The organism is Stenotrophomonas sp. YJH_SMC_131 (assembly GCF_059367975.1).
The window spans coordinates 112058-168319 of record NZ_JCAFRJ010000008.1 but is presented as its reverse complement, the minus strand read 5'-3'; the positions used below and the strand labels follow the sequence as shown (position 1 = coordinate 168319).

49 protein-coding genes and 7 tRNA genes (2 of these 56 only partly in view) are annotated in these 56262 nt (G+C 67.4%); 24 read left to right on the top strand and 32 right to left on the bottom strand.

Annotated features, from left to right (window positions below; all coding sequences use genetic code 11):
• Positions 1 to 18 carry the 5' portion of a DUF5694 domain-containing protein gene (locus tag AC5P56_RS16835; protein WP_495231824.1) on the bottom strand. The gene continues 1071 nt to the left of window position 1, outside the view, so the window shows 18 of its 1089 coding nt (coding positions 1-18); the start codon lies at positions 16 to 18; its stop codon lies off the left edge, out of view.
• 580 nt (positions 19 to 598) lie between these two features.
• On the opposite strand from AC5P56_RS16835, the gene AC5P56_RS16830 reads away from it, so the two are divergent.
• A complete protein-coding gene (locus tag AC5P56_RS16830; RefSeq protein WP_288495202.1) occupies positions 599 to 2425 on the top strand; it encodes a methyl-accepting chemotaxis protein in 1827 nt (608 codons plus the stop codon).
• On the opposite strand, the gene AC5P56_RS16825 is transcribed toward AC5P56_RS16830, so the two are convergent.
• Together AC5P56_RS16825 and AC5P56_RS16820 are read right to left on the bottom strand one after the other, a co-directional pair.
• Positions 2422 to 3861 carry a GGDEF domain-containing protein gene (locus AC5P56_RS16825; protein ID WP_111205922.1) on the bottom strand — a complete coding sequence of 480 codons (1440 nt, stop codon included), beginning with the start codon at positions 3859 to 3861 and terminating at the stop codon, positions 2422 to 2424. The genes AC5P56_RS16830 and AC5P56_RS16825 overlap by 4 nt on opposite strands.
• A gap of 305 nt (positions 3862 to 4166) precedes the next feature.
• Positions 4167 to 4252, bottom strand: a tRNA-Leu gene (locus AC5P56_RS16820).
• A gap of 132 nt (positions 4253 to 4384) precedes the next feature.
• Between AC5P56_RS16820 and AC5P56_RS16815 the strand changes: the two genes are divergently transcribed.
• The gene (locus AC5P56_RS16815) at positions 4385 to 4765 is read left to right on the top strand and encodes a response regulator (RefSeq protein ID WP_032957303.1); all 381 of its coding nucleotides are present in this window, start codon (positions 4385 to 4387) and stop codon (positions 4763 to 4765) included.
• A 123-nt stretch (positions 4766 to 4888) separates the two neighbouring features.
• Here AC5P56_RS16815 and AC5P56_RS16810 read toward each other — a convergent pair whose 3' ends face one another.
• Positions 4889 to 5845, bottom strand: coding sequence for an SOS response-associated peptidase family protein (locus tag AC5P56_RS16810; RefSeq protein ID WP_014647533.1), 957 nt, complete (start codon positions 5843 to 5845; stop codon positions 4889 to 4891).
• Positions 5846 to 5921: 76 nt separating this feature from the next.
• Between AC5P56_RS16810 and AC5P56_RS16805 the strand changes: the two genes are divergently transcribed.
• Positions 5922 to 6338, top strand: coding sequence for a GNAT family N-acetyltransferase (locus tag AC5P56_RS16805; RefSeq protein WP_014647532.1), 417 nt, complete (start codon positions 5922 to 5924; stop codon positions 6336 to 6338).
• A 101-nt stretch (positions 6339 to 6439) separates the two neighbouring features.
• Here AC5P56_RS16805 and AC5P56_RS16800 read toward each other — a convergent pair.
• The 7 genes from AC5P56_RS16800 to AC5P56_RS16770 form a co-directional block, all read right to left on the bottom strand.
• Positions 6440 to 6515: transfer RNA gene (locus tag AC5P56_RS16800), tRNA-Glu, on the bottom strand.
• A 47-nt stretch (positions 6516 to 6562) separates the two neighbouring features.
• Positions 6563 to 6638: transfer RNA gene (locus AC5P56_RS16795), tRNA-Ala, on the bottom strand.
• A gap of 45 nt (positions 6639 to 6683) precedes the next feature.
• Positions 6684 to 6759 (bottom strand) — tRNA-Glu (locus AC5P56_RS16790).
• Between the two features lie 49 nt (positions 6760 to 6808).
• A tRNA-Ala gene (locus AC5P56_RS16785) sits at positions 6809 to 6884 on the bottom strand.
• 186 nt (positions 6885 to 7070) lie between these two features.
• A tRNA-Glu gene (locus AC5P56_RS16780) sits at positions 7071 to 7146 on the bottom strand.
• A 54-nt stretch (positions 7147 to 7200) separates the two neighbouring features.
• Positions 7201 to 7276, bottom strand: a tRNA-Ala gene (locus tag AC5P56_RS16775).
• A gap of 78 nt (positions 7277 to 7354) precedes the next feature.
• Positions 7355 to 7753 carry a heavy metal-responsive transcriptional regulator gene (locus AC5P56_RS16770; RefSeq protein ID WP_014647531.1) on the bottom strand — a complete coding sequence of 133 codons (399 nt, stop codon included), beginning with the start codon at positions 7751 to 7753 and terminating at the stop codon, positions 7355 to 7357.
• 186 nt (positions 7754 to 7939) lie between these two features.
• On the opposite strand from AC5P56_RS16770, the gene AC5P56_RS16765 reads away from it, so the two are divergent.
• The 8 genes from AC5P56_RS16765 (at position 7940) to AC5P56_RS16730 (ending at position 18013) form a co-directional block, all read left to right on the top strand.
• Positions 7940 to 9007, top strand: coding sequence for a GlxA family transcriptional regulator (locus AC5P56_RS16765; RefSeq protein WP_180834939.1), 1068 nt, complete (start codon positions 7940 to 7942; stop codon positions 9005 to 9007).
• Between the two features lie 81 nt (positions 9008 to 9088).
• On the top strand, positions 9089 to 9892 hold the full coding sequence (locus AC5P56_RS16760) for a redoxin family protein (RefSeq protein WP_049440971.1): 804 nt from the start codon (positions 9089 to 9091) through the stop codon (positions 9890 to 9892).
• Positions 9893 to 9922: 30 nt separating this feature from the next.
• The gene (gene dsbG, locus AC5P56_RS16755) at positions 9923 to 10765 is read left to right on the top strand and encodes a thiol:disulfide interchange protein DsbG (protein ID WP_032957294.1); all 843 of its coding nucleotides are present in this window, start codon (positions 9923 to 9925) and stop codon (positions 10763 to 10765) included.
• Between the two features lie 525 nt (positions 10766 to 11290).
• On the top strand, positions 11291 to 12724 hold the full coding sequence (locus tag AC5P56_RS16750; RefSeq protein ID WP_049440969.1) for a DcaP family trimeric outer membrane transporter: 1434 nt from the start codon (positions 11291 to 11293) through the stop codon (positions 12722 to 12724).
• Positions 12725 to 12800: 76 nt separating this feature from the next.
• Positions 12801 to 14153: an arginine/agmatine antiporter gene (gene adiC / locus AC5P56_RS16745; protein ID WP_021204506.1), complete on the top strand. Its 1353-nt coding sequence runs from the start codon at positions 12801 to 12803 to the stop codon at positions 14151 to 14153.
• Positions 14154 to 14173: 20 nt separating this feature from the next.
• On the top strand, positions 14174 to 16462 hold the full coding sequence (locus AC5P56_RS16740) for an Orn/Lys/Arg family decarboxylase (protein ID WP_014647525.1): 2289 nt from the start codon (positions 14174 to 14176) through the stop codon (positions 16460 to 16462).
• A gap of 28 nt (positions 16463 to 16490) precedes the next feature.
• Complete coding sequence (locus AC5P56_RS16735; RefSeq protein ID WP_032957286.1) at positions 16491 to 17393, top strand: cation diffusion facilitator family transporter; 903 nt, start codon at positions 16491 to 16493, stop codon at positions 17391 to 17393.
• 185 nt (positions 17394 to 17578) lie between these two features.
• Complete coding sequence (locus AC5P56_RS16730; RefSeq protein WP_014647523.1) at positions 17579 to 18013, top strand: RidA family protein; 435 nt, start codon at positions 17579 to 17581, stop codon at positions 18011 to 18013.
• On the opposite strand, the gene AC5P56_RS16725 is transcribed toward AC5P56_RS16730, so the two are convergent.
• The 9 genes from AC5P56_RS16725 to AC5P56_RS16685 form a co-directional block, all read right to left on the bottom strand.
• Positions 18010 to 18723 carry an energy transducer TonB family protein gene (locus AC5P56_RS16725; protein ID WP_142234909.1) on the bottom strand — a complete coding sequence of 238 codons (714 nt, stop codon included), beginning with the start codon at positions 18721 to 18723 and terminating at the stop codon, positions 18010 to 18012. The genes AC5P56_RS16730 and AC5P56_RS16725 overlap by 4 nt on opposite strands.
• On the bottom strand, positions 18716 to 19516 hold the full coding sequence (locus AC5P56_RS16720) for a ChaN family lipoprotein (RefSeq protein ID WP_495231823.1): 801 nt from the start codon (positions 19514 to 19516) through the stop codon (positions 18716 to 18718). Before AC5P56_RS16720 ends, AC5P56_RS16725 begins: the two co-directional genes overlap by 8 nt.
• The gene (locus AC5P56_RS16715; RefSeq protein ID WP_495231822.1) at positions 19503 to 21974 is read right to left on the bottom strand and encodes a TonB-dependent receptor; all 2472 of its coding nucleotides are present in this window, start codon (positions 21972 to 21974) and stop codon (positions 19503 to 19505) included. Before AC5P56_RS16715 ends, AC5P56_RS16720 begins: the two co-directional genes overlap by 14 nt.
• A gap of 64 nt (positions 21975 to 22038) precedes the next feature.
• Positions 22039 to 22965 carry a FecR family protein gene (locus AC5P56_RS16710; RefSeq protein WP_495231821.1) on the bottom strand — a complete coding sequence of 309 codons (927 nt, stop codon included), beginning with the start codon at positions 22963 to 22965 and terminating at the stop codon, positions 22039 to 22041.
• Positions 22962 to 23471 carry an RNA polymerase sigma factor gene (locus tag AC5P56_RS16705; RefSeq protein WP_495231820.1) on the bottom strand — a complete coding sequence of 170 codons (510 nt, stop codon included), beginning with the start codon at positions 23469 to 23471 and terminating at the stop codon, positions 22962 to 22964. The genes AC5P56_RS16710 and AC5P56_RS16705 overlap by 4 nt, the downstream gene beginning before the upstream one ends.
• Positions 23472 to 23594: 123 nt before the next feature.
• A complete protein-coding gene (locus tag AC5P56_RS16700) occupies positions 23595 to 24101 on the bottom strand; it encodes a hypothetical protein (protein ID WP_495231819.1) in 507 nt (168 codons plus the stop codon).
• Between the two features lie 99 nt (positions 24102 to 24200).
• A complete protein-coding gene (locus AC5P56_RS16695; RefSeq protein ID WP_014647516.1) occupies positions 24201 to 24425 on the bottom strand; it encodes a hypothetical protein in 225 nt (74 codons plus the stop codon).
• A complete protein-coding gene (locus tag AC5P56_RS16690) occupies positions 24422 to 25123 on the bottom strand; it encodes a glutamine amidotransferase (protein WP_046431222.1) in 702 nt (233 codons plus the stop codon). Before AC5P56_RS16690 ends, AC5P56_RS16695 begins: the two co-directional genes overlap by 4 nt.
• Positions 25120 to 25893 carry a YggS family pyridoxal phosphate-dependent enzyme gene (locus tag AC5P56_RS16685; RefSeq protein ID WP_041863572.1) on the bottom strand — a complete coding sequence of 258 codons (774 nt, stop codon included), beginning with the start codon at positions 25891 to 25893 and terminating at the stop codon, positions 25120 to 25122. The genes AC5P56_RS16690 and AC5P56_RS16685 overlap by 4 nt, the downstream gene beginning before the upstream one ends.
• Positions 25894 to 25969: 76 nt before the next feature.
• On the opposite strand from AC5P56_RS16685, the gene ptsJ reads away from it, so the two are divergent.
• The gene (gene ptsJ / locus AC5P56_RS16680; protein WP_346601410.1) at positions 25970 to 27256 is read left to right on the top strand and encodes a MocR-like B6 salvage transcription factor PtsJ; all 1287 of its coding nucleotides are present in this window, start codon (positions 25970 to 25972) and stop codon (positions 27254 to 27256) included.
• A gap of 102 nt (positions 27257 to 27358) precedes the next feature.
• Here ptsJ and AC5P56_RS16675 read toward each other — a convergent pair whose 3' ends face one another.
• The 7 genes from AC5P56_RS16675 to AC5P56_RS16645 all read right to left on the bottom strand — a co-directional run bounded on the left by AC5P56_RS16675 (position 27359) and on the right by AC5P56_RS16645 (position 36053).
• Positions 27359 to 27865: a hypothetical protein gene (locus tag AC5P56_RS16675; RefSeq protein ID WP_032957269.1), complete on the bottom strand. Its 507-nt coding sequence runs from the start codon at positions 27863 to 27865 to the stop codon at positions 27359 to 27361.
• An 81-nt stretch (positions 27866 to 27946) separates the two neighbouring features.
• Complete coding sequence (locus tag AC5P56_RS16670; protein ID WP_495231818.1) at positions 27947 to 31057, bottom strand: error-prone DNA polymerase; 3111 nt, start codon at positions 31055 to 31057, stop codon at positions 27947 to 27949.
• A gap of 6 nt (positions 31058 to 31063) precedes the next feature.
• Positions 31064 to 32473, bottom strand: coding sequence for a Y-family DNA polymerase (locus AC5P56_RS16665; protein WP_046431214.1), 1410 nt, complete (start codon positions 32471 to 32473; stop codon positions 31064 to 31066).
• 9 nt (positions 32474 to 32482) lie between these two features.
• Positions 32483 to 33097 (bottom strand): translesion DNA synthesis-associated protein ImuA, encoded by a 615-nt coding sequence (gene imuA, locus AC5P56_RS16660; RefSeq protein ID WP_495231817.1) that lies wholly within the window; start codon positions 33095 to 33097, stop codon positions 32483 to 32485.
• A gap of 219 nt (positions 33098 to 33316) precedes the next feature.
• Complete coding sequence (locus tag AC5P56_RS16655) at positions 33317 to 34324, bottom strand: cyclase family protein (RefSeq protein ID WP_053496083.1); 1008 nt, start codon at positions 34322 to 34324, stop codon at positions 33317 to 33319.
• A gap of 35 nt (positions 34325 to 34359) precedes the next feature.
• On the bottom strand, positions 34360 to 35010 hold the full coding sequence (locus AC5P56_RS16650) for a DsbA family oxidoreductase (protein ID WP_014647507.1): 651 nt from the start codon (positions 35008 to 35010) through the stop codon (positions 34360 to 34362).
• Positions 35011 to 35102: 92 nt separating this feature from the next.
• The gene (locus AC5P56_RS16645; protein ID WP_014647506.1) at positions 35103 to 36053 is read right to left on the bottom strand and encodes a LysR family transcriptional regulator; all 951 of its coding nucleotides are present in this window, start codon (positions 36051 to 36053) and stop codon (positions 35103 to 35105) included.
• A 132-nt stretch (positions 36054 to 36185) separates the two neighbouring features.
• Here AC5P56_RS16645 and AC5P56_RS16640 point away from each other — a divergent pair, with 132 nt between their 5' ends.
• Positions 36186 to 37076 carry a sterol desaturase family protein gene (locus tag AC5P56_RS16640; protein ID WP_197606945.1) on the top strand — a complete coding sequence of 297 codons (891 nt, stop codon included), beginning with the start codon at positions 36186 to 36188 and terminating at the stop codon, positions 37074 to 37076.
• 9 nt (positions 37077 to 37085) lie between these two features.
• Here the strand turns inward: AC5P56_RS16640 and AC5P56_RS16635 are convergent, their stop codons facing one another.
• Together AC5P56_RS16635 and AC5P56_RS16630 are read right to left on the bottom strand one after the other, a co-directional pair.
• The gene (locus AC5P56_RS16635) at positions 37086 to 37790 is read right to left on the bottom strand and encodes an AraC family transcriptional regulator (protein WP_049440947.1); all 705 of its coding nucleotides are present in this window, start codon (positions 37788 to 37790) and stop codon (positions 37086 to 37088) included.
• Between the two features lie 183 nt (positions 37791 to 37973).
• Entirely contained in the window at positions 37974 to 38408 is a 435-nt protein-coding gene (locus AC5P56_RS16630; protein WP_014647503.1) for a VOC family protein, read from the bottom strand.
• Between the two features lie 337 nt (positions 38409 to 38745).
• On the opposite strand from AC5P56_RS16630, the gene AC5P56_RS16625 reads away from it, so the two are divergent.
• Complete coding sequence (locus tag AC5P56_RS16625; RefSeq protein WP_227864519.1) at positions 38746 to 41541, top strand: beta-glucosidase family protein; 2796 nt, start codon at positions 38746 to 38748, stop codon at positions 41539 to 41541.
• A gap of 98 nt (positions 41542 to 41639) precedes the next feature.
• Here the strand turns inward: AC5P56_RS16625 and AC5P56_RS16620 are convergent, their stop codons facing one another.
• Positions 41640 to 42536, bottom strand: coding sequence for a LysR family transcriptional regulator (locus AC5P56_RS16620; protein ID WP_014647501.1), 897 nt, complete (start codon positions 42534 to 42536; stop codon positions 41640 to 41642).
• A gap of 105 nt (positions 42537 to 42641) precedes the next feature.
• Between AC5P56_RS16620 and AC5P56_RS16615 the strand changes: the two genes are divergently transcribed.
• The 3 genes from AC5P56_RS16615 to AC5P56_RS16605 all read left to right on the top strand — a co-directional run bounded on the left by AC5P56_RS16615 (position 42642) and on the right by AC5P56_RS16605 (position 46513).
• Complete coding sequence (locus tag AC5P56_RS16615) at positions 42642 to 44000, top strand: MFS transporter (RefSeq protein WP_142234901.1); 1359 nt, start codon at positions 42642 to 42644, stop codon at positions 43998 to 44000.
• Positions 44000 to 44386, top strand: coding sequence for a DUF4440 domain-containing protein (locus AC5P56_RS16610; protein ID WP_197606985.1), 387 nt, complete (start codon positions 44000 to 44002; stop codon positions 44384 to 44386). The genes AC5P56_RS16615 and AC5P56_RS16610 overlap by 1 nt, the downstream gene beginning before the upstream one ends.
• Positions 44387 to 44602: 216 nt before the next feature.
• Positions 44603 to 46513: a CocE/NonD family hydrolase gene (locus tag AC5P56_RS16605; RefSeq protein ID WP_014647498.1), complete on the top strand. Its 1911-nt coding sequence runs from the start codon at positions 44603 to 44605 to the stop codon at positions 46511 to 46513.
• Between the two features lie 325 nt (positions 46514 to 46838).
• Here the strand turns inward: AC5P56_RS16605 and AC5P56_RS16600 are convergent, their stop codons facing one another.
• A complete protein-coding gene (locus tag AC5P56_RS16600) occupies positions 46839 to 47792 on the bottom strand; it encodes a helix-turn-helix transcriptional regulator (protein WP_049407541.1) in 954 nt (317 codons plus the stop codon).
• Positions 47793 to 48186: 394 nt separating this feature from the next.
• Here AC5P56_RS16600 and AC5P56_RS16595 point away from each other — a divergent pair, with 394 nt between their 5' ends.
• From AC5P56_RS16595 to AC5P56_RS16565, 7 genes are all read left to right on the top strand, one after another.
• Entirely contained in the window at positions 48187 to 48945 is a 759-nt protein-coding gene (locus AC5P56_RS16595; protein ID WP_014647496.1) for an SDR family NAD(P)-dependent oxidoreductase, read from the top strand.
• 129 nt (positions 48946 to 49074) lie between these two features.
• Positions 49075 to 49527, top strand: coding sequence for an MgtC/SapB family protein (locus AC5P56_RS16590; protein ID WP_014647495.1), 453 nt, complete (start codon positions 49075 to 49077; stop codon positions 49525 to 49527).
• Positions 49528 to 49750: 223 nt separating this feature from the next.
• Positions 49751 to 51409, top strand: a complete 1659-nt coding sequence (gene lldP / locus AC5P56_RS16585; RefSeq protein ID WP_075076508.1) for an L-lactate permease — start codon at positions 49751 to 49753, stop codon at positions 51407 to 51409.
• Positions 51410 to 51462: 53 nt separating this feature from the next.
• Positions 51463 to 52227, top strand: coding sequence for a transcriptional regulator LldR (gene lldR, locus AC5P56_RS16580; RefSeq protein ID WP_014647493.1), 765 nt, complete (start codon positions 51463 to 51465; stop codon positions 52225 to 52227).
• A 4-nt stretch (positions 52228 to 52231) separates the two neighbouring features.
• Positions 52232 to 53371 carry an FMN-dependent L-lactate dehydrogenase LldD gene (gene lldD, locus AC5P56_RS16575; protein ID WP_014647492.1) on the top strand — a complete coding sequence of 380 codons (1140 nt, stop codon included), beginning with the start codon at positions 52232 to 52234 and terminating at the stop codon, positions 53369 to 53371.
• The gene (gene dld, locus AC5P56_RS16570; protein WP_495231816.1) at positions 53368 to 55068 is read left to right on the top strand and encodes a D-lactate dehydrogenase; all 1701 of its coding nucleotides are present in this window, start codon (positions 53368 to 53370) and stop codon (positions 55066 to 55068) included. The genes lldD and dld overlap by 4 nt, the downstream gene beginning before the upstream one ends.
• A 111-nt stretch (positions 55069 to 55179) precedes the next feature.
• A complete protein-coding gene (locus AC5P56_RS16565; protein WP_032957700.1) occupies positions 55180 to 56064 on the top strand; it encodes a hypothetical protein in 885 nt (294 codons plus the stop codon).
• Between the two features lie 69 nt (positions 56065 to 56133).
• Here AC5P56_RS16565 and AC5P56_RS16560 read toward each other — a convergent pair whose 3' ends face one another.
• Positions 56134 to 56262, bottom strand: partial view of a hypothetical protein gene (locus tag AC5P56_RS16560; protein WP_014037553.1) — the final stretch only. Its footprint extends 168 nt past the window's final position; 129 of the gene's 297 nt are visible here — the last part of the coding sequence; its start codon lies off the right edge, out of view — the gene reads right to left on this strand; the stop codon is at positions 56134 to 56136.

Below are 56262 nucleotides of genomic sequence, written 5' to 3'. Positions count from 1 at the left end.
GGCCAGGCGTGGGAACATGCGATCTCCGTGTCAGTGAGCGTCCTGCGGTTCGCTGCATGCTGGCCAGTTTCATCTGCCATCGGATCTCCCGTTGGTCATGCAAACCTTTTCCGCTTGAACTGCATCCGCGTGCCGGGCAAGGCTATGCCCAGTGACGGCGACAACGCGCGACATATGCCCTGACGACACCCGGTGCCGAGCAGAACCTGCCCAGCCGGCGCCTGGCGAAACCGCTCGGCGGTGCCCCTGTCTCGCGTGAGCAGAATGTGAAGTGCATCGCGATTGTCTACCGCATCCCTGCAGGAGCATCTGAAGATGCGACGGACGTCGCGGAATCCGGCTAAAGCCACCGATCGCGTCGCCGATATTCCCTCTGGATCCCGCTCAAGTCGCCCGCTGCAGGACCCCAGGCTGCCCCCGACGGGCGGCCCGCGCTGTGTGTTCCGCCGCTCCTTATGCCGATCGCACCCGCACCAGACGTTCTTGCCAGCCGCTCGAGGGGTGCCTGCCGGTACCTGTAGTCCCAAGCAACTGAAGTTGCCGCCGGGCATCCCGCCCGTCGGGTCGCAACCGCTTACCGGACACCGAGGATCAGACAATGCTCATTCCAGGCTTTACGGCGGGCGCGCAGGCGCCGGCCGAGCTGCATACCCGTTGGTCGCCGTGGCGCGCCCTGCTGGGCGCGCTGGCACCGCAGCACCGCAGCGACGTCGAGGCGGCGGCCGATGGCCGTGCCGAGCTGGAGGCGCAGGTCGCGGCGCTGCACCGGGTCCAGGCGGTCATCGAGTTCGCCCTCGATGGCACCATCCTGCAGGCCAACGAGAACTTCCTGCAGGCGATGGGTTACCGGCTGGAGGAGATCCAGGGCAAGCATCATTCCCTGTTCGTCGACCCCGAGCAGGCGCGCAGCGCCGGATACCGTGACTTCTGGGCGCGGCTGGGTCGTGGCGAATATGACGCGGGCCAGTACCGGCGTTTTGGCAAGAACCAGCGCGAGATCTGGATCCAGGCCTCGTACAACCCGGTGCTGGACCGGCAGGGGCGTCCGTACAAGGTGGTCAAGTTCGCCACTGACATCACTGCGCAGAAGCTGCAGGCGGCCGACTCGGCCGGCCAGCTGGCGGCGATCGACAAGTCGCAGGCGGTGATCGAGTTCAGCATGGATGGCCGCATCCTGTCGGCCAACGACAACTTCCTGGCTGCCACCGGTTACAGCCTGGATGATGTGCGTGGCCAGCACCACTCGCTGTTCGTCGAACCTGAGTATCGCTGCAGTGCCGAGTATCGGCAGTTCTGGGAAAAGCTCGGCCGTGGCGAATATGATGCCGGTCAGTACCGGCGCCTCGGCAAGGGCGGACGCGAGGTCTGGATCCAGGCGTCCTACAACCCGATCCTGGACCTCAACGGGAAGCCGTTCAAGGTGGTCAAGTACGCCACCGACATCACCGCGCAGGTGCATGAGAACCAGGCCATGCAGCGTGCCGTGGCGCAGACCCGTGAAGTGGTGGCGGCCGCCAAGGAGGGCGACCTGACCCGGCGCGTGGCCACCGCCGACAAGAACGGGCCGATCGCCGAGCTGTGCGAAGGGGTGAATTCGCTGGTCGAGGCGATGGCCGCGATCATCGGCCAGATCAAGTTCGCCGCTGACACCATCGCCGTCGGCGCCACCGAGATCGCGCAGGGCAACAGCGATCTGTCGCAGCGCACCGAGCAGCAGGCAGCGTCGCTGGAGGAGACCGCGGTGTCGATGAAGGGCCTGGCCGAGACCGTGCAGCGCACCGCGACCAACGCACGGCAGGCCAGTCAGCTGGCTGGTGGTGCCGCCGATGTCGCCGCGCGCGGCGGTAACGTAGTGCACGAAGTGGTGGAAACCATGGCGGTGATCAACGCGTCCTCGCGCCGCATCGTCGACATCATCGGCGTGATCGACGGCATCGCCTTCCAGACCAACATCCTTGCCCTGAACGCCGCGGTGGAAGCCGCGCGTGCGGGCGAACACGGGCGTGGCTTCGCCGTGGTCGCCACCGAGATCCGGGAACTGTCGCAGCGCTCGGCCAGTGCCGCCAAGGAGATCAAGCAGCTGATCGATGCGTCGGTGGCCAATGTCGGTGCCGGTACCGCGCAGGTTGAGAGCGCCGGCCGCACCATGGACGAGATCGTGGTCAACGTGCGCCGGGTCAGCGACCTGATGTCCGAGATCAGCACGGCCGCGCAGCAGCAGAGCGACGACATCCAGCAGATGAACCATGCCGTCGATCTGATCGACCAGGGCACCCAGCAGAACGCCGCGCTGGTCGAGGAAGCTTCGGCCGCGGCGCGCAGCATGGAAGAACAGTCGGCGCAGCTGCTGCAGACGGTGGCCAGCTTCCGCGTGCAGGGTGGGGCGGGGCACATGCATGGTACGGCGGTGCTGCGCGCGGTCTAGGCGCGGCGGTCGGCGTGTTGTTCCCCGGCCTCGACGGCCGGGGCGGCGTGCACGCAGTTGCGGCCGGCATGCTTGGCCCGGTACAGGGCCTGGTCGGCACGCTCGACCAGGCTGCGCGGGTCACCCTCATCATGCGCGGCCTGCCAGGCCATGCCGATGCTGATGGTCACGTGGGCCTGGGCGGCGGGCAGGGCGGCGGCTTCCACGGCGGCGCGCAGGCGCTCGCCCAGGCCCAGGGCGTGGCCGATGTCGGGCGCGGGCAGGGCGGCGATGAACTCCTCGCCGCCGTAGCGGGCCAGCAGGTCATCACCGCGTTGCAGGCAGCCGTCGAGGATCGCGGCGACCGCCTGCAGGCGGCGATCACCTTCCGGATGCCCGTAGGTGTCGTTGAGTCGCTTGAAGTGGTCGATATCGATCATCAGCACCGCCAGCCCCACGCCCTGGCGACGGGCGCGGCCGTGCGCGCTGCCGAGCGCTTCATCGAAGTTGCGCCGGTTGCCGAGCCCGGTCAACGGATCGCGCCGGGCCAGCAGCGCCAGCTCGTCGCGCTCACGCTGGATCTGCACCTGGGTGAGCACGCTGCGCAGGGCATGGCCGAGCATGGCACCGATGAACCCCACGGTGGCCAGGGTCGGCTGCAGGCGTGCCACCAGCAGCGCCACCATCATCAGCAGCAACGGCAGCATCAGCGGCACGCCGGCATCGACGATGCGGCGGAGGTTGCGCGGCACAGCCACCGCCGGTGGGCGGTACGTGCTGCCGGCCAGCACTGCCAGCAGCACGAACAGCCCGCTGATCAGCAGGTCGCCCCAGCCACCATCGGGTACCTGCGGCTGCCAGGTATTGATGTAGAGCGCCATCAGGAAGTAGCCGAGCGCGTAGATCGTCAACGTGCGGAAGAAGTCGCGGCGGTCGGCATTGTCCTCGGCCAGGAAGCGGATCAGCGCGAAGCAGAACACCAGGCTGTTCTGCACGTTGCTCAGGGTGTGCAGGCATTGCGTCCACAATGCGGTGTTGAGGTGTGCCATCGCCCGCGTATGCACGAAGTACAGCAACCACAGCAGCGCGATGACCGCCAGGTCCACCGCACGGATACAGCGGTTGCCGCCGCCTGGGCTGGCGGCAACGTAGGTCAGCGGAATCCGGTAGAACACATACAGGATCAGCGACGAGGCGGTCATCTGCGCAGGGCTGAGGCCGGCCACATTGCGATACAGCAGGGCCAGCAGGGCCAGCGAGAACAGGCCGACGGCAGCGCCCAGCGTTCGCCACTTGCAGGCCGCCTGGCTGTCGCGCGCGCGTCGCACGCAGGCCAGAGCGGCCAGAAGGGGGGCGGTGATCAGCATCAGGTAGGAGCCAACCGGGTCCTGCGGGCCGATCAAGGCAATGACGAGCGCGTGCGTGACCATGAAAAACAGTGCCGCACGCAACGTCATGCATTCCCCCGCCCCCAGATCCGGCTGGGATCACGATAGGCAGAAGTAGGTGAGGCTGGCAAGAAAAGTGTGCGCTAGTGCTATTCGCAACCTTGTCGGCTGTCACATTTTCGTTTCAGCGGGGTGACACGACGGCGTTGACGTGGGCGTACGTCCAGACGTCGCGGGGCTGCCCCCGCACGTGGCGATGGGCGCGCAGTATGTCGGCGAGCGTGGGAGGGGCATGCTGGGGCATCCTCGCCAGTGTCGGCGCTCCGGTCCGGGAAATGCAAAAGGCCAGGTCATGGACCTGGCCTTTGATGCAGTGGTGCCGGTGAAAGGACTCGAACCTTCATGGGGTCACCCCCGGCTGATTTTGAGTCAGCTGCGTATACCATTCCGCCACACCGGCAGGCAGCGTGCGAGTGTAACCGAGGTCGGCAGGAGATGCCTAGTAGGAGAGCCTATCAGGGCGGTTCCTGTCGGCATTGGCCCCTTGGTAGCTATACTCCCGACGTGCAATTGCCTCCAGGAGCGGTAGCTGATGACAGTGTTGCAGGACCTGAGGGTGCTGGTGGTCGAGAACGACGAGATGAGTGCGGCCCTGCTGCAGATGCAGCTGGTGCATGCCGGTGCGACTGTGGTCGGGCTTGCCGCGAGTGTGTCCGAGGCCCTGCGGCTGCTGGAGCAGAGCACTCCTGACGTGGCCCTGCTGGATTACCGGCTGGCCCGCAACGAGACCAGTGAACCAGTGGCTGCAGCGCTTTCGGCGCGTGGCATTCCGTTCGTGCTGGCCACCGGGATGCTGGCCGAGCAGCTGCCTGCGCCGATGCTGGCCGGCCTGTTGCTGGTCAAGCCGTACCTGTCGGCCGATCTGTCGCGGGCGCTGGCGCGTGCGGTGGGACGCTCCAGCGCCAAGGCCTGAGCCGCTCGCCACGCACCGGCAGGGGGAAGCTGCGGGGGCTGAATCCTCACGTCTGCGATGCGCGGCGGCAACCCCTGATCCAGGAGCCCTGCCCACGCGCGGTTTTTCATTCGCGTCCGGCGCTCAGCCCGCTTCCTCGTACACGTAACGGATTTCCTCGCGGTCATCGAGGATGCGGTACTGGCGCGCCAGATCATCCGGTTCGGGGTTGAGCCAGGCGTCCAGGTGTTCCCTGCGGATCGGTACCACGCCGCGGTCATGCCCGGCAGCGGCGACGTCGCTGGGCGGTGTGTCGGTGATCGTGGCAAACGAAAGCAGGCGGCCTTCCGGTCCTTCCCATTCCGCCCAGAGGCAGGCCAGCAGCAGGTCGCGGGGTGGATCGGGGCGGAATTCGAGCACCACGTCCTGCTCCTTTTCGTCGGCACCGAGGCTGCGGCCGGCGATGGCGTGGCGGGGCACGTGCTCGTAGAACGCCTGCACCACCACCACGCCGTGGCGCAGTCCGAACGCACCCCGCCAGTAACCTTCCAGGCTGTCGCGCCGCGCGTTGTAGGTGCCGGGGTACAGCACGTCGTTGCGCGCCGGCTTGTCCGGCAACCGGCACTGGTAGCGCATCGGCTTGATCACGCGCCGGCCGTTCTCGCTGACCATCACCGGTGCGTAGGTGCCGGGGAAAATGCGGTTGTCGCGCGGCAGCAGCTGTACCCGATGCAGGTCGTCCAGCCGGGCCTGCGCGCGCTCGATGCGGTTGCCGGCCACGCGCAGGTCATTGCGCGCTTTCTGCGTGGGCCGGGTGGCCAGCGTGGCGTGGGCAATATCGCGTCGTTCGCGCTGCCGGACCAGTTCAGCCTCCAGCGCCTGCTGCTCCTGCGCATGCCATTGCTGGATCTTCGCCACGATGGCCCGGCCCTGTTCGGTACGCGCACCGGCGAACCCGTCATCCATCGCCTTCGGCGTCTTCGGCCGTTTCTTGCCTGGATCGTGTGCGTACAGTTCGGCGAACTCCTCCAGCGACAGGATGGCGCCGAACTCGCGTACCAGCTTGGCGTAGTCAGCGCGGATCAGGGCGGAATAGCACATGGGACTCTGGGGGCCTGGGTCGCAGCGGCTGCGACGTGGATGCGGCAGGATAGCCCGACCCATCTGGAGATGCCGCATGACTGATTCCATCACCTGCCAGTTCCGCGAAGCCGTGCCCACGGTCGAGGACTACTGCCGGTTGCGCGTGCTTGCAGGCCTCAGTGCCAAGGCCCGCGAAGCGGCCGCCCGCGCGCTGCCCAATACGCTGTTCGGCGTATGTGCCTACCAGGGCACTGAGCTGGTGGCGATGGGCCGTATCGTCGGCGATGGCGGCTGCCACCTGCAGGTCTGTGATATCGCGGTGCTGCCGCGGTTGCAGGGGCAGGGCCTGGGCAAGGAAGTGATGCGGCGCCTGGATGGCTGGATGCAGGCCAACCTGCCGCCATCGGCGTACGTCAGCCTGCTGGCCGATGGCGAGGCGCATCGGTTGTACGCACAGTTTGGTTTCGCGCCCACGGCACCGGCATCGATCGGGATGTATCGGCGGTTCTGAGCCGTAATCGGGGTGAAGCCATCCACACCATGCGTGGATAGGGCCTTCCCAGGAATCACAGGCAAAGAAAAACCCCGACCGGAGTCGGGGTTTTCAAGAATTGGCGTCCCCACGGGGATTCGAACCCCGGTCGCCACCGTGAAAGGGTGATGTCCTAGGCCTCTAGACGATGGGGACGCACGAAAACTTCAAGTTGTAGATCCTTCGACGGCCTAATGTCGAAGTGGTGGAGCCAAGCGGGATCGAACCGCTGACCTCCTGCATGCCATGCAGGCGCTCTCCCAGCTGAGCTATGGCCCCATGAAACTCCGGATGATCTGCCGGGAGCAGAGTCCGTTTTGAAACTGGCGTCCCCACGGGGATTCGAACCCCGGTCGCCACCGTGAAAGGGTGATGTCCTAGGCCTCTAGACGATGGGGACGCACGAAAAACTTCAAGTTGTAGAACCTTCGACGGCCTAATGTCGAAAGTGGTGGAGCCAAGCGGGATCGAACCGCTGACCTCCTGCATGCCATGCAGGCGCTCTCCCAGCTGAGCTATGGCCCCCGTGTTACCGAGCCGCCTATCATACCTGCGTGTTCACGTTTGTGGAAGTTTTTTTTTGAACTTTTTTCGTTCCGGTTCGACCGTCGCCACGAGGGCAGGGGAACCGCAACGCCACAACCTGAATGCCGGTAGGCGGTGAACAAAAAAGACCCGGTTATCGGCCGGGTCCTCGTTGTTCGTGATGAGTGGCGTCCCCACGGGGATTCGAACCCCGGTCGCCACCGTGAAAGGGTGATGTCCTAGGCCTCTAGACGATGGGGACGCAATTCTCATCAATGTTCTTTAGCGACCTTTCGACGGCCTAATGCCGAAAGATTGGTGGAGCCAAGCGGGATCGAACCGCTGACCTCCTGCATGCCATGCAGGCGCTCTCCCAGCTGAGCTATGGCCCCACGTCGCTGAGGAGCGAAATAATAGCCTTGCCCCCGGGGGTTGGCAAGCATTTGTTGCACTTTTCTTCACGCGCGTTGCTATGCCGCGTCGTCGGTCAGCGCCGCCAGGATCGGGCACTGATCCAGCGTGCCGTGGCCGGGGCAGGCGTCGACCAGCTGAGAAAGCGCGGTGTGCATGCGCTGCAGTTCGGCCATGCGTTGTGCAATGTCCTGCAGCCGGGCCTGCGCCGTGTCGCGCACACTGCCCATGTCCTGTGAGTGGCGGTCACTGAGCGCCAGCAGTTCGGCGATTTCTTCCAGGCTGAAGCCCAGCGTCTTGGCGCGGCGGATGAAGCGCAGCCGGCGCAGGTCCTGCTCACCGAAGATGCGGTAGCCCCCGGCCGAGCGTGCCGCCGTGGGCAGCAACTGCTGGCGTTCGTAGTAGCGCACCGTATCGATCGGCACGCCGGCCCGGCGTGCCAGTTGACCAATGTTCATGGCGGATTCCTGCGGATGCTGCCGCTCATTGTGAAGCCTTGAGTCTGGTCCAGGGTCAAGGTCTCGTCGCTGACGGCGCATTCAGCGCACTTTGCAACTTTCTTCATAGCCCCACCGTCGTGGCAGTTCCTACCCTGCGCCTGAACCGGCCGCTGGACGGCCTGCAACGAACCGAGGAGATGGTCTGTGGAAGGATTCAGGAACGAAGGATTCGTCGAGGTCGCGGTGGTCGAATACCCGGGAGGCGACCCGTCGGCCGCCTCCGTGCTGACCGAGATGGCACATGTCGCCAACCGGCTTGCCCAGCAGCAGCGCCGTCCGTTCAAGCGTGTCCTGGTGACCCGCTGGATCGTGCCGGCCAGCCAGACCGGCGTGCATCGCATTGCCGGCGCGGAGATGCTCGAGGCGGACATCCCCGCCGTGATCGCCGTGCCTGGCCAGATCAGCCAGGGCGTCTGCCTGCGCGCCGATGAGGTGCTGCTGGATTGGCTGCGCGCGCATTACGACGGTGGCAGTCTGCTGGCTGCCGCCAGCGACGGTGTCAGCATGCTGGCACGCGCCGGTCTGCTGGCTGGGCGCACCGTCAGTGGTCCGGACCTCGGGCGCCATCCGGGCCTGCAGGGGCAGTCGGCCAGCTGGGTACCCAGCGAGCGCGCGCTGGTCGATGACGGCGACCTGCTGACGGTGGCCGGTTCCCAGGCCTGGCGCTTCCTCGCCCTGCGCCTGCTGTACCGGCTGCACGGCCAGGGCGTGGCGAGTTCCGTGGCGCAGCAGCTGGGGATCACGGTTCCGGCGGCGATCCAGCAGGATCTCGAGCGTTTCAGTGCCAACTTCGCCCACGGCGATCGCGACGTACTGAAGGCGCAACGCTGGCTGCATACCACCGCTGCGCGCGGCGCCACGCTCGGTGCGATCTGTGAGATTTCCGGGCTGGAGCCGCGCACCCTGCAGCGGCGCTTCCTGAAGGCCACCGGCCTGCGCCCGATCGAGTATTGCCAGCGGTTGCGTATCGCCAAGGCGCAGACGCTGTTGCAGCAGGGGGCGGGCATCGATGAAGTGGCCTGGGGCGTGGGCTATGCCGACCAGAGCGCATTCCGTCGTCTGTTCCTGCGCATTGTTGGAATGACGCCGGCCAACTATCGCCGGCTGGTCCACAACAAGCGGCGCGAGCGGCCGCTGTTGTCATCGGTGGCAGGCAGCCTGCGCGGGCTGCAACCGGCGCCCGGCATGCAGATGCCGCGCAGCGTGGCCTGATGCCTGCAGTAGGCGTCGCGCTTGCAACCTGGGCGCGACGCTTCGACCATGCAGGTAACGGATGATGGGGCAGGTGGGCTGATGTCGAGTGTGGGACCGGTACCGATGCCGGTGGTGTTGATCCTGATGTGCGTGCTGCTGGCCATGGCGGTAGCACGCCTGTGGCCGCGTCGGAAAGACGGGATGGCAGTGCCTTCCGCGGCCAGCCTGGTTCTGGACATGTTGCTGATCGGCCTGCTGTGCGGACGCATCAGCTTCGTCGCCTTGAACTTCGCGCTTTACCGTGAGGCCCCGTGGAGCATCCTGCAGATCGCCGACGGTGGGTATCACCTTGCAGTCGTGCTGGCTGCGGGCCTGGCGTGGGGCACCTGGCGGCTGCGGCTCTGGCGCGCGTTGCGTGCGCCGGTGCTGGCGGGCGCACTGGTGGGCGTGGTGTCGTGGGTGGTGGGCAGCCACCTGCTGTCAGCCTGGCAGGAGCAGCGGATGCCGCTGCCGGCGGTGCAGGTGGCCGATCTGCAGGGGCGCGTGATCGACCTGCAGCAGTTCCGGGGCAAGCCACTGGTGCTGAATCTCTGGGCCAGCTGGTGTGGGCCCTGCCGGCGCGAGATGCCGGTGCTGGCATCCGCACAGCAGACCCACACCGACGTGCAGTTCGTGTTCCTCAACCAGGGGGAAACCCTGGACGAAGTGAAGGGTTTCATTGCATCCGAACAGCTCTGGCTGGGCAATGTACTGCTGGACGATACCGCCTCGGCGTCAACCGTGCTGGGTGTGCAGGCCTATCCGTCGACGCTGTTCTTCGACGCCGAAGGTCGCCTGCGTGAACTGCACCTTGGCGAACTGACCGCGGCGGGTCTTGAACACAAACTGCGCCGGCTGCGGTAGCCTGCGCGGGCATCTCATTACGGAGTTCCCATGTTGTCGACTTCCCTGCGCATCGCTCCGGCGGTGCTGTTGCTGCCGGTCATGCTGGCATTGGCCGCCTGCAGCCAGGCCCAGACCCCGCCGGGCAAGACGGCGGCAGCGCCGGCCGCCGGCGCTCCGGCCACCGCGGCCAAGGGTGACCGTCCCGCAGTGCTGAAAGGCATCGAGAAGCACGGCTTCGAAGTCGTTGCCGAGTTTGATGCACCGGGTGGCCTGCGTGGCTTCGCCGGCGTGGTGGGGGGGCAGCAGCCCGCCGCCGCGTACGTGACCGCCGACGGCAAGCATGTGCTGGTGGGCAGCCTGTTCGATGCCGAAGGCAACGATGTGGCCGCCGAGGCGGTGGAGAAGCTGGTCGCTGCACCGATGTCGGCCAAGATGTGGACCAAGCTGGAAGCCAGCGCCTGGGTGCGTGACGGCAAGGCCGATGCACCGCGTGTGGTCTATACCTTCAGCGATGCCAACTGCCCGTACTGCCACAAGTTCTGGGAAGCGGCGCGTCCGTGGGTTGACGCCGGCAAGGTGCAGTTGCGCCACATCATGGTTGGCGTGATCCGCGAGGACAGCCCGGCCAAGGCCGCCGCCATCCTCGCGGCGCGTGATCCGAGCGCGGCGCTGCTGGAGAATGAGCACCAGTTCGACCGTGGCGGCATCAAGGCGCTACCGAGCATCAGTCGCGAGATCGCAGGCAAGCTTGATGCCAACCAGGTCCTGATGATCGAGATGGGCTTCCAGGGCACGCCGGGCATCCTGTTCCAGGATGCACAAGGGCAGGTGCAGCGTCGCGCGGGCCTGCCGCAGGGCGCCGACCTGCAGACGGTGCTGGGTCCGCGCTGATCGCCGCCAACGTCGTGATGTAACCGACAGGCCCGCATGGCAGCATGCGGGCCTGTTGCAATTCGGCGCTCCTGCGGCGGGCGGAGAGGGCAGCAGGGCTGCGCAGCAGCTGTTCGTCGTCACATCTGAATCGTGACTGACATCAAGCATCGCGCCTTGATTCCAATCAAGGTCAAAAACGACAGGCGGATTAGCCTGTTGACGCATGGAATACAGCGTCAACGCGCCATGGATGCCGCGCCAGACATGGCTTGAACCAGGGCGGTCGGCACAGCCATTCACGACACTCTCACTCCCCGATTGTTACCCAGACCGCTGCGGTCGCCACCTCTCTGGCAGCGCGGCCTTGATGGGCTCGACACCGGTGCGGGCAGGGCAGTGTCATCGTCCTGTTGCCTGCCGGATGCAGGCTGGCCGGTGTCGTCAACGCAGTATCCGCATTTCCAGCAACGGCAACGCGAGGCCAGGGCACTGTGCGCCTGTATCCGGCCAGCGCGCTGCGAGTGTTTGTCCAGGGAGGATGCAATGCGCTTGGCGGTACTGAGTCTGGCCTGTTCGACCGCACTGGCGATCGCGCCAGCGTATGCGCAGCAGCATGGCCAGGAAGATGCGCAGGCGTTGCGGCAGGAAATCGCTGCCATGCGCCAGGCATTGGAAGGCATGCAGCAGCGCCTGGATCGGCTTGAGCAGCGCGAGGGCTCAGCGCCTGCCGCCGTGGCGCAGGCCCCGACCCCGGCAGCAACGGCGGGCGGCAGCGCCAGCATGCTGCACCCGACCCAGGTGCCGGGCGTGGCGCAACCGGTGCTGCCGCAGCGCGAATCGGTGGCCGATCCCTCAACGGCGGCGTCGCGTCCCGACAGTGCAGCCGGTCCGACCGACCCCGATCTGAAAGGATTCTTCGCCATTCCAGGCACCGATACGGTGATCCGCATCGGTGGCTACGCCAAGCTCGATGCGATTGCCGATTCGCGTGCGGCCGGTGACGAAGATCAGTTCATTCCGTCGTCGATGCCGGTGGGTGGCAGCCATCGCGATGTCTCCAATTTCAACATCCATGCCAAGCAGACCCGCTTCAGCTTCGAGGCGCGGCGCCCGACCACGCACGGCAACCTGCGTTTCTACCTGGAGAACGATTTCTTCGGCAGCAGTGAGGGGTATGAGTTCCGCCTGCGACACGCCTATGGACAGCTTGGCAACACCTATGCCGGCTATGGCTACTCCAGCTTCATGGACCCGGACAGCCTGCCCGATACGCTTGACTTCGCCGGGCCGGGCGGCGCCGGATACCTGCTGGTGGCGGGCATCCACCACAGTTTTGCGATAGGCAAGGGCAACACCCTGACCGTCGCTGCTGAAGACCCGAAGACTGAACTCGCCGGCGCCAGCGATGCTCGCACGGCAGTCAACCGCCTGCCCGATGTGACCGTGACCGCGCGCCTGGAGCGCGACTGGGGCCACCTGCAGCTGGGCGCGGTGGCACGCAGCCTGGCCTACGACGGCGATGGCGAGCGCGACCGGCGCATGGCCGGTGGCCTGCAGCTGAGCGGCTCGGCGTCAGTGGGCGAGCGCGACCTGCTGCTGTTCGGCGTACTCGGCGGGCGCGGCCTCAGTCGCTACACCGCCGACCTGACCGGCTCCGGACTGGACGCAGTGGTCGGCGCCGACGGCCGCCTCGCCGCGTTGGACCTGCACGGCGGTTTCGTCGGCTACACCCATTACTGGTCCGCGCTGTGGCGCTCCAACCTGATCTTTGGCCAGCTGACCCTGGAGCGCAACGCCGCACTCGCCGCTGATGCATTCCGGCAGAGCCGCTACGGCGTGTTCAACCTGATCTGGAGCCCGGCGCCGTCCTGGACGATGGGCATGGAGCTGCTGTACGGCCGGCTGGAACAGCAGGGCGGCGCACGCGGCGACACGGTCCGGGTGCAGGGCAGCCTGCAATACAACTTCATCAAATAGACGCCAGCGGTCGTACGCCAGCGTAACCGTCCCCACGCCCGGTGCTGCCGGGCTCATGCCAGTACCGGAGATCGTCATGGCAGAAGCAAAGAAAATCGGGGTGGTCGGAGCCACCTTCCTCGTCGCCGGCAACATGATGGGCTCAGGCGTGTTCCTGTTGCCGTCCAGCCTGGCCAAGATCGGTACCGCCTCGATCTGGGGCTGGCTGATCACCACCGCCGGTGCGCTGCTGCTGGCCTTCGTGTTCGCCAAGCTGGGCAAGCTCGCACCCAAGGCGGGCGGTCCCTATGCCTACGCGCGCGACTGGTTCGGGCCGTACATGGGCTTCCAGACCAACACCATCTACTGGTTCGCCAACTGGATCGGCAACGTCGCCATTCCGATCGCGGCGGTGGGCTATTTCAGCTATTTCTTCCCGATCCTGTCCGAGCCGCTGGTGCGTTGCATCGCGGTGCTGGTGCTGGTGTGGGCACTGAGCTTTGCCAACGTGATCGGTCCGGCCTTCGTCAGCCGCGTGCAGACGGTCACCACCAGCTTTGCGTTGGTGCCGATCCTGGGCATCGCCATTTTCGGCTGGTTCTTCTTCGATGCCGACATCTTCAAGGGCGCCTACAACGTGTCTGGCGAGTCGAACTTCGGTGCGATCTCGAGCGCCGCGGCACTGACCCTGTGGGCCTTCATCGGCGTCGAGTCTGCATCGGTGACTGCCGGTGTGGTCGAAAATCCGGAGAAGAACGTCGCCCGCGCGACGCTGGCCGGCGTGTTCCTGGCTGCCATCGCCTACATCGCCAGTTCGTCGGTGATCATGGGCATGGTGCCGAACGCGGAACTGCAGGTGTCCGACGCACCGTTCGCGCTGGCGGCGGCCAAGGCGGTCGGTGGCTGGGGCGGCGCGCTGGTCAGCCTGTGCGCCTTCATCGGTGCCGCCGGCTCGCTGGGTGGCTGGATCCTGCTGACCGCGCAGAGTGCCAAGGCAGCGTCGGATGACGGCCTGTTCCCGAGCATCTTCAGCAAGACCAACAAGGACGACGTGCCGGTCAAGGGCGTGCTGATCGTGGCGGTGCTGATGACCCTGGCGGTGCTGGTGACCTCCACCTCGGAAACCGCGTCGGCCCAGTTCGACGTGATCACGTCGGCGGCCGTGGTGCTGACCCTGCTGCCCTACATCTACTCGTGCGTGGCGTGCTACTTCGTGGTCGAGCGTTCGCACACCCTGGTCCACACCGGTGCGTTCTGGACGCTGACCAGCCTGACCGTCGTGTACTGCCTGTGGGCGATCTACGGCTCGTCGGGGACCATCGTGCAGTACGCCTTCCTGTTCGTGCTGTTCATCACCGTGTTCTATCCCTTCTTCAGCGAGGAGCGCCGCCAGCAGCGGCAGCGCGCCCGCGAGGCCTCGGCGATCAGCGCCGGCGCCCGGCATTCCTGAGTTCGACAAGGAGAATCAACGTGTACTTCAAGTCCCTGGACTACCCGGTCATTGTCATCGACAACGACTACGAGTCGCCGCGCATCGGTGGCATCCTGATCCGTGCGCTGGTGGAAGAGCTGCGCAGCAACGACCAGCGCGTGCTGTGCGGGCTGAACCTGGATGACGCCCGGGCCGGTGCCCGCACCTACGTGGCGGCCTCGGCGGTGCTGATCTCGATCGATGGCAGCGAAGAGGTGGATGGCGAGTTCCAGCGCCTGACCGCCTTCCTGCGCGAGCAGAGCGCACGCCGTGCCAATCTGCCGGTGTTCCTGTACGGCGAGCGCCGCACCATCGAGAAGGTGCCGAGCAAGCTGCTCAAGTACATCCACGGTTTCATCTTCCTGTTCGAAGACACCAAGAGCTTCATCTCGCGGCAGGTGATGCGCGCGGCCGAAGACTACATGAAGAACCTGCTGCCGCCGTTCTTCAAGGCGCTGATCCATCATGCGGCCGAGTCGAACTATTCCTGGCATACGCCGGGCCATGCCGGCGGCGTGGCATTCACCAAGTCGCCGGTCGGCCGCGCATTCCATCAGTTCTATGGCGAGAACACCCTGCGCAGCGATCTGTCGATCTCGGTGCCGGAGCTGGGCTCGCTGCTCGATCACACCGGCCCGATCAAGGATGCCGAGAACGAGGCGGCACGCAACTTCGGTGCCGACCACACCTTCTTCGTCACCAACGGCACCTCCACCGCCAACAAGATCGTCTGGCATGGCACGGTGGCCCGCGGCGACGTGGTGTTCGTTGACCGCAACTGCCACAAGTCGCTGCTGCACGCGCTGATCATGACGGGTGCGGTGCCGGTGTACTTCACGCCCAGCCGCAACGCGCACGGGATCATCGGCCCGATCAGCCTGGACCAGTTCACGCCGGAGTCGCTGCAGCAGCGCATCGCCGCCAATCCGCTGGCCAGCCAGGCCTACAAGGCCGGCTCCAAGCCGCGCATCGCGGTGGTCACCAATTCGACCTACGACGGCCTGTGCTACAACGCCGAGAAGATCGCCGACGAGATCGGCAGCGCAGTCGATTTCCTGCATTTCGACGAAGCCTGGTACGCCTACGCCGCGTTCCACCCGTTCTACGAGAACCACTACGGCATGGCCAAGGGCAAGCCGCGTGAGCAGGATGCGATCATTTTCACCACGCATTCCACCCACAAGCTGCTGGCGGCGTTTTCGCAGGCCTCGATGATCCACGTGCGCAACTCGGCGCAACGCAACCTCGATGCCGAGCGCTTCAACGAATCGTTCATGATGCACACCTCGACCAGCCCGCACTACGGGGTGATCGCGGCCTGCGATGTGGCGTCGAAGATGATGGAAGGCGACGCCGGCCGTTCGCTGGTGCAGGAAATGCACGACGAGGCGATCGCCTTCCGCCGCGCGATGCTGCACGTCCGCGATGATCTCGGCCGCGACGACTGGTGGTTCAGCGTGTGGCAGCCGACCCAGGTCGAGCGCAGCCTGGACAAGGGCGATACGCCGGCACCGATGGTGGCCAAGCGCGAGGAGTGGTACCTGCAGCCGGATGCGCACTGGCACGGCTTCGAGAACCTGGTGGATGACTATGTTCTGATCGACCCGATCAAGGTGACCCTGCTGACCCCGGGCCTGGCAATGGACGGCAGCATGGGCAGGCTGGGCATCCCGGCGGCGGTGCTGAGCAAGTTCCTGTGGGGCCGCGGCATCACCGTGGAGAAGACCAACCTGTACTCGGTGCTGTTCCTGTTCTCGATGGGCATCACCAAGGGCAAGTGGAGCACCCTGGTCACCGAGCTGATGGCGTTCAAGGAACTGTACGACCGCAATGCGCCGCTGAGCCAGGCACTGCCGACGCTGGCCGCCGATTATCCGAATGCCTACGCTGGCTGGGGCCTGCGTGACCTGTGCGACGCGCTGCATGCGTTCAACCAGGAATTTGCCGTGGCCAAGGTGATGCGCGAGATGTACGTGGACCTGCCGACGCCGGTGATGACCCCGGCCGATGCCTACAACCACCTGGTCAAGGGCGAGATCGAGCGGGTCGACATCGAGCAGATCAGTGGCCGCATCGCGGCGACCATGCTGGTGCCGTACCCGCCGGGCATCCCGACCATCATGCCGGGCGAGCGCTTCGGCGACAGCGACGAGCCGATCATCCAGTCGCTGCGCATCGCCCGCGAGCAGAACGCCCGTTTCCCGGGCTTCGAATCGGACGTGCACGGGCTCATCATCGAGCAGGAGGGTGATGCGGTCTCGTACAAGGTGGAGGTGCTGAAGGCCTGACCCGTAACGGTCGGCTCATCGGCGAACGATGGATACCGCGCGCGAGCAACGCATCCTGACGTTCTCGATCGGGGTCACCCTTGCGGTGAGCGCGGTCGGCTTCGGCGGTGGCCTGCTGGTGGGATCGCAGGCCATCCTGTTCGACGGCGTGTACAGCCTGGTCGACGTCGCCCTGACCCTGGTGTCGTTGTCGGTGCTGCGGCTGGTGGCGCGGGAACAAAGCCCGCGCTTCCAGTATGGCTACTGGCACCTGGAGCCGATGGTCGAAGCGCTGGGTGGTGTGATCCTGTCGCTGGCCTGCGTGTATGCGCTGGCCAACGCGGTGATCGGCCTGACCACGGGCGGGCACGAAGTGAAATTCGGGCCCGCGCTGTGGTGGGCGGCGCTGCTGAGTGCCAGCAACCTGGCGATGGCGGCGTTCGTTGCGCAGCGGGCGCGGCATCTGCGCTCGGCGCTGTTATGGCTGGATGTGCGTGGCTGGCTGCTGGGCGGGTTGATGAGCCTGGCAGTGGTGCTGGCCTTCGTGTTGGCGCTGGTCCTGCACGGTGGTGAGTGGCACCATTGGGTGCCGTACCTGGATTCGATCGTGCTGGCATTGATCAGCCTGGCGATGCTGCCGGTGCCGGCGCGCAGCGCGTGGAAGGCCATGCGCGAAGTGCTGCAGGTGGCGCCGGATGATCTGGACCGGCGCGTGCAGCAGGTGATGCAGGCGTTCGTGGCCGAGCGTGGCTATGCCGGTTTCACCAGCCATGTGGCGAAGATGGGGCGGATGCGCTTCATCGAGATCCATGTATTGGCTGACCCGATCACGCCGCTGGGGTCGGTAGGCGAAGTCGATGCGATGCGCGATGAGATCGCGGTGCGGCTGGATGCGCGGGGCAGTACTTTCTGGTTGACCATCGATTTCACCGCAGACCCGGCGTGGACGTGAGCCGGGAACGGTAGAGCCGAGCCCATGCTCGGCTGCCATTCGCGCTGAGCAGCCGAGCGTGGGCTCGGCTCTACACGTGGGCACGATCGTTGCGCATGGCGGACCGGACTGTTGCAGCGGATCGGTTTGACCTCAACTCTGGTTGAGGTCGCAGACTGCCTCGCATTCCCCATGAGGCATGCGGCATGAACCTGCTGACCACCCCGGACCTCAGTCACGGCCTGCTGGAACTGTTCAATCCTGCGGGGCTTTACGATCCCTCGGCCAACGGCTACTCGCACGTGGCGGTGGTGCGCCTTCCCGCCCGGGTGATCCATATCGCCGGGCAGGGCGGTGAGGATGCCGATGGTCATCTCTCTCCCGGCTTCGGGGAACAGGTCGAGCAGGCACTGGACAACCTGCAGATCGCATTGCGTTCGGCGCAGGCCAGCCTGGCCGATGTCGCGCGGTTGCGCATCCTGGTGGTCGACCACGACGAGGACCGGCTGGGCATCATCGCCCGGCAGGTACGGCGGCGTTGGCCGAACGGCGCAGCGCCGACCTGCACCCTGATTCCTGTGCCACGGCTGGCGCTGGACGGCATGCTGTTCGAGATCGAGGCGGAGGCCTACGCCGCCTAGCGCAGGTAGTACTCCACCGGCACCACCAGTTCCTGCGGTGCCTTCATTTCCATGGGAATGGGCGGCAGCGGCTGCGCGCGGCGGAACGTCTGCAGTGCGGCGTCGTCGAGCATCGGTTGGCCGCTGGACTGCTCCAGCCGCAGGGCCTGCAGGCGTCCCTCGCGATCGATGCTGGCCCTGACCCAGGCCGTTCCCTGCTGCCGGCGCGAGCGCGCGACGGCGGGGTAGTAGCGATAACGCTCCAGCCGCGCCATCAGGCGGGCTTCCCACTGGTCACTGGCGGCGCCGGCCTGGAAGTCCGCCGGTGGTGCGTCGGGAGCGGGCGGCGCGGCCGTGATCGATGCCGGTGCGGGACTTGCATCGGTCACGGCCGCAGGCGGGGCGACCGGCAGGGCTTGCCGGCCAGGGCCACCGAGCTCGCTGGCGGCCACCTCGCCCTCGCGTGCGGCGGTGGGCTTTGGCGGAGGGGGCGACTTCGCCGGTTGCGACGCGCGCGCCTGCTGCGCCTGGCTGGGGGTGTCGGCCTGGCGCTCTTCGACCGGCTGGGGAGGCGTAGCCGGTGCCAGCAGGCGCAGGCTGATGCGCACATCCTGTTCACGCGGCGGCAGCAACGGTGGCGCGGCCATCCAGTGCACCAACAGCAGCAAGGGCAACAGGTGCAGGCCGATGCTGATGGCAATCGCCTGCCAGTGTTGGCCGCGTTCACTCATCGCCCGGCACCCACAGCAGATCGGCGTCGGCTGCATCGACGCCTTCGTCGGGTGACGCAAGCGCGATCACCAGTGCCGGTACCTCCGGTGGCAGGTAGCCCGGCACGCCGGTGCCGCGCAGTACATGCCAGCGGCCGGCCACCAGCAGCGCGGGTGCAGGGGCTGCGGTCAGTGCCTGTGCCATGCGGGTGTCGCGGGCCTGTTGCACGGCCAGCATCCCTTCCAGCATCGGTGCGGCGTCTGCGTGCTGGGCCAGCACCACGGCCGACAGGCGTTGCCGGGCGGTGGGCATCGGAAACCGCACCGACGTGTTGGAGGCAAGCAACGCATTGACCTCGGCACGCGACAGGTTGCCGCCGAACAGGGGGATGCCGGCGGCGGTGGCGTCCTGTACCAGCCCGCCATAGGTGGCCCACGGCCAGCGTGTATCCCAGCCCAGCAGCGCCTGCAGGTGCGCACCATCGGCATGGTTGCCCTTGGCCAGCCAGCGCTGCACCCGCTGCAGGCGCGGTTGGCGTTCACTGGCGATCATCTCCATCACCAGCGCACCTTGTGGACGCTGCCGTTGCAGCGCGTGCAGCAGCCAGCCCTGGGCGGCGTGGTCACCGGCCAGGTCGTGGCGTTCGCCCAGCAGCAGCCGCGGGGCGTTCGCTGCACGCTTCACGAACGCGGCTTCGTCCAGGCGCTGCCCGCTGGCCAGGTCGATCACCGTGCCGGGCATCGGCTGCGCGCTGGCGATTGCGGCCAGTGCGAGCAGGCACAGCGGCAGCCAGCGACGGCTAGAACGCCACATTGACGCCCATCGAGACGGTGCGGCCACGGCCGTTGCCGCGGTCCAGGATCGGGCTGAAGATGCTGTCGATCGAGGCATTGTTGTCATAGGCCTTGTTCTGCAGGTTTTCGATGTTCAGCCACAGCGTGGTGTTGGGCTGGGGCTTGAAGCTGGCGTAGAAGTCGAGCAGTACACCGGTACCGCCGGTCCTGCGGGTCTGGAAGAAGTCGTAGCCTTCTTCGGTGGGCCCGGAGTATTCGGCGCGCAGGCCGGCCTGCACGCGCTGCTGCCACCAGCGGCCGCCGACATCCAACGTCCAGAAGCGGTCGGGCAGGGCGGTGATGTCTTCCAGGTTGACGAATTCGATGGCAGGCGCACTGGTGCGCGAGCGGGTCCAGCTCAGCGTGGCGTGGTAGTGCGCGCTGGCGTAGTGCGCTTCCAGCTCGATACCGCGCATGCGCACCACGCCGGGGTGGTTCATCCAGCGCGTGGTGGTGCTGAAGTCGTCCACGTCCAGGGCATCGGTCCAGGCAGTGAGCTGCTGATCGCTGTCGATCGGTACCACGAAAGGCCCCACCTCCGGCGGGTGCACGATCAGCAGGTACTGCGGCTTGATGTAGTCGCGGATGCGGTTGTCGAAGCGGGTGACGCGCAGCTGCGCGAGGTCACCGTCGGTCAGCAGCGAGGAGGCGCTGAGGTTGGCGCCGAACTGCAGGTTGCGCGAGCGCTCACGGCGCAGGAACGGGTTGGCACCCACGCCGTCGGCATCGCTCATGCCTTCCAGAGGGATCTTCTCGAAGAACATCTCCTGCACGCGCGGCGGGCGGGAAGTACGCGAGGCTTCGGCGAACAGTTGCAGCCAGTCGGTGGCCTGCCACGAGACCGCCAGGCTGGGGCTGAGTGCGCGCTGGGTACGGCGCACGTCGATGCCGCCGCCGTTGATCTCGGCGCACTGGCCGGGCACATCCGAGCACACCGGGACGTGGCCGCGGATGCCATAGCGATCCTGGCGCAGGCCTGCAGTCAGCGCGTAGATGTCGTACTGCAGTTCCAGCGTGCTGAACACGCTGTCCAGCTGGCTGCGGCCCTGGGGGTTGGCGCCGCGCAGGATGGGGGTGTCGGCCACGTAGACGTCCGACTGGTGCTTGATGCCGGTGTTCCAGCGTGCCTGCAGTGCACCGATATCGAAGCGGCTGGTGTTGTCGAGCGTCCAGCTGCTCAGGCTGCTGTGGGTGCGGCGGCCGATGTAGCTGGAATCCTCCACGGGTGGATAGAACAGCCGGGTCTTGTTGCCGGCGAAGGTCGCGCGCAGGTCGATCCACGGCGTGTAGGGCGTGTAGTGGTAGCTGGCGCGCTGGTTGCGTGCGGAAATCTGCCACGGGTAGTTGTGGTAGAAGTCGTTTTCGTAGCGCATGTGGCTCAGGTCCAGCCGATGCTGGTCACTGGGCTGCAGGCGTGCTTTCAACAGCCAGCTGCTGGGCTGCTGGCTGCCGGGGTCGGCATTGTTCTTCTGCCCGCGTGCCGTGGCGTACTCGCCGCTGCGACTGCTGCTGGCAGCGGCCAGCAGGCCGAACTGGCGGTCACCGCCGTCCTCGCTGTGGCGCCATGCGCCGGCGAAGGTGCGGCCGCTGCCATAGCCGTTGTTGCCATGGCGATAGCCCGCACGCAGGCCCCAGTCACGGCCTTCGCCGAGCAGGTCGTCGATGTCCAGCGTGCGGAAATTGGCACTGCCGGCCAGCGTGCCGGCACCATCACCACCGGCGACCGCACCGCGTTGCACGTCCACACCGGCCAGCAGGAATGGGTCGACGTAGGCGAACGGACCACCGGAGCCATGGCCCGCGTTGTTGCGGAAGGTCTGGGTGACACCATCGATCATGGTGTTGACCCGCCCGGCGCCGGTCATGCCGCGGATGTTGACCTGCAGGCCGGGCTGGCTGCGCGAGTGGAAAGTGTGGGTGCCGGGCATCGAACGCAGCAGGCTGTTGCCGTCCTGGCGTTCGGCCATCGCCACGCGCTCGCTGCCGACGGCGGGCGCAAAGCCATCGCGGGCCGCCGGGACATACTGGCTGGCGCCTGCACCGGGGGAATGGCCGTGTGCGATATCGCCCTGTACGCGCAGCGGGCCGGTTCGACGGCTGCCATCGGAGGGGTCGGCCGGCGCCGGTTCCAGGGTGGCGCGGCGCGCGTCGATGAAACGGGGGCGCAGGCCGCTACCGGCCAGCAGGCGCGACAGGGCCTGCGCCTCGTCGAACCGTCCGCGTAGTGCCGGCGCCGTCTGGCCGCCTGGCAATGCCGCGCCGATCACCAGATCGACACCGGTCAGCCGGCTGTAGGCATCCAGCGCGCTGGCCAGCGGTTGCGCAGGAAGATCGAAGTGGCGGGAGGTGGCCTGCGCGTGTGCGCTGGCAGGTAACAACGGAAGCGGACTGGCGCAGGCCAGTGACAGGGCAAGGACAAGGGGACGGTGAAACAGCATCGGGAGCTCCAGGGGCTGACGCAGCGCGTCGTCATCCTGGGTAGACGCAGTGGCAGGGCCGATGTCAGGGTGCATCGCGATGTTCCCTGCGTGGCGGCAGCCACACCTGCACGACCGCGCCCAGGCGCAGCACGCGTACATGCAGTTGCGTGGCCAGCTGGTCGCGGCTGCGCGCCGCGCCGTCTGCACTGCCGAGCAGGGTGACCGGCTGCTGGCGCAGGTGTGCGCCGATGATCCAGGTGTGGCCGCCATGCCAGCGATCCAGGCCCTGGGTGACCTCGGCCAAGGGCGTGGAGACCCAATGCAGGCGACGCTCGCGCCAGGCCAGGGCACTGTGGCTGGCGGCCAGGCCGATGATCGGTGCCTGTCCATCGAAGCGCAGCTGCTGCCCTTCGATGGCCTGCTCACTGCGGGTGCCGCTGTCCACACGGACGCGGTGCTCGGTGACGGTGACCACGCTGTCGTTGTCCTGCACGGCAAGGTCGAAGGCCGTACCGAGCGCGGTGACCATGCCGTGCGTCGTATGCACCTGGAACGGATGCTGCGCATCGGCGGCTACCTTGAACCACGCTTGGCCGTGCTGCAGCTGCAGCTGGCGGCGCTGTGCATCGATGCGGACATGGACTTCGCTTCCGGGTGACAGCAGCACGTGCGAGCCGTCCGGCAGTACTTCTTCACGGATCTCGCCTGCCGCCGTGCGCATCACCTGCGCGGCCGGTGGTGCAGCCTGGCGGGTATACAGGCCCAAGGCGCAAAGCAGCAGCACGGCAGTGCCGGCGTCGCGCAGGTGCCGGCGCTGCCGCTTGCGCTGATGCCGCTGCAGGCTGGGCGTGGCATCACCGGCCTGCCAGAGCGCCTGCAGGTGCTGGTACTGCGCGGCGTGGCGGCAATCGGCGTAGTACCACTGGTTGAAGGCACGCTCGTCGCGGCCGCCGTCGTGGCCGTCCAGCCACCAGCGCGCGGCCTCGCGCGCGATCGCCTCCGGGCTCATGCGCCGGGTACCTGCTGCAGCGCCACCAGCGCACGCAGCAGATGGCCGTGCGCGGTCTGCCGGCTGATGCCGAGCCGGCGGCCGATCTCGGCCAGTGCCATCTGCTCCACCCGGGCCAGCAGGAATACCTGGCGCGAGCGCGGTGGCAGCGCGGCGATGATCGCGTCGAGATGGCGCAGCTGTTCGGCGTCCAGCAGGTGCTGCTCCGGCAGCGGTGCAGGGTCGGCGAGGGCGTGCAGTTGGGCGTCATCCAGCGCTTCCTCACGACGGCGCTGGCGTTGCCGGTAGTGATCGGCGATCAGATTGTGGGCGACGCGGTACAGGTAGGCGCGGCCGTTGCTCAGCAGGCCGCTGGCGGCGACCTTGATGACACGCAGCCAGGTTTCCTGGACGACGTCATCGGCGTCGCTGCGTTGCGGGAGTTTACGGCGGACATGGGCGTGCAGCGGCCGGTAATGGGCCGCGCACAGCTGCGCGACATCCGTCGGTTCGACAGGCTCGGACACGGGGCGGGCGACAACTGGGAAAGGGAACAGCCCGCGGCGGCAAGGGCAACGGCTGCACCTTACAGCAAAAGAGAATCATTTGCATCTATCGATGGGCGTGACACGCCTGCCCGGGACGGGAGATCAGCGCGGGCGATAATCGCAGTGGATCTGCAGGGCTTCGGTGGGGTTGTGATGCAGCTCGAAGCCGCAGCGCTGCAGGCTGCGCTTCACCCGCGCGACCGCTTCGGCATGGCGGGCGACGCGACGATCCTGCCAGCGTGGCGGGGTGAATACGCCCACGGGCAGCAGCCGTAGCCGCTTGCCGTGCAGTACCAGCGAGACATCGATATGACGGCCATCGATGTCGTGGCCGTTGGCGCCGAAGATGGCATCGACCTCATCATGGCGTTGCGGATAGCAGGCCCGGAACAACGCGATACCGAGCCAACGCACGCCACGACGGAAGCTGCCGAGCCGGCTGTGGCTGGGTTCGAAGCCGCGCGTGAGCAGCAGTCGCAGCCCGGCAGGCAGCATTGCCTGCGCATCGAGCAGGCGTTGCAGTACCTCTTCTTCCAGCTGGATACGGGTGGAGGGCCAGCGCGGGGCGACCAGCAGCCCGTGGTGGCTGCCGCGTTGCAGGGTCAGCATGCGTGAAGCTTCGCACGCGGGCGAACAGCCGTGGTAGTGCCGGCCGCTGGCCGGCCAGATTCGGGTGCCGGCCAGCGGCCGGCACTACCGTGACGATCGTCAGATGTCGCGGTACTGGATCTGCGAAGCCAGTACGCGCAGGCCGTCGGCATTGCTGGACAGGATGCGCTCTTCACCGACACCTTTCTGCCGTTTCAGCTGGAAGCCCTGTTCGGCAGGCAGCTGCGCGGCGATGGTGTCCATGCGTTGCATGGCATCGGGGCCGCTGCAGTCGAAGTGGCCCCAGTGGGCGCCATCGCGGTGGATCTGCAATCGGTAGTTCATTGCGGTGTCTCCGGCAGCTCCTGCAGCCAATGGTCGAACATCGCGGTGGCCGCCGCTGCCAGCGGTGCACCGTAACGGCGTGCCTGGGCGCGAAGATCGTTCGGATCGATGCCGGCCTGCGCCAGCTCCAGGGTGTGGCCGATCAGCCAGCGTTCGAACTGGCGGGCATCCAGTTCCGGGTGGCATTGCAGGGCCAACGCATGGCTGCCCATGGCGAAGGCCTGGTGGCGGCAGGCCGGCGTGCTGGCCAGGCGACGTGCACCGGCCGGGAGTTCGAACGCCTCGCCATGCCAATGCAGTACCGGAATGCCCTGCAGGGCCTGCAGTGGTGAGCGCTGGCCGTCATCGGTGAGCAGCAGCGGCGCAAAGCCGATCTCCTTGCCGCCACTGGCGGCGACGTCGGCACCGAGTGCGCGCGCCATCAGCTGCGCGCCGAGGCAGATGCCCAGCGTGGGCCGTTGCTGCTGCAGCCGACGTTGCAACAACGCGATGCTGTCGTTGAGGAAGGGATAGCGATCAACATCGTTGACGCTGACCGGGCCGCCCAGCACGACCAGCAGGTCGGCGGTTTCGGCGGAGTCGAGCGCGTCGATACCGGCCTGCAGCACCTGCAGCTGCCAGCCCTGTGCCGACAGCAGTGGCTGCAGGGTGCCGAGGTCTTCAAAGGCGACGTGTTGCAGGACGACCGCGTGCTTCATGCGGAGGCTCCATTGCTGGGCCAGTAGAAACTGTCCGGGGTGGCGCGTGCGCCGAAGATGGCCTGCCCGACGCGGACCACGGTGGCACCTTCCTCGATCGCCACTTCGAAGTCTCCGGACATGCCCATCGACAACTGCGAAAGGTCGATGACGGGAGGTGCAGTGCGCTGCAGCTGGTCGCGCAGTTCGCGCAGGCGCACGAAGCAGGCACGCACGCGCTCGACCTCCGGGGTGAAGATGGCCAGCGTCATCAGGCCGCGCACGCGCAGGCGATCGAACGCTGGAAGCTGCTGCACAAAGGCCTCGACGGCAGCGGGTTCCAGGCCGTACTTGCTGGGTTCGGCGGAGGTGTTGACCTGCACGAACACATCCAGCGTGCGGTCTTCCAGCTGCAGGCGCTGCTGCAGTGCTTCGGCCACGCGCAGGCTGTCCAGCGCCTGGAACTCGCTGGCGAAGCGCGCCACGTAGCGCGCCTTGTTGGTCTGCAGATGCCCGATCACCGACCAGTGCACGCCAAGATCGGCCATCGTCTCGGCCTTGCGTTGCGCCTCCTGCACCTTGTTCTCGCCCAGCTCGCGGCAACCGGCGGCCACCGCCATGCGGATGCGGGCGTCATCGACGGTCTTGCTGACCGGCAGCAGGCGCACGCTGGCCGGGTCACGGCCGACGCGGGCGCAGGCATCGGCGATGCGTTGGCGCACCGTGACCAGGTTGGCGGCGATCTGTTCAACGGACTGGGCGACGGGCCAGTCGGCAGCGGCCAGGGGCATGCGGGCACCTCCAATGCAGGGTGGCCAGGGTGGGATACACTGGCACAGGACAAGAGATATTTTGGCATAGGACAAAATGAAAATCACCGGGCACAGCGCCGAGTCGATCTTCGACAGCATCCGCGACGGCATCGGCAAGGGCCGCCTGCCGGCCGGTAGCGTGCTGCCGCCGGTGCGTGAACTGGCCGAGCAGCTGGGCGTGAACCGCAACACCGTGGCTGCTGCCTACAAGCGCCTGGATGCGGCGGGACTGGCCAGCACGGCGGGCCGCCGCGGCACGGTGGTGCGTGGCCTGCCGCCGCCGCTGGCGCGCGAGGGCAGCACCCCGGGGCTGGCGCTGCAGGACCTGGCCGGTGGCAACCCGGATCCGCGCCTGCTGCCGAACCTGCGCCTGACCCCGGCGGCGCCGCGGCTGTATGGCGTGGGTACGGTCGACACGAGGTTGCAGGCGCTGGCACGCGCCTCGCTGGATGCGGATTGCCCCGAGGGATATGCGCTGGAGCTGACCCATGGCGCCGTCGATGGCATCGAGCGCCTGCTGGCGGCGTGGCTGCTGCCGGGTGATCGCATCGCGGTGGAGGATCCATGCTTCCTCGGCAGCCTCAATGTGCTCAATGCGTCGGGTCATGCGCCGTTGCCGGTGGCGGTGGATGCCCAGGGCATGCAGGTCGAATCGCTGCGGCAGGCGCTGGAGGCTGGTGCACGTGCGGTGCTGCTCACCCCCCGGGCGCACAATCCGACCGGGGCCAGCCTGGATGCGAAGCGGGCGCGGGCGTTGCGGCAGTTGTTGGCGGCGTACCCGCAGGTAGCAGTGCTGATCGACGATCACTATGCGCTGCTCTCGCAGCAGGCCTATCACTCGGTACTGCCGCTGGATGGGCGGCGCTGGGCGCTGCTGCGTTCGTTGTCCAAACCGCTCGGCCCCGACCTGCGGCTGGCCTGGCTGGCCTGCGATGAAGAAACCGCGATGCGGTTGCGGCTGCGATTGGCATCCGGTATCGGCTGGGTCAGTCACCTGCTGCAGGACGCGGCAATCTCGGTGCTGGCGTCGTCAACGCAGCGGGCGAAGATCGCCTCGGCAGGCGAGCGTTACCAGCAGCGCCTGCAGTCGCTGCAGGAACTGCTGCGCGCGCGTGGCGTGCCGACGCCGCTGCCGATGGAGGGATTGAACCTGTGGCTGCCGTTGCCGGGCGACAGCCATCCGCAGGTGCTGGCGCTGGCCGCGCGCGGATGGCATGTGCGCGCTGGCGAGGTGTTCGCGGTGGCGGCGCCGGCACATGGCCTGCGCATCACCTGCGCGGCGCTGGGCGCGGCGCAACTGCGGCCGCTGGCTGACGACCTGGCGGCGGTGTGCGGTCTGTAGCGTCGAGCGATGCTCGACGTTGCTTCGCCTTTGTAGAGCCGAGCCATGCTCGGCTGCTGTTGGTAGAAGCAGTCGAGCATGGCTCGACGCTACAGAAGCAGATCAGGGCGCGGCGTTGGCGCCCGGGCGCACGTAGTAGGACTGGCCGCTGTCATCGACGAACATCAGTTCCGGCTTGCCCTGCCATGAGGTGAGCATGGCGCCGGTGTTGTTCTGGTGCTTGACCATCAGGCTGGCACCACGGTCCGGGTTGGCCACCACCTTGAACACTTCCGTGGTGCCATTGGCATCGTCCAGGGTCAGCACGGCTTCACCGCCGCGATCGCTGGTGCCATAGCCCCCGCGTTCGGAGCCATCCGGGCCGAGCAGGATCAGGCCGGACAGGGCGGTAGCGCGCGGCCCCTGGATACGGCCCCGGCTGAGGGGGTCGGGCACCGGCGCGCCTAGGATCACCCGGGGTTGGCCCGTGCCATCGTGGATGATCAGCCCGCGCGCTTCGATGATGCGCTGTGGCGATTGGCTGCGATGCAGGCTCCAGGCGGTCCAGCCGGAAACCAGCAGGGCGAGTGTGGAGACCACCAGCGTGGTCAGCAGCAGTGCGCGCGGCATCGTGTCGTCCTTCCTTGGATGCAGCGACGATAGCGGATGCGGGCGACCGATGGCCAGTTCATTGTGTGACGCTGTGTATCGTCAATGGAAATCGCGGCTGTGGCTGCGCAACCCCTGCAACAGTTCATCCAGGCAGTGCATGCGCTGCACGATGACATGCTGCACGCCATCGACGCGTTCCAGGCGGCCGTCGATCTGCATCAGCCGGGTATCGACCAGGACCCGGTGCTGGCGATCGGCCAGGTGCCGCCAGACCACGGCATTGACCATGCCGGTCTCGTCTTCAAGGGTGAGGAAGGTAACGCCACTGGCGGTCTGCGGGCGCTGGCGCATGCGGACCAGGCCGGCGATGCGCACGCGACGGCCATGGCCGTGGCCCGCAAGCTGCGCGGCATCCAGGCAGCCGCGGCTGCGCAGCTGCGTGCGCAGGAACGAGATCGGGTGGCGGCCGAGGGTGGTGCCGATGCTGCGGTAATCGGCCTGCATGTCCTCCCAGGCGCTGGGCAGGGGCAGCGGCACGCGTGCTTCAGCGGTGGCGCGGGCCTGGTCGAACAGCGGCAGCCGGTTCTCCACGCCGGAGATATCCCAGCGTGCACGATGGCGATGGCCGCTGAGCCCGCGCAGCGCACCAGCATCGGCCAGCAGGCCCTGCTGGCGGCGATCCAGGGCGGTGCGCTGGCACAGTTCGCCCACATCGTCGAACGGGCGCCGTGCACGTTCGCGCATGATGGCCTGTACAGCCGCTTCATTGCAGCCGTCGACCAGGCGCAGGCCGAGCCGGATCGCGGCCGCGCCCCTGCTGAAATCCAGCGTGCAGTCCCAGTCGCTGTGGCGCACGTCCACGGGAAGCACGCGGATGCCATGCCGGCGCGCGTCCTGCAGCAGCTGGTCGGGGCTGTAGAAACCCAGCGGCTGGCTGTTGATCAGGCTGGCGGTGAACGCGGCCGGATGGTGGCATTTCAGCCAGCAGCTGTTATAGGTCAGCAGGGCGAAGCTGGCGGCGTGGCTTTCCGGGAAACCGTAATCACCGAACCCCTTGATCTGCTCGAACAGGTGCTCACCGTATTCGCGGCTGAAGCCGTTTTTCAACATGCCTGCCAGCAGTTTTTCACGATGCGGTTCCAAGCCGCCACGGCGTTTCCAGGCCGCCATCGAACGGCGCAGGGCATCGGCCTGGCCAGGCGTGTAACCGGCTGCTTCGACCGCCAGCTGCATCACCTGTTCCTGGAACAATGGCACGCCCAGCGTGCGTGCGAACACGCGTTCCAGCTGCGGTGGGTAGAGCGGGTTGTCCGGGTCGTTCAACGCGTCCGGTCCCTGTTCGCGCAGGATCCGGCGCCGCTCCAGATAGGGGTGCACCATGTCGCCCTGGATCGGGCCAGGGCGCACGATCGCCACCTCGATCACCAGGTCATAGAACGTGCGTGGCTGCATGCGCGGCAGCATCGCCATCTGTGCGCGCGATTCGATCTGGAACACGCCGATGGTGTCGGCGGCGCAGATCATGTCGAAGGTCTTTGCATCCTTGGGCGGGATCGCATCCATGCGTCCTTCATGCAGGCCATGCTGTTTCAGCATGGCCAGGCACTTGCGGATGGCGGTAAGCATGCCCAGCGCCAGGCAGTCGACCTTCATCAGGCCGGTGGCGTCGAGGTCGTCCTTGTCCCATTGGATGACGGTGCGGTCGGCCATCGCCGCGTTTTCCACCGGCACCAGGGTCGACAGGGGATGTTCGGAAATCACGAAACCGCCGGGGTGCTGCGACAGGTGGCGCGGGAAGTCGATCAACTCGGCGGTCAGCGCCAGCAGGCGCCGCATCAAGGGCGTGTCCGGATCGAAACCGCGCTCGCGCAGGGTTTCCGGCAATGGGATGTTGCCGCCCCAGTGGTCCATCGCCGCGCCCAGTTCGTTGACCTGGTCCATCGGCAGGCCAAGTGCACGCGCCACGTCGCGGATCGCGCTGCGGCCACGGTAGCTGATTGCCACCGCGGTCAGTGCGGCGCGCTCGCGGCCATAGCGCTTGAACACGTACTGCAGCACTTCCTCGCGGCGCTCGTGCTCGAAATCGATGTCGATATCCGGTGGCTCGTCGCGCTCGGCGGAGATGAAACGCTCGAACAGCAGGTTGCTGCGTGCCGGGTCGATCTCGGTCACGCCCAGCACGAAGCACACCGCGGAGTTGGCCGCCGAGCCGCGGCCCTGGCAGAGGATGTCCTGGCTGCGCGCGAAGCGCACGATGTCCTGCACGGTGAGGAAGTACGAGGCGTAGTTCTTCTGCTTGATCAACGCCAGTTCGTGTTCGATCTGCTCGCGTTGTTTCGGTTCGATGCCGCCTTTCCAGCGCCAGGGGATGCCACGCTCGACCAGCACGCGCAGCCAGCTGTCCGGGTCATGCCCCTCGGGCACCAGCTCGCGTGGGTAGGTGTACTGCAGCTGTTCCAGGGTGAAGTGGCAGCGCTCGGCGATGCGCAGGGTCTCGGCCAGCAATTCGGGCGGATACAGTTGGGCCAGCGCGGTGCGCGGACGCAGATGGCGCTCGCCGTTGGGGAACAGGCGCCAGCCAGCCTCGGCCACGCTGCAGCGGTGGCGGATCGCGGTCAGGGTGTCCTGCAGGGCGCGGCGGCGGCGCACGTGCATGTGCACGTCGCCACTGGCGACCAGCGGCAGGCGGTGGCGTTCGCCGAAGGCCTGCAGCTGCTGCAGGCGGCGTGCGTCGTCGTGTTCGTGGTGCAGCTCCACCGCCAACCACAGCCGATCATTGAAGCCGGCGCGCAGCAGTTCCAGGTCGGTGGCGGCCGGTTGCCGGTCCAGCCACAGGCACAGCAGGCCGTCGGGCAGGCCGAGCAGGTCCTTGCGCAGGCAGCGGTACTCGCCCTTGGCTGCGCGCCGCCGGCAGGTGGTGATCAACTGGCAGAGCCCGGCATAGGCGGCCTGGTCGGTGCACAGCAGGGCCAGCTTCGGCCCGTCCTCGACCTGGAATTCGGCGCCGACGATCAGCGCCACGCCATGCGCCTTCGCCGCCTGCCAGGCGCGCACGATGCCGGCCAGCGAGCATTCGTCGGTGATCGCCAGTGCCCGGTAACCCTGGCCAGCGGCGCGCGCGAACAGTTCTTCGGCGATCGAAGCACCGCGCTGGAAACTGAAGGCCGACAGACAGTGCAGTTCGGCGTAGCCGGGCAGTTCGCTGTGCATGGCGGCTCAGCCGAACCAGCCGTGCAGCATCCACGGCGCATGCGGATCGTTGCGCTCACGGAAGGCCCAGCCGCGCTGGCCGTGTGCGGTTTCCACCACGTAGTAGTCGCGGCGTGCGTCGGCCTGGTCCCACCAGCCCGATTCGATCCGCTCCGGCCCGGCGACGATGCGCAGGCGCGGGTCACGCAACGGTTGTGGGGTGTCCAGCAACCAGCCGGGGCGCAGTGGCCAGTACGACGGGGGCTTGGCCGGTGGCTGGGTGCCACTGGCGCGTTCGGGGCGATGGTCGGCCTGCACCGCCAGCGGCTGCACGGCGTCATCACCCAGCCGCGCACGCAGGCGCTCGCGCAGCTGGTTCCAGGGCATCGCCTGCGCCGGCCGGGTATCGAACAGGTCGCGCGCGGCGGGCACGAACGGTGGCAGCTGCTCGGCCTGCAGGCGCAGTGCGCGGCTGCCGGCCGGCAGGGCGAACGCTTCCATGCGGTTGCGTGCGATCTCGAACAGCAGCGCAGGATCGCGTTCGGGGGCCAGCAGGCCGATGGTCAGCACGCTGGCCGGCAGCAGGTCGTGCTCGAAATGCAGGTCGAAGCGCTGCACGCCGCCATCGCGCGAACACAGGAAGGCGGCCAGGTCCAGCAGCAGGCGGCGCAGCGGGAACAGCAGGGCCTGGCTGGATTCGATCTCGTATTCGAATTCGATGCGCGCATCGAAACGGTCCGGTGGCTGGTAGTAGCGCAGCGGCGCGGTGGGCAGGCCGCGCAGTGCATCCAGCTGCTGCAGTACCTCCGGGGCGAAGCGCCGGGCCAGGCTGTCACGCGGCAGCTCGAGCACCGCACCCAGCGTGCGCAGGCCGGAACGGCCGAGCACGGTCACCGCGTCGCTGGGCAGGCCGCAGCGCGGCAAGGGTAGCTGCGCCAGTGCCGCTGGCAGCTGCTGCGCATCGATGCCGAGGCCGTCGTGGACGTTGGCCAGCACGCGCGCGGCATGTGCCGTGGGGGCGGCCACCAGGCGGTGGCGGAAACCGAGTTCATGCAGTTCGTTGCGCAGGCGCTTTTCGATCGTCAGCCAGTCACCGAACAGGGCACGGCTGGCGCCGATTTCCAGCACCAGTGCATGCGGGAAATCGAGGCTGACCTGCGAGCTGTAGGCGTAGGCCCAGCTGGCCAGCAGCTGCCGGGTGTGCTGTTCCGCGTCAGGGTCGTAGTCGTGCAGGTGCATGTCCTGCACCAGCACCTGCGCAGCCGACAGCAGCATGCCCGGGCGCAGCCCTGCTGCGCGCGCGGCCGGGCTGACCGCACGCAGCACGCGGCGCTGCGCTGGGCCCTGCAGCAGCACCAGTGGCCGCTGGGGGTCCGGCTGCAGGCGCAGCACGCTGTCCAGCGCCAGCTGCGGCAACAACAGGCAGGCCCAGTGCATGGCGCGGCCTCAGTGGGTGATGGCCAGTGGCAACGGCTGCGCGGGTGGCAGGCCGCCACGGCACTTCAGCACCCTTACCTGGCCGTGGTCGAGCTGCAGGCGCAGGCTGGCCGGGGAGGGGTTGCGCGCTGCCTGCGCCACGCGGAACACGAAGCCCAGGCACTGGCCGCTGTCGGCGGCGACCTGCAGCCGGCGCAGGGCGCGATCGTCGGCCTGGTGCGGCCAGCACAGCACCGCCGCGCAGGCGGCAGAGCGCAGGCATTGTTCGGCCGCCCACAGCGCCTGCTTCGGCGCAGCGTGGATGATCTGCAGCTGGGCCAGATCCAGCCCGGCCGCGGCCCAGGCCGGGGCATGCGGGCGATAGGGTGGGGCGACCAGCACGATCGGGCGGTCGCGCTGGCTCAGCCTGGCCAGCGCCGGCCAGACCAGGGCCAGTTCGCCAACGCCCGGCGCCGCCTGCAGCACCTCGCACAGCCCGCTGGCCGGCCAGCCGCCGCCGGGCAGGCGTGCGTCCAGCGCCGGGTGGCCGCTGGCCAGGTGGTCGCTGGCCGGCCCCTGGCGGGCCGGGCCGCGCCACAACTGGCGGCCGTCCAGCAGCCGGTCGAGGGCGACGACGGCGCCCATCAGCCGGTCCTCCAAGGGAGGCGCCGGGCGGGCTGGAAGCGGCAGGAACGGGCGGAAACGACAGGCATGGAGCGAGTATCGGCGGGCTGGTATCAGGGGCTGAGACCAGACATGCTACTCGCCTTGTGAGTAGAATTACTAATGAAATTGGTGGACCGGGTTTCAGGTTGCTGAAGTGGGAAAGGAGTGCCGAGCCAGGTCGGCACCCACAGGGCCCGGTTACGGGCGGACCGGCAGCGCGACCGGGCGCAGCGGCGCGGCATCGCCGCCGCGGATCTTCAGCGGGCCGCCGATGAAGGCGAACTCGTAGACCTTGTCGCGGGCCAGTTCATCCAGCGCCACCAGTTCGATGATCGGCGCGCCCTGCTGGGCCAGCAGGTAGGTGTGCAGCGGCACGTAGTCGTCGGCCACCTCCGAGGGGAAGGTCTCGAAGCTCAGGTTGTCGGCGCCGACGATCATCGCGCCGCTGTCCTCAACCAGGAAGCGCGCCGCGTCCAGGCCCATGCCCGGCGGGTTGGCCATGTAGGCCTTGGGCTGTTCGAACAGGCGCATGCGGCCGGTACGGATCAGCACCACATCGCCCTGCTGCAGCTTCACCCGCTGGCGTGCCAGCGCATCCTTCAGGTCCTGGCGGGTGACGCGGTAGCTGTCCGGCAGCATGTCCACGCCCTTGGCGGCGGCCACGTCGATCAGTACGCCACGCGCGATCAGCGGCGGGAATTTCTCGATGCCGGTGACATTCCAGCCACGATCGCCGAGATGCTTGTCGGCCTCGAAGCCGTTCCAGATCTTTCCGTGGATGCCAAAGTGGTTCAGCGCATCGATGTGGGTGCCGGTGTGGCTGTACATCGAGAACGCGGTGCCGGTGTAGCTGCGGGTGAGGTTCATGGTCTCGCCCACGCCCATCGGATCATCCATCACCGTGCCGCGCGGGGTGTGGGTCATCCAGAACTGGTAGTGCGGGTCGCCGGCGTCCTGCCAGCTGGGCATGCCGACGTAGTAGTCGGTGGCCAGGTCATAGGCCTTGCCGCCGCTGACCCGCGACAGGATCGCCGCACGCGAGGCTTCGGTGATCAGGTTGAGCCGGCCGATCTCGTCCTTCGGCCCCCAGGGGCTGGTGCCGACCTGCTGGCCGGAGGGAACGCGTTCGTGCGCGGACACGGTGGTGGACGCCGCGGTGCCGGCCAGCAGCAGGGCCAGCGCGCTGGCCAGGATACGTGGGGTCATGGGGGAATCTCCTTGCAGGGTGGGGAGGGTGCGGCTCAGGCCGCGACCAGGGGCGCCAGGGCCTGGCGCAGTTGCGGCAGCGGCAGGGTCTGCAGGCGCAGGCCGTTGCCGCCGATCACGGTGGGAATGGAGCGGATGCCGAGGGCAGCGGCGTCGGCACGATCGGCCTGCACGCGCTGGCGTACTGCGTCGCTGCGCATGTGGTCAGCGAAGGCACCACGGGGATGGCCCAGTGATTCGGCGATATCCAGCAGCACTTCGGCGTCGCCGATGTTGCGGTGCTGGTGCAGGTGCGCCCATTGCACCGCGTCGAACATTGCGCCATGGGCATCATTGCCGCCGATCAACCCTGCGGCCTGGCAGGCCAGTGCGCCGAGCCAGCCGGAGGGATATTCGAAGTCCTGTGCGCGCATGCCTTCGATATCGATGCGCGCGCTGTCTTCATGCGCGGCGCAGTCGGTCCAGTGGCGCAGGATGATCGCCTTGGCGCGCTCCATCGAGCCGAACACCTCGACCATCTGCGCGCGCGAGTCCTGCAGCACGAAGCTGCGATGGCGCACCTGGATGCCGAGTTCGGCCGAGACCTGCTGCAGGCGCGGGGCCAGCACGAAGCACCAGCCGCAGACCACGTCGTGGAAGAAGTCGACCACCGGCGCGGCGGTGGCGGGGGAAGGAACGGGAGACATCTGCCTGCCATCGGTGAGAGGGGAGGCGGCAGATTAGGCAGCGCGGCGGGGCCGAAACAGCGCGCCGTGGGCAGCTCAGTTTTCGCTGGCGGTTACGAATCCAGGCCGGCGCAGCGGGGCAGCTCGGCGTGCAGGAAATCGATGAAGGCACGCACCTTGGGTTGCAGGTGGCGCGACGTGGGATAGACCGCATGCACGAAGCGTGGCGGATAGCGGTGGTCGGGCAGCACCTGTTGGAGTTCGCCACGGGCCAGCGCTGGTGCCGCCAGGAACGAGGGCAGGGCGCCGATGCCCATGCCGGCCACCAGCAGGTCGCGCAGCAGCAGGCTGTTGTTGACGGTGACGCGTGCCGGCAGGGTGATGGTCACCTGCCCATCCGGGCCGAGCAGCGGCCAGCTGCCGGGGGAGTCGGACAGGCTGTAGGCCAGCACACTGTGCACCTGCAGATCGTCCACCGACTGCGGTGCTGGACGCTGCCGCAGGTAGGACGGGGCAGCGCACAGTACCTGTTGCAGCGAGGCAAGCCGGCGCGCCACCAATCGCGAGTCGTCCAGCTCGGCACGCAGCCGCAACGACACATCGAAACCCTCACCGACCGCATCGAGCAGGCGATCTTCCATCACCAGGTCCAGCGACAGCTGTGGGTGCTGTTGCAGGAAGCGTGGCAGCAGCGGCGACAGCGTGCTCAGTGCGAACGACTGCGGTGCATTGACACGCAGGCGCCCGGCCACCTCGCCACGCTGTTCGGCGATGCCACGTTCCAATGCGTCCAATTCGTCGAGCAGGCGGCAGCATTCGCGGTAATAGGCGTGGCCGGTCTCGGTCAGGCTCATGCGCCGCGTGGTCCGCTGCAGCAGCACCACGCCCAGGTGCGTTTCCAGCGCGCGCAACTGCTTGCTCAGCCCGGCCGGCGACATGCCCAGGTCTTCGGCAGCGCGGGCCAGCCCGCCGCGTTCGACGATGCGGCGGAAGGCGCGCATCAGGTTGAAGGAATCCATGCCGGTACCGGGCGCGATGAGGGCGCCATTGTAGATCCACGCCATCCGTGGGTGGGGGAAACGCGGTGTCGGCCAAAGGGGGGATATCCACCGAGGCGGGGCGGGTTGCGCCGTTTGTTCAAGCCCGCAACCGTCGTGCCGCGCCAGCATGCAGGCCCCTCACGTTCCGGGTTGCCCATGAAACACTGGATCCTCCGCCTGTATGCCCCGTTGTTCCTGCTCGGTTTCGTTGCCGCCGCCGTCGTCTGGGTCGGCCACCTCCATGGCGATCCGCTATGGCTGCTGGCCTTGCTGGCGGTCGCCATCGCGGTTTCGTTCGCTGCCGAACGTGCCTGGCCGTATGACCCCGCGTTCAACCACGACCACGGCGACAGTCTGCGTGACACCCTGCATGCACTGGTCAACGAAAGCCTGAACCTGCTGTCGATCGCTGCGGTGCCGCTGCTGGCAGCGCTCCTTCCGTGGCAGCTGTGGCCGCTGCAGTGGCCGTTCGTTCTGCAGGTACTGCTGGCCATCGTCTGCGCCGACCTTGGCATTACCCTGGTGCACTACGCCAGCCATCGCATCGGCTGGCTGTGGCGGTTGCACGCGGTGCATCACAGCGTCACCCGCATGTACGGCTTCAACGGCTTGATGAAGCATCCGCTGCACCAGGCGGCCGAAGCAGTGGGCGGCGTACTGCCGCTGCTGCTGTTGGGCCTGCCGATGCCGGTGGCTGCGGTGCTGGCCTTCGCCATTGCCATCCAGCTGCTGCTGCAGCACTCCAACGTGGACATGCGCCCGGGCCTGCTGGGCCGGGTGATGGCGTGGGCACCGCTGCACCGCTTCCACCACATGCGTTACGGCAACGCTGGCGACGTCAACTTCGGCCTGTTCCTGACCGTCTGGGATCACCTGCTGGGGACCGCCTTCGATGCGCCGGGCTATCGGCTGCAGCAGCGCGACCTCGGCATCGGCAGCCAACCGGACTATCCGCGCGATTATCCGGGACAGCTGCTGGCGCCGTTCCGCGAACTGCCGCACGGCGAGGTGCCGGAGCTGCCGGAAGGTCTGCGCAGTCGCGGATGATGGGCCGTGTCAGGCCGCTTGAAGCTGCAGGCCCTGCAGCTGCGCGGCACCGATACCGAACATGCGGCGCAGGCTGCGCGACAGATGGGCCAGATCGGCGAATCCAGCGGCATGCGCACTGTCGGTCAGGGTGTGCCCGCGCAGATGATGCATGAGTGCGCGGCGCAGCCGCTGCCACAGCACCCAGCCGCGCAGGGTCACCGCCAGATCAGACTGGAAACGCCGGTGCAGCTGGCTGGTCGACAGGTGCGCCGCCCCGGCGATATCGGCGGCCGGCACCGGGCCGGGCAGGTGCTGGGCGATACGGGCCAATGCCGCCTGCACGCGGCGGTCCAACGGTTGCGGGCGGCTCAGCCGGGGCAGCCAGCCGTGCAGTTCCAGCGCGTTGCCCGGCAGTGCGTGCAGGTATTGCTGGATCTGTGCGGGATTGGCATGCGTCGGCTCAAGGAACACCGTGCAGCCTGCTTCTGGCGCTAACAGGATCGCGTGCGGCTGGAATGACGGCAGCCACAGCCGCTGGCCTTGCTGCTGCACGCCATCGACCTCGACCTTCCAGGCTGCGCCATCGCTGAGCAGCAGTTGATGGGCGTAGTGCGCGTGCGCGGCGCTGTCACCGGCATGACCCTGCAGCACGGCCACGTGAGCATCCAGCAGCAACGTGCCATTCCAGGGCAGGGTGGGGGAGGACATTGAGGGATTGTAGATCCATGCCATGCGTGGATGAATCTCAATCGAAATCGATTATTTCGACAGACGGATTCACGGCGTCCCCGCAACCGGCCCCCACCCCCGCCAACCCACAGGAAGCCCGCTTTTGCTTCGGCTGTTGCTTCTGAGGTTGCCGGCCAGCGGCCGGCACTACCGCGGGTGCCGGGCGCCGCCCGGCCGTGCGCCCCCTCAGCGCCCGTGCGGATCCGGCCGGTGATGCACGTATTCAACCACGGTGCCATCGGGATGCACCGCATTGAACGCCGCCCCGGTCGGGACTACCTGCAGCGGGAAGATGATCTCGGCGCCGGCGGCGACCAGTTTGTCGTGATAGGGCCGAACGTCATCGACCAGCAGTGTCCCCGTGGTCGAGGTGAACGGTGCCAGTGCCGCCTGGCTGCCTTCGATCAGCAGGAAGGCGCCGACCATCGCCAGGCGCAGCCCGGCTTCCGGGAACGGGAACCCTGCATCGGCTACCACGCCCTGCAACTGCTCGTAGAACGCCACGCTGCGCTCCAGCTCGCCCGGGGCCACGAACACCCGGATCAGCACGCGCGGTGCGCGCTGGCTGGAGGTGTCACAGCGGTCGCGCCAGAGATGATCGAAGTCGCGATGTACGGTCATGGGCTCGATTCGTGGCCAGGGATCTCCATTATCAGCAGCCTCGCGCGGCGCGCTGATGACCGCCAGTGATGGCCTGATAACCATTGGCCGGGTTGCCTCTGTGACTTAGGTCCTGTTGACAGGTGTGAACGCCCTCGCACAATCTTCACAGGATTGGGTCGCCCTGCGCGGCCCGGGCAGGCAGGTTGTCACGCCGGGAGGAGGGTCCCGCGCGCAGACCGGCCCGTCCATCGGCCTGCGGGGCGTTGCCTGGCAACCCCTGCGCGGCATGAACGCTGCACCCTTCGGCGGCACTTTCCCTGGACCGATTGCCTTGGCAACGGAATTACGCCTGCCGATGAAAACGTTTACAAAACCGCTTGCACTGTCTCTGGCCCTGTCTGCCGCACTGGCCGCTCCGGCCTGGGCCGACCCGACCGCGTTCACTGTGCTGACCCTGGAACAGGCGCCCCACGCCGAGGCGATGCCGGCGCTGGCCGCGCAACTGAAGAGCCTGAAGGTGGACGCGGTGAGCGTGCGCCAGGTGCAGCGCGGCATCGGCCAGGTCGATCCGCTGCAGGTGCTGGCCGATGGCCTGGGCTACGAGTACCGCTTCATTGCCGCCGGCAAGGACGATGGCCAGACCCAGCGCGGCCAGGCTGTTCTGACCCGGCTGCCGATCGCCGCTGAATCCGGCCCCGACCAGCCGGGCCTGAACTACCTGCGCCTGGACGATGGCCGCCACACTGTGGCGGTCTATACCGATGCCGGTGCAGGTGCGGCGCAGCTGCCGGCGCTGGTCACCCGTTCGCGGCTGGGCGCACCGGCGGTGCTGCTCGGCGCGGTGGCCGGTGAATCGGCCAAGGCCGCAGGCTTCGATCCGGCGCGTGTGGCGCTGGAAGCCGATGCCAGCTATTTCAGCGACGGCTTCCAGGCCGCCAGCAGCGCGCCGTTCAAGGTGGAAGGCAGCACGCTGCGTGCCACCCTGCTGACCCTGGCCTATGCCGCCGACAAGCACGGCAACACGCCGTGGATGGACACCACGCTCAACGCCGATGCGCGCGCTGCGCTGCTGCTGAAGGCGATGACCGAGGATGAGAAGTTCCAGATGCTGCACAGCTACTTCGGGCTGGGCAAGGACGGCGGCCCGCTGCCGGAAGGTGCGGTCGGTTCGGCCGGCTTCGTGCCGGGCGTACCGCGGCTGGGCATCCCGTCGCAGCAGTCGGCCGATGCCGGTGTCGGCGTGACCAATCCGGGGGGCATCCGCCCGGGCGACTTCGCCACGGCGATGCCATCGGGCCCGTCCACCGCATCGAGCTGGAACCGCGAAGTTGCCTTCGCCGGTGGCGCCACGATGGGCCGCGAGGCGTGGCAGCAGCGCTTCAATATCCTGCTGTCGGGCAGCGTCAACCTGCAGCGTGACCCGCGCAACGGCCGCAACTTCGAGTACGCCGGCGAAGACCCGCTGCTGGCCGGCTCGATGGTTGGCGCGCTGATCCAGGGCGTGCAGAGCCAGCACGTGATCTCCTCGATGAAGCACTTCGCGCTGAACGACATGGAGACCCGTCGCAACTTCCACGACGTGCGCATCGGCGAACAGGCCATGCACGAGTCGGACCTGTTGGCCTTCGAGATCGCGCTGGACGCCGGTCGCCCGGGCGTGGCGATGTGCTCGTACAACAAGATCAACGGCACCTACGGCTGCGAGAACGGCTACCTGATGAACCAGGTGCTGAAGCAGGAATGGAAGTTCCCCGGTTTCGTGATGTCCGACTGGGGTGGCGTGCACAGTGGCTCGAAGGCTGCGCTGGCCGGCCTGGACCAGCAGTCGGCCGGTGAGGTGTTCGACGCGGCGGTGTTCTTCGATGAACCGCTGCGCCTGGCCGTGCATGGCGGCGTGGTGCCGCAGGCGCGCCTGAACGACATGGTGGCGCGCATCCTGCGCACGATGTTCCTGCATGGCAACTTCGACAACCCGCCGCAGCACCAGAAGGTGGATGCCGAGGCCGGCTTCGCCGTTGCCCAGCGCACGGTGGAGGAGGGCAGCGTGCTGCTGCGCAATGAGGGCAACCTGTTGCCGCTGGCCGACAGCGTGAAGCGCATCGTCATCATCGGCGGCCATGCCGACAAGGGCGTGATCGGTGGCGGTGGTTCATCGATGGTGGGCGTGACCGCCAAGGGCACCAACGCGGTGCCCGGCGTGATGCCGACCACCTGGCCGGGCCCGGTGATCTTCCATCCGTCCTCGCCGCTGGAATCGCTGCGTGCGGCGCGCCCGGACGCGACTATCACGTATGTGGATGGCACCAACGCCGCTGCTGCGGCCAAGGCGGCCGCGCAGGCGGATGTGGCCATCGTGTTTGCCACGCAGTGGGCCGCCGAATCGGTGGACCTGCCGGACATGCAGCTGCCGGACAACCAGGATGCCCTGATCTCGGCAGTGGCCAAGGCCAACCCGAAGACCGTGCTGGTGCTGGAAACCAACGGCCCGGTGCGCACACCGTGGCTGGCGCAGGTGCCGGCGATGCTGCAGGCCTGGTACCCGGGCATCCGCGGTGGCGAAGGCATTGCCGCACTGCTGACCGGCCAGGTCAATCCGTCCGGCCGCCTGCCGGTGACCTGGGTGACGGACGAATCGCAGCTGCCGCGCCCGCACATCGACGGCCTCGGCTTCAAGCCGGCCAAGCCGTTCGGTGATGTGTTCGATTTCGATATCGAAGGCGCCAACGTCGGCTACAAGTGGATGGCGGCCAAGGGCCTGACCCCGACCTTCGCCTTTGGCCATGGCCTGTCCTACACCTCGTTCGCCTATGACAACCTGAAGGTGAGCGTGGAAGGTTCGCGCCTGGTCGCCAGCGTCGACATCCGCAACACCGGCAAGCGCGCCGGTGCCGACGTGGCCCAGCTGTACCTGAAGCTGCCGGCCGGCAGCACCACGCCGATCCGCCTGATCGGCTATGACAAGGTGACCCTGCAGCCGGGCGAACAGCGCCGCATCCGCATCGAAGCCGAGCCGAAGACGCTGGCCCACTACGATGCACAGGCGCGCCAGTGGAAGATCGATGGCGGCACCTACCAGGTGCAGCTGTCGCGCAACGCCGCCGAACCGCTGCAGACGGTGGACGTGCAGCTGGTGGAGCAGGTGCTGCGCTGAGGCTTGAAGGCACGGCCCGCAAGGGCCGTGCCTGAAAAAGGGGACGGAGGGGATTAAGTCGTTTATGCATAAACGACTTAATCCCCTCCGTCCCCTTTTCATATGGCGAACCACCCGCGCAGGAAATCAATCAGCTGCCGCACCTTCGGCGAGGGCTGCGTGCTGTGCGGGTAGACCGCGTACACGCTCTGCTGCGGGAAGCGGTGCTGGCGCAGCACCGGGCGCAGGCGGTCCTGGGCCAGGTCGTCCTCGATCAGCCAGCGTGGCAGCACGGTGACCCCGGCGCCGGCCACGGCGAAGGCGCGCAGGCTGCTGGCACCATCCACGCGCACCACTGCATTGCCCGGATTGGTGGCAAACAAGGCGTCGCTGCCGTCGGGCGCGACCACCGGCACGTCGGCCAGGCGCGGGTAACCCAGGCGGGGCAGGGTGCCCAGTTGCACGGGGTCGTTGGCCGCATCGGCAGAGGGCAGGCGTGCCAGCAGGGACGGAGCCGCCACCGCGCACAGCGGGTGCCGTTCCAGTTCACTGGCATGCAGGCCCGAATCGGGCAGACGGCCGAGACGGATTGCCAGGTCGAAGCGCTCGGGAATCAGGTCTGCCGGCGCGGGAGACGTGGACAGATGCAGCTGCAGGGCCGGATGCCGCGCACGGAAGGCTTCCAGTGCGGGAATCAGGCGAAGCTGCGCGTACTCCGGGGTGGTGGTCAGGCGCAGCACACCCTGCAGCTGGTGCTGGTCGCGCCGCGCGGCATCGATTGCCGCCTGCGCGGCATCCAGCGCCTGTACGCAGTGCTGCAGGAACTGCTCGCCAGCGTCGGTCAGGGCCAGGTGGCGGGTACTGCGCAGCAGCAGGGTCACGCCCAGTTCCTGCTCCAGTCGCTTCAGGTTGAAGCTGACCACCGCACGGCTCAGGCCGAGCCGATCGGCCGCTGCGGTCAGGCTGCCGGCCTCGACCACGGCACGGAAGATATCGAAGCGATCGAGGCTGACCATGGCGATTCATTGTCAAAACAGATTTGACAGTGTTGCAGGTGTTGTCGTGTTTTTCCAACAAAGCCCGGACGGCATGCTGGACGCTTCCTTGCTGGAGCACCGCCGATGCCGTCCCCCCGCCTGCGCCATGAGGCGATCTTCCTGCTGGTGTTCGCCCTGGATCTGGTCAACATGTTCATCGCCACGGTGGCCTATCCGGCACTGGCAGCGGAACTGCACGCTGATGTCGGTACCCTGGCCTGGGTGGGCACCGCCTACATGCTGGGCCTGAGCGTGGTGATTCCGCTGGCGCCCTGGTTGGCCGCGCGCTGTGGTGAGCGTCGCCTGCTGCTGGTGGCGTTGCTGTTGTTCGCGGTTGCCGCTGTGCTGGCCGGCGCCGCACCGGGTATCGGCTGGCTGCTGGGCTGGCGCCTGCTGCAGGGGCTGGCCGGTGGCCTGCTGATTCCGGTGGCACAGGCGGCAGCGTACCGACAATGCACGCCGGACCAGCGTGGTGCGCTGACCCGCCGCATCCTGCTGGTGGCGCTGCTGGTGCCCGCACTGGCGCCGGCGCTGGGCGGGTTGCTGGTGCAGTGGTTGTCCTGGCGCGGCGTGCTCTGGGCCAGCCTGCCGTTGGCGGTGGTGGCGATCAGCCTGGTGCTGGCCTGGATGCCGGCCGATGGCGCGCGCAGTGCGCCGCGCCTGCAGGCCTATGCGCTGTCCACCGCGATGCTGGCGCTGGGCGCGCTGCTGCTGGCGTTGACCTGGCTGGGTGAACCCGGCCATCGGGCCGCCGGTGCCGTACTGCTGTTGATCGCAATGCTGTTGGCGGCGGCCCACCTGCGGCATGCACGGCAGCAGGCGCAGCCCCTGCTGCGCTGGTCGCTGCTGTCCCATCGGGGCCTGCGCCTGGCGATGCTGGTCTATCTGGCAGTGCCCGGTGTGTTCATCGGCAGCCAGCTGGTCAGTACCCTGCAGCTGCACCAGGCCGGTTACAGCGCGGCACGCATCGGCGCGTTGATGCTGCCCTGGGCGCTGGCCTCGGCCATTGCGATCACGGCCAGCAAGCGCCTGCTGGCGCGCTTCGGCCCGGCCACGGTACTGCGTACGGGCATGCTCCTGCAGGCCAGCGGCCTGCTGTTGATGGCGCTGCTGCCGCAGCCGGCCTTCGCGTTGGCCGGGCTGCTGTTCGCGCTGATGGGCGCCGGCGGCAGCCTGTGCAGCAGCACCGCGCAGACGCTGGCCTTCCATGGGGTCGAGGGCGAAGCATTGGGCGATGCCAGCGCACTCTGGAACCTCAACCGCCAGCTCAGCTTCTGCCTGGGCACCGCGGCCATCGCGCTGCTGCTGGCATTGGCCATGCAATGGCTGCCGGCCCACGCCACCGGCATGGCGCTGGGTCTGGCCGCGGTACTGACCCTGCTGCCGATGGCGCTGCTGCGCCGGCCGCAGTTGCTCACCCTTTCGCAACCGGAGAACATCTGATGGATACCACCGCAGAACATGAAATCCACCACCTGCACGACAAGCTGCAGGCCTGGTTCCGTGCCGATGTCGGCGCCGATGCGCTGGAGGATCTGATGGCGCACTTCAGCGCGGACTTCAGCATGGTCGGCATCGCGGGTCGCCGATTGGATCGGCAAGCCGTGCAGGCGTTGTTCGCGGGCGGTCACGGCGCGCGCCCCGGGCTGCGGATTTCCATCGACGCCGTGCACGCGGTGGAAGCGCCTTCACCGCTGGCGGTGCTGCGCTATCGCGAAGGGCATTCGCTCGATGGCGGCACGCCTGCATGGCGGGAGTCACTGGCGGTGCTGCGGCAGGAAACCGGGCGCTGGCGCTGGCTGGCACTGCATGAGGTGGTGGTGGCCTGATGTTGTAGAGCCGAGCCTACGCTCGGCTGCTCTTCGGGTAGGTCGCGGCGGTCTGAGCCGAGCGTGGGCTCGGCTCTACAGGACGCGATGCTCCCACATTGGCCGCACATGTGCCATCAGTCCTGCCTGCATCCACCGCAGAATGCAAAGCCCGCACACACTTCATGGCTCGGGGCAGGAGTAGGCTTGGAGCTTTCCTGCCGGGAGGGGTTGTCCATGCGTGTGCGTGCCGTCGCTGTAGCCATTGCCCTTTGCCTGTCCAGCGCCGTGCTGGCCGCCGATACCCCGCCGATGACCCCGGACATCAGCGGCAAGCCCTTCGTTGCCCCCGATGTCGGTCGTGACTACGACAAGCGCGTGGTGATGGTGCCGATGCGTGATGGCACCAAGCTGTATACGGTGATCGTGGTGCCCAAGGGTGCCCGCAATGCCCCGATCCTGCTGACCCGCACCCCCTACGATGCCGCCGGCCGCGCCAACCGCAGTGATTCGCCGCGCATGCGCGACCTGCTGCCACAGGGCGACGAGGTGTTCGTCGACGGCGGTTACATCCGCGTGTTCCAGGACATCCGTGGCAAGTACGGCTCCGAAGGAGATTACGTGATGACCCGGCCGCTGCGCGGGCCGTTGAACAACACCAGGGTGGATCACTCCACCGACGCCTGGGACACCATCGACTGGCTGGTGAAGAATGTGCCGGAGAGTAACGGCAAGGTCGGCATGCTCGGCTCGTCGTACGAGGGTTTCACCGTGGTGATGGCGCTGACCGACCCGCACCCGGCACTGAAGGTGGCCGCGCCGCAGAGCCCGATGGTCGATGGCTGGATGGGTGACGACTGGCTCAACTACGGTGCGTTCCGCCAGGTCAACTTCAACTATTTCGCAATGCAGACCGAGAAGCGCGGCAAGGGCACGCCGCTGCCCAGCCTCGGCTATGACGACTACAGCACCTTCCTGCGCCTCGGTTCGGCCGGTGACTACGCGCGTTTCACCGGCGTGGACCAGCTGACCTGGTGGAAGAAGCTGGTCGAGCACCCGGCCTATGATGGTTTCTGGCAGGGCCAGGCGCTGGACGCGGTGATGGCCAAGACACCGTTGAAGGTGCCGACCATGTGGCTGCAGGGCCTGTGGGACCAGGAAGACATGTGGGGTGCCAACCACGCCTACCAGGCGATGGAAGGGCGCGACAGCGGCAACAACCGCAACTATCTGGTGATGGGCCCGTGGCGGCACAGCCAGGTGAACTACGGCGGCAGCGAGCTGGGTGCGCTGAAGTTCGATGGCGATACCGCGCTACAGTTCCGTCGCGATGTGCTCAAGCCGTTCTTCGACCAGTACCTGGTGGATGGCGCGCCGACGGCCGATACGCCGCCGGTGCTGATCTACAACACCGGCGAAAACCACTGGGACCGCCTGAAGGGTTGGCCGCGCAGCTGCGACAAGGGCTGTGCCGCCAGCAGCAAGCCGCTGTACCTGCGCGCCGGCGGCAAGCTGGCGTTCCAGGCACCGGCGGCGGGCGAGGGGGACTTCGAGGAATACGTGTCCGACCCGGCCAAGCCGGTACCGTTCGTGCCGCGCCCGGTCCGCTTCGGCGACCGCGACATGTGGACCACCTGGCTGGTCAAGGACCAGCGATTCGTTGATGGCCGCCCGGACGTGCTGACCTTCATCACCGAACCGCTGACCGCGCCGCTGCGCATTGGCGGCGCGCCGGTGGTGCACCTGCAGGCTTCGACCAGTGGCACCGACAGCGACTGGGTGGTGAAGCTGATCGACGTGTATCCGGACCAGGAAGCGTCGACGCCGGAGATGGGTGGCTACGAGCTGCCGGTGTCGCTGGCGATCTTCCGTGGCCGTTACCGCGAAAGCTTCAGCGATCCGAAGCCGCTGGCCGCCAACCAGGTGCTGCCGTACCGCTTCGACCTGCCCAACGCCAACCACACCTTCCAGAAGGGCCATCGGGTGATGGTGCAGGTGCAGTCCAGCCTGTTCCCCCTGTATGACCGCAATCCGCAGACCTACGTGCCGAACATCTACCTGGCCAAGCCGGGCGATTACCAGAAGGCCACGCAGCGGGTCTGGCACAGCGCAGCGCAGGCCAGTTACATCGATCTGCCGGTGTATTGAGGTTGATGAGTACGCCGGGTGCGCGATGCCCGGCGGCGGTAGTGCCGGCCGCTGGCCGGCATCCGCGACGGCGCGAGAGCGTGTCGACCAAGGTCGACACCTACCGGGGCTGGCCATGACATGTCGAATCAGGCGGCTTTGGTAGTGCCGGCCGCTGGGCGGCATCCGCGACGGTGCAGGAGCGTGTGGACCAAGGTCGACACCTACCGGGGCTGAGTCATGGCATGTCGAATCAGGCGGCTTTGGTAGTGCCGGCCGCTGGCCGGTATCCGCGACGGTGCAGGAGCATGTCGACCAAGGTCGACACCTACCGGAGCGGGGATCCTCACCCCACCTTCGAGGGGCCCGTACGCCAGCGGCTGGGGACCAGACCGAAGCGCTTGCGGAACGCGGCGGCGAAGTTGCTGGGGTGGCGGTAGCCGCTGGCGGCGGCGGCCTGCTCAACCGTCCATCCGTTTTCGCGCAGGCCCTGTTCGGCATGGCGCATGCGCTGTTCATGCAGGTAGTCGAACACCGAACTTCCATACTGCTGGGCAAAATGGCGGCGCAATGAGCTGGGGCTCATGCAGGCCAGCCGGGCCAGCTCGACCAGGCTGTGTGCATGGCTGGGGTCGTCATGCAGGTAACTGCGTACCCGTTCCAGGCGCTCGCGCTGGCCGGCACGCAGCGTGCGCACCGGGTCGGTCTGCAGATCCTCGGCCTGCAGGCCGAGGGCCAGCAGCTGCAATGCCACGCCTTCGCGCCACAGCGCGTCGATGCCGTCCTGCCACGGGCTGTCGAACAACTGGCCCAGCACCGGCAGCATGGCGTGGGGAATGGCCCAGTGGCGGCATTCCAGGTGCGTGCCAAGCGCTTTTTCCAGCTGTGGCATCTGGAAAACATCCGCGTCGATGCCACCCGGCACGATCACGCTGACCCCGCGCAGGCGCGTTTCGCCGGGGTGCGCCCCGGTCATCTCGATCTGGTCGCGATGGTGGGCGGTCATCGCGGTGCCGGCACGCAGGGTGAAACTTCCGCGTCGCGGGATACGCACGTCGACCTGACCCTGCAGCATCACGCGGATGGCGAGCCCGGGCCGCTGTTGCGCGGTCGCCACATAGGGGAACCGGTTATGCACGTCGGAGGCGATCAGGCTCATGCCACCGCGCATGAACTGTTCGTTGACTTCGCCGCGGCCGGCCCACTGGTCGTCGCGCAGGTGTTCCGGATCAGCGCGGTAATCGAAGCCGTGGCGTTGGCCGAAGCGGCGGTAATCGGCAAAGGTGAAGTATCGGGACATCGCTCGGCACGTACAGGAGGGGAGGCGCTGGCACCATGGCCCATGTGCTGCCCCGCGTAGCGGGCAGCCTGGAAGGCCGGAAAACGCCAGGTTGGAAAAAATGTGTCGAAGAAACTGGAAACGTTTCCCATTGTCGCTGCGAATCATTCGCAGGGGATTTGAATACGGTCAAACCGATTGGTCATTACGGCCAAGTTGAACGGGGTGCCGGACATACGCCAGCGTTTTGCCGCTATATCCGTACTTGATTCCCTACATGAACTTCGGTTGAGGTTTCATTGCTGGAACGATCATCCGCGGACAGGCTGTTGGTCTGCTCGTCACAGCGGCCGGCGTAAGGTGATGGATTGGCGGCCGCGCGCCGCATCGCTACCCCCACCGATGGAGAATGCAGATGATTGATTACCAGCTGACCGGCAAGACCGCGATCGTGACCGGCGGCGTGTCGGGCATCGGCCTGGCCGTGGCACAGACGCTGGCCGCATCCGGTGCCCGTATTTCGGTCTGGGACCTCAAGCAGGATGCGGTGGATGCCACCGTGGCGCAGTTGCGCAGCACCGGCGCACAGGCCATCGGCATCGCGCTGGACGTCACCGACGATGCAGCGGTGGAGGCGGCGGTGCAGCGCACGGTCAAGGAACTTGACGGCCTGCATGTGGCGGTCAACAACGCCGGTATCGGCGGGCCGGCGGCCAGCAGCGGCGACTATCCGATCGAGGGCTGGCAGCGGGTCATCGACGTCAACCTCACCAGTGTGTTCCTGTGCCAGCGTGCGCAGATCCAGGCAATGCGGGCCGCTGGAACCGGCGGCAGCATCATCAACATGGCCTCGATCCTGGGCCAGGTGGGCTATGCCGGTTCCACCGCTTATGCGGCGGCCAAGCACGGCGTGGTCGGGCTGACCCAGACCGCCGCGTGGGAACATGCGGCCGACGGCATCCGTGTCAACGCGGTGGGTCCGGGTTTCATCAGCACACCGCTGCTGGAGAAGATGGACCCGAAGGTGCGCGCCACGCTGGAAGGACGGCACGCGCTGAAGCGGCTGGGCACGGCCGAGGAAGTGGCGGCATTGGTGGCCTGGTTGGCCAGCGACGACGCCTCGTTTGCGACCGGCGCGTACTACGCCATCGATGGTGGCTACCTGGCGCAGTGATGCGTTGAACGCAGGGTGCGGTGCCGCCGGGTGTCGCCCGGCGCTACCGGGTGAACGGACTGTGGCGTGGCCTTCACCTCTGTGCCACGGGGGCCACGCGACGCTCCGGGAAAACCCCGGAGCTTGACCATGGAACTCACCCAGGATGTCTCGATCCTGCTGCGCGTAGCCGCAGCGATGCTGTTTGGCGGCGTGCTCGGCGTCGAGCGCGAGATGGGCAAGCACGCCGCTGGCCTGCGTACGCACATGCTGATCGCGGGGGCCGCTGCGCTGATCGTCGGCCTCGGCGACTCGGTGGCCGAGCATTTCCAGCAGGAGCGCTACCGCGACCTGCTGCAGGTCGATCCGGTGCGCCTGATCGAAGCGGTGGTGGCCTGTGTCGGCTTCGTTGCCGCTGGCACCATCCTGCGTGGGTCACGCGAGGACCAGGTCAGCGGCCTGACCACGGCCAGCTCGCTGATCATGGCAGCGGCCATCGGGATTGCGGTGGGGATCAGCAAGTACGTGATCGCCATCGGGGTGAGCGTGCTGTGCGTGCTGGTGCTGGCGGTGATGCGGCGGTTGGAGAAAAGGATTCCGTAGGGAAGGTCTAGTTGCCGGCCAGCGGCCGCCACTACCATGAGAGCCGTAATGGTCGGACCAATATGAAGTCTAGCCCTATGGTCTAATAGGCACTTCGTCGGAGCGGCGGTTAAATCCGCTGCAAGTGGTCTGATCGAAATCATTATTGGTACGACCAATAGTCGACAGCCACGGCGACCCACCGCCTGCGGTGGAGCACATCCCGCCCCAGTCGAGAGCCTTCATGCAGCCCTGGCAACACCTGTACGACCCCGCCGGCAACCTGTGGTTGTCCAGCCTGATCGCGCTGCTGCCGATCGCGTTCTTCTTCATTGCCCTGGCCGTGCTGCGCATGAAGGGCTGGCTGGCCGGCACGATCACCGTGGCCATCGCGCTTGGCGTGGCCCTGTTGTTCTACCGCATGCCGTTGAGCCAGGCGCTGGGCGCGGCCGGTTTCGGCTTCGTCTACGGCCTGTGGCCGATCGCCTGGATCATCATCGGCGCGGTGTTCCTCTACAAGGTCTCGGTCAAGACCGGTCAGTTCGACATCATCCGCGCCTCGATCCTGTCGGTGACCGAAGACCAGCGCCTGCAGATGCTGATGGTCGGTTTCGCGTTTGGTGCCTTCCTGGAAGGCGCGGCCGGCTTCGGTGCGCCGGTGGCGATCACGGCGGCGCTGCTGGTCGGGCTGGGCTTTAAGCCGCTGTATGCCGCCGGCCTGTGCCTGATCGTCAACACTGCGCCGGTGGCGTTCGGTGCGATGGGCATTCCGATCATCGTGGCCGGGCAGGTCACCGGCCTGGATGCATTCGAGATCGGCCAGATGGCCGGCCGCCAGCTGCCGTTCCTGACTGTGATCGTGCTGTTCTGGATCATGGCCATCATGGATGGCTGGCGTGGCATCAGGGAAACCTGGCCGGCGGTGCTGGTGGCCGGTGGCTCGTTCGCCATCGCGCAGTACCTCACCTCGAACTTCATCGGCCCGGAGCTGCCGGACATCACCGCCTCGCTGGCGTCGCTGGTGTGCCTGACCCTGTTCCTGCGCCGCTGGAAGCCGGCACGGATCTTCCGCTTCGATACCGAAACCAGCGCCGAGGCGGCCGCGCAGGCACTGGAGGCACCACGCTACAGCGTCGGCCAGATCGCCAAGGCGTGGTCGCCGTTCCTGATCCTCACCGCGATGGTCACGCTGTGGAGCATCAAGCCGTTCAAGTCGCTGTTCGCGGCAGGCGGCCCGTTGGAAGGCTGGGTGCTCAAGCTCCCGGTGCCGGGCCTGGACCAGAGGGTGCAGAAGATGCCGCCGATCGTCGACGCGCCGCTCAGCTATGAGGCGATCTACAAATTCGACTGGTTCTCGGCCACCGGCACCGCGATCTTCCTTGCGGCGGTGATCGCGATCATCGCACTGCGCATGCCGGCCCGCTCGGCGCTGCAGACCTTCGGCGAAACCGTGCGTGAGCTGCGCATGCCGATCTACTCGATCGGCATGGTGCTCGCCTTCGCCTTCATCGCCAACTACTCGGGCCTGTCGGCAACACTGGCGCTGGCATTGGCGCACACCGGCGATGCGTTCCCGTTCTTCTCGCCGTTCCTGGGCTGGCTGGGCGTGTTCCTGACCGGTTCGGATACCTCGTCCAATGCGCTGTTCTCGGCGCTGCAGGCCACCACCGCGCAGCAGATCGGCGTATCCGACGTGCTGCTGGTGGCGGCCAACACCACCGGTGGCGTTACCGGCAAGATGATCTCGCCGCAGTCGATTGCCATTGCCTGCGCGGCGGTCGGCCTGGCCGGCAAGGAGTCGGACCTGTTCCGCTTCACCGTCAAGCACAGCCTGATTTTCACCACGATGGTCGGCCTGATCACCCTGGCCCAGGCCTACTGGCTGACCTGGATGATTCCCTGAGCCATGCATGGCTGGCCGACCACCCGCTGTGCGCTTCGGGCCACAATGGCGCCATGAGCACGCAACGTATTTCGGACAGGGTGGCCGCGCAGCTGCGCGGCCTGGTGCAGGAACAGCGGCTGCGGCCGGGCGACCGGTTGCCCGCTGAGCGCACCCTGGCGGTGCAGCTGGGGGTCTCGCGCACCGCGCTGCGCGAGGCCATCGCGCAGCTGGCCAGCCAGGGCCTGCTGACCGCACGCATCGGTGGCGGCACCTACGTGGCCGAACCGGCGGCGCGCGCGCGGCAGGCGCTGGATGAACCGCTGGCGCCGTACCTGCCGCTGTTCCAGGGCGACCCGGAATACCGTTTTGACGTGCTGGAGATCCGCCACGCGCTGGAAGGTGCCACTGCCTGGCATGCGGCGCTGCGAGCCACCGATGAGGACCGTACGCGCATCGCGCAGGCCTTCCAGACCATGATGGACGCGCACGGCAAGGACGACCCCACCGGTGAAGCAGAGGCTGACGCGGCCTTCCACCTGTCCATCGCCGAGGCCTCCCACAACCTGGTGCTGCTGCAGGTGATGCGCGGCCTGTTCGAACTGCTGCAGACCAACATCTCGCAGAGCCGCGAGAAGCTCTACACCTCAGCGAGGACCTTCTCGCCCCTGTCCGACCAGCACCGCGAAATGATGGATGCGGTGCTGGCCGGCGACCCCGAACGCGCGCGCGCCGCCGCGCATGCCCACCTCGAGTTCGTGCACACCACGCTGCGCACGCTCGATGACAACGAAGCCCGGCGTGCGCGGGCCTCGCGCCTGCCTTCCCCACACGGTTGACCCCATGATCATCTCCGCCTCCACCGATTACCGTGCCGCAGCGCAACGCCGGCTGCCGCCGTTCCTGTTCCACTACATCGATGGCGGCGCGTATGCCGAGCACACGCTGAAGCGCAACGTTTCCGACCTGTCCGACATCGCGCTGCGCCAGCGCATCCTGCGCAACATGTCCGACCTGAGCCTGGAAACCGAGCTGTTCGGCGAAACGCTGGCAATGCCGGTGGCGCTGGCGCCGGTCGGCCTGACCGGCATGTATGCCCGCCGCGGTGAAGTGCAGGCGGCGCGCGCGGCCGACAGCCGGGGCATCCCGTTCACCCTGTCCACCGTATCGGTGTGCCCGATCGAGGAAGTGGCACCGGCCATCCAGCGGCCGATGTGGTTCCAGCTGTACGTGCTGCGCGACCGTGGCTTCATGCGCAATGCGCTGGAGCGGGCACAGGCCGCCGGCGTGACCACGCTGGTGTTCACCGTGGACATGCCGGTGCCGGGCGCGCGCTACCGTGATGCACACTCCGGCATGAGCGGCCCGAATGCCTCGCTGCGCCGCATCGGCCAGGCCGTCACCCATCCGCACTGGGCGTGGGACGTCGGCCTGTTCGGCCGTCCGCATGACCTGGGCAACATCTCCACCTACCGCGGCAACCCGACCGGGCTGGAGGATTACATCGGCTGGCTGGGCAGCAACTTCGATCCGTCCATTTCGTGGAAGGACCTGGAGTGGATCCGCGAGTTCTGGAAGGGCCCGATGGTGATCAAGGGCATCCTCGACCCGGATGATGCGCGCGATGCGGTCAGGTTCGGTGCCGATGGCATCGTGGTCTCCAACCACGGTGGTCGCCAGCTGGATGGCGTGCTGTCTACCGCACGTGCATTGCCGGCCATCGCCGATGCGGTGCAGGGCGACCTGAAGATCCTCGCCGATTCGGGCATCCGTACCGGCCTGGACGTGGTGCGCATGCTGGCGCTGGGGGCCGATACCGTGCTGCTGGGGCGCGCCTTCGTCTATGCGCTGGCCGCGCAGGGCGAGGCCGGCGTGGCCAACCTGCTGGACCTGATCGCCAAGGAGATGCGCGTGGCGATGACACTGACCGGCGCGCGCCGCATCGCCGACATCAGCCGCGATTCGCTGGTCAACCTGCCATGATTGGCCATGACGCCGTGCTGGCGCAGTTGCGCGACGCGGTCGGCAGCCGCCATGTGTTGACCGGCGACAAGACCACGCGCCGCTTCCGTCGTGGCTACCGCTTCGGCGATGGCCCGGTGCTGGCGGTGGTGCGCCCAGGTACCTTGCTGGAACTGTGGTATGTGCTGCAGGCAGCGGTGCAGGGCGGAGCGGCGATCATCCTGCAGGCGGCCAATACCGGCCTGACCGGTGGCTCGACCCCGGATGGGGACGACTATGGGCGCCCGATCGTGCTGGTCAGCACGCTGCGCCTGACCGGCATCCAGCTGTTGAACGAGGGCCGCCAGGTGCTGTGCCTGCCCGGCGCCACGCTCGACCGCCTGGAGCAGACCTTGGCACCGCTGGGCCGCGAACCGCATTCGGTGATCGGCTCCTCCTGCATCGGCGCCTCGGTGCTGGGCGGCATCTGCAACAACTCCGGCGGCGCGCTGGTGCGCCGTGGCCCGGCCTATACCGAGCTGGCGCTGTATGCGCAGGTCGATGCGCAGGGCCAGTTGCAGCTGGTCAACCACCTCGGCATCGCGCTGGGTGATACGCCCGAGCAGATCCTGCAGCGCCTGCAGGTCGGTGACTATGCCGCTGACGACGTGGGTGACGGCGATGGCCGCGCCGCGTCTGATCCACGCTACGCCGAGGAAGTGCGCCGGGTCGATGCCGATACGCCGGCACGCTTCAACGCCGACCCCAGCCGCCACTTCGAAGCGGCCGGTTCGGCCGGCAAGCTGGCGGTGTTCGCGGTGCGCCTGGATACCTTCGAAAAGGAGCCCGCCGAGGTCTTCTACATCGGCAGCAACCGCACCGACAGCCTCACTGCGATCCGGCGCCAGCTGCTGACCGGCTTCGAGCGCCTGCCGATTGCCGGCGAGTACATCCACCGCGATGCCTATGACATCGGCGAGCGCTACGGCAAGGACAGCTTCCTGTTGATCGACCGCCTCGGCACTTCCCGTGTGCCCGCCGCGTTCGCATTGAAGAGCCGGGTCGATGGATGGTTCGAGCGGCTGGGCCTGCGCGGGGTGACCGACCGGGTGATGCAGGTGCTGACCGGCCTGCTGCCCTCGCACCTGCCCAGGCGCATGGGTGAATTCCGCCAGCGCTACGAGCATCACCTGTTGCTGAAGGTCTCCGCACAGGACGCGGCGGCAACCGAGGCCTGGCTGCGCGGCTTCTTCGCCGATCATGAGGGTGGTTACTTCCACTGCACGGCCGATGAGGGGCGCAAGGCGTTCCTGCATCGCTTCGCGGTGGCCGGCGCGGCGGTGCGCTACCGCGAAGTGCATCGGGACCAGGTGCAGGATATCGTGGCGCTGGACATCGCCCTGCGCCGCGATGATGCCGACTGGTTCGAGCAGTTGCCGGCCGATATCGATGGCCGCCTGCTGCACAAGCTGTATTACGGGCACTTCCTGTGCCATGTGTTCCACCAGGACTACATCGCACGCAAGGGCGAAGACCCGATGGCGATCGAGCACGCGATGTGGGCGCTGCTGGACCAGCGCGGCGCCGAGTATCCGGCCGAGCACAATGTCGGCCACCTGTACCCGGCCAAGCCGGCCCTGGCCGGGTTCTATCGGCAGCTGGACCCGAGCAATACGTTCAATCCGGGCATCGGCCAGACCTCGAAGGAAAAAGGGTGGGGTGGCTGCGACTGCGGATGATGTAGAGCCGAGCCCATGCTCGGCTGCTCTTCCCGACAGACAGCCGTCGAGCATGGCTCAGCCCCACCCGGACAGCGGTTACCATCGGAATCCCGTACGCAGGAGCCGCCCATGCCCACCATCGTTGCCCGCGCGACCCTGTGCGCTGCATTGCTGGCAACACCGCTGCTGGTGCTGGCGCAGTCCGCGATCCTGCCGCAGCAGCGCGACGCCGCCGGCAACGTGATGGAGCCGCTGGGGCAGGTGCTGGAACAGGGAGGGCAGGGCGAAGCACGCATGCAGTACTGCACCCTCGATCGTGCCTGGTGCGTGCGTGTGCAGCCGGTGGCCGAGGACGGCGATCGGCCGACGACGCTGGAAGTCTCTGAACGGGAGGCCGGCGAAAGCGAGCCGCACGTCTACCACGTCAGCATCGACGTGCCGCAGGAAAGCGAGCTTTCGCTGTGGCCGTGGATCGTGCGGCTTGCGCCTGGCGTTGGCAGCGATGAGGCAGTGAGCGACCCGCGGCAGCGCGCCCGCCAGAACGTGCTGGTGGGCGGTATCGTCAAATTCAGCACGATGTACTCAGGCGGTGGTGCCGACGCGTCCACGCTGCAGCTGGCGCGCGTGCGTCACCTGCAGGATGACATCCAGGTGGACGACGACGTGCTGACCCTGCCATGGCTGGGCAACGCGATGATCCGCGCCTGTTTCAGCGAGCAGGACATGAAGCAGCGCGCCGGTGCCTGCCACGACGAGTACGGGTTCTCGGCAAGGCTGGCGCTGGATACCGCCGCCGGGGGCATGCCGGTGCTGCGCTACCAGACGGTGGCGACGCGGTTCCCGGCCGGTGTCTCACGCTTCGAGGATTCGCTGGCCAAGGGGCCGTTGAAGAAGAAGGACCTGCGCACCGAGCAGGACCCGGCGTGCAGCTACACGCGGTTGTTCCGCTTCAGTGATGGGGTGTTCCACCCCGACCAGGCGCTGCCGGACTGCGCGGGGTATACCGAGCCCTGAGCTGTAGAGCCGAGCCTGCGCTCGGCTGTCACGGGAGCGCAGCCGGGCATGGGCTCGGCTCTACAGCGCCTACTCGCAGCGGGTGGCGGTGATGATGTTGTCCTTGTCCACGTACACACGCAGGCGGTCGTGGCGGATGTCCTTGGTGGTGATGGTGTTGGGGCCGATCGGGTTGACCAGGCCGGCACCGCTTTCGCT

Bases quoted from the DNA above. Each gene is read 5' to 3' on its own strand.
- dld (WP_495231816.1), top strand. From the start codon at position 53,368: ATGATTGGCCATGACGCCGTGCTGGCGCAGTTGCGCGACGCGGTCGGC.
- dsbG (WP_032957294.1), top strand. From the start codon at position 9,923: ATGTTGTCGACTTCCCTGCGCATCGCTCCGGCGGTGCTGTTGCTGCCG.
- AC5P56_RS16720 (WP_495231823.1), bottom strand. From the start codon at position 19,516: ATGTGGCGTTCTAGCCGTCGCTGGCTGCCGCTGTGCCTGCTCGCACTG.
- AC5P56_RS16565 (WP_032957700.1), top strand. From the start codon at position 55,180: ATGCCCACCATCGTTGCCCGCGCGACCCTGTGCGCTGCATTGCTGGCA.
- AC5P56_RS16735 (WP_032957286.1), top strand. From the start codon at position 16,491: ATGGATACCGCGCGCGAGCAACGCATCCTGACGTTCTCGATCGGGGTC.
- AC5P56_RS16830 (WP_288495202.1), top strand. From the start codon at position 599: ATGCTCATTCCAGGCTTTACGGCGGGCGCGCAGGCGCCGGCCGAGCTG.
- AC5P56_RS16605 (WP_014647498.1), top strand. From the start codon at position 44,603: ATGCGTGTGCGTGCCGTCGCTGTAGCCATTGCCCTTTGCCTGTCCAGC.
- AC5P56_RS16590 (WP_014647495.1), top strand. From the start codon at position 49,075: ATGGAACTCACCCAGGATGTCTCGATCCTGCTGCGCGTAGCCGCAGCG.
- AC5P56_RS16595 (WP_014647496.1), top strand. From the start codon at position 48,187: ATGATTGATTACCAGCTGACCGGCAAGACCGCGATCGTGACCGGCGGC.
- AC5P56_RS16700 (WP_495231819.1), bottom strand. From the start codon at position 24,101: ATGCTGACCCTGCAACGCGGCAGCCACCACGGGCTGCTGGTCGCCCCG.
- AC5P56_RS16815 (WP_032957303.1), top strand. From the start codon at position 4,385: ATGACAGTGTTGCAGGACCTGAGGGTGCTGGTGGTCGAGAACGACGAG.
- AC5P56_RS16805 (WP_014647532.1), top strand. From the start codon at position 5,922: ATGACTGATTCCATCACCTGCCAGTTCCGCGAAGCCGTGCCCACGGTC.
- AC5P56_RS16685 (WP_041863572.1), bottom strand. From the start codon at position 25,893: ATGCCCCTGGCCGCTGCCGACTGGCCCGTCGCCCAGTCCGTTGAACAG.
- imuA (WP_495231817.1), bottom strand. From the start codon at position 33,097: ATGGGCGCCGTCGTCGCCCTCGACCGGCTGCTGGACGGCCGCCAGTTG.
- AC5P56_RS16670 (WP_495231818.1), bottom strand. From the start codon at position 31,057: ATGCACAGCGAACTGCCCGGCTACGCCGAACTGCACTGTCTGTCGGCC.
- AC5P56_RS16655 (WP_053496083.1), bottom strand. From the start codon at position 34,324: ATGACCCCACGTATCCTGGCCAGCGCGCTGGCCCTGCTGCTGGCCGGC.
- AC5P56_RS16615 (WP_142234901.1), top strand. From the start codon at position 42,642: ATGCCGTCCCCCCGCCTGCGCCATGAGGCGATCTTCCTGCTGGTGTTC.
- ptsJ (WP_346601410.1), top strand. From the start codon at position 25,970: ATGAAAATCACCGGGCACAGCGCCGAGTCGATCTTCGACAGCATCCGC.
- AC5P56_RS16715 (WP_495231822.1), bottom strand. From the start codon at position 21,974: ATGCTGTTTCACCGTCCCCTTGTCCTTGCCCTGTCACTGGCCTGCGCC.
- lldD (WP_014647492.1), top strand. From the start codon at position 52,232: ATGATCATCTCCGCCTCCACCGATTACCGTGCCGCAGCGCAACGCCGG.
- AC5P56_RS16620 (WP_014647501.1), bottom strand. From the start codon at position 42,536: ATGGTCAGCCTCGATCGCTTCGATATCTTCCGTGCCGTGGTCGAGGCC.
- adiC (WP_021204506.1), top strand. From the start codon at position 12,801: ATGGCAGAAGCAAAGAAAATCGGGGTGGTCGGAGCCACCTTCCTCGTC.
- AC5P56_RS16640 (WP_197606945.1), top strand. From the start codon at position 36,186: ATGAAACACTGGATCCTCCGCCTGTATGCCCCGTTGTTCCTGCTCGGT.
- AC5P56_RS16630 (WP_014647503.1), bottom strand. From the start codon at position 38,408: ATGACCGTACATCGCGACTTCGATCATCTCTGGCGCGACCGCTGTGAC.
- AC5P56_RS16690 (WP_046431222.1), bottom strand. From the start codon at position 25,123: ATGAAGCACGCGGTCGTCCTGCAACACGTCGCCTTTGAAGACCTCGGC.
- AC5P56_RS16825 (WP_111205922.1), bottom strand. From the start codon at position 3,861: ATGACGTTGCGTGCGGCACTGTTTTTCATGGTCACGCACGCGCTCGTC.
- lldP (WP_075076508.1), top strand. From the start codon at position 49,751: ATGCAGCCCTGGCAACACCTGTACGACCCCGCCGGCAACCTGTGGTTG.
- AC5P56_RS16600 (WP_049407541.1), bottom strand. From the start codon at position 47,792: ATGTCCCGATACTTCACCTTTGCCGATTACCGCCGCTTCGGCCAACGC.
- AC5P56_RS16695 (WP_014647516.1), bottom strand. From the start codon at position 24,425: ATGAACTACCGATTGCAGATCCACCGCGATGGCGCCCACTGGGGCCAC.
- AC5P56_RS16770 (WP_014647531.1), bottom strand. From the start codon at position 7,753: ATGAACATTGGTCAACTGGCACGCCGGGCCGGCGTGCCGATCGATACG.
- AC5P56_RS16645 (WP_014647506.1), bottom strand. From the start codon at position 36,053: ATGGCGTGGATCTACAATGGCGCCCTCATCGCGCCCGGTACCGGCATG.
- AC5P56_RS16810 (WP_014647533.1), bottom strand. From the start codon at position 5,845: ATGTGCTATTCCGCCCTGATCCGCGCTGACTACGCCAAGCTGGTACGC.
- AC5P56_RS16710 (WP_495231821.1), bottom strand. From the start codon at position 22,965: ATGAGCCCGGAGGCGATCGCGCGCGAGGCCGCGCGCTGGTGGCTGGAC.
- AC5P56_RS16750 (WP_049440969.1), top strand. From the start codon at position 11,291: ATGCGCTTGGCGGTACTGAGTCTGGCCTGTTCGACCGCACTGGCGATC.
- AC5P56_RS16730 (WP_014647523.1), top strand. From the start codon at position 17,579: ATGAACCTGCTGACCACCCCGGACCTCAGTCACGGCCTGCTGGAACTG.
- AC5P56_RS16665 (WP_046431214.1), bottom strand. From the start codon at position 32,473: ATGCACTGGGCCTGCCTGTTGTTGCCGCAGCTGGCGCTGGACAGCGTG.
- AC5P56_RS16650 (WP_014647507.1), bottom strand. From the start codon at position 35,010: ATGTCTCCCGTTCCTTCCCCCGCCACCGCCGCGCCGGTGGTCGACTTC.
- AC5P56_RS16760 (WP_049440971.1), top strand. From the start codon at position 9,089: ATGTCGAGTGTGGGACCGGTACCGATGCCGGTGGTGTTGATCCTGATG.
- AC5P56_RS16625 (WP_227864519.1), top strand. From the start codon at position 38,746: ATGAAAACGTTTACAAAACCGCTTGCACTGTCTCTGGCCCTGTCTGCC.
- AC5P56_RS16675 (WP_032957269.1), bottom strand. From the start codon at position 27,865: ATGCCGCGCGCACTGCTGCTGACCACGCTGGTGGTCTCCACACTCGCC.
- AC5P56_RS16610 (WP_197606985.1), top strand. From the start codon at position 44,000: ATGGATACCACCGCAGAACATGAAATCCACCACCTGCACGACAAGCTG.
- lldR (WP_014647493.1), top strand. From the start codon at position 51,463: ATGAGCACGCAACGTATTTCGGACAGGGTGGCCGCGCAGCTGCGCGGC.
- AC5P56_RS16635 (WP_049440947.1), bottom strand. From the start codon at position 37,790: ATGGCATGGATCTACAATCCCTCAATGTCCTCCCCCACCCTGCCCTGG.
- AC5P56_RS16725 (WP_142234909.1), bottom strand. From the start codon at position 18,723: ATGAGTGAACGCGGCCAACACTGGCAGGCGATTGCCATCAGCATCGGC.